This window comes from Pseudoalteromonas sp. Ld19 (genome assembly GCF_045064135.1).
Taxonomy (GTDB): domain Bacteria; phylum Pseudomonadota; class Gammaproteobacteria; order Enterobacterales; family Alteromonadaceae; genus Pseudoalteromonas; species Pseudoalteromonas aliena.
This window is the reverse complement of sequence record NZ_JBISHA010000019.1, coordinates 346,030-403,700: the sequence shown is the minus strand read 5'-3', so window position 1 is coordinate 403,700 and position 57,671 is coordinate 346,030. Positions and strand designations below refer to the sequence as shown.

Sequence of the window (57,671 nt, the reverse complement as noted above, 5' to 3'; positions counted from 1 at the left end):
CGCCACTTAAACCAAAATGTGCGTCAGTTAGTCCATCCCGTAAAGATGCTGTACCACGTATTGTTATAACTGAATCACCTTGGTAAATGCCTTGCCCATGACCTAACAAACCAAAGCCAGTGCTCAGACCAAACAAATGAGAAAAAAATCCACCTGACACTCCTTGTACAGCCTCTGAGTTTACCCCAAAGTTGAAATTGCCACGTAAAGCTGGGTGCAGGGAGTTGTTTAGTAAAGTCGTACTTTTAATGCTTTTAGCTTTATAAGCAAGCGACGCCATTTGTACTGCTTGCATAGGTGTTAAAGTATTCATATAAAGTCCTTTTGAATGAGTCTGTCAAAAAGTTAGATTTTACACGTCGTATAAATTGTAAAAACGTGTTCAGGTGCTTCTTTTATTGGTAAGTCATATGTTTGTGGCTCTTTTGAAATATCACACACTAAACTGGTTAACAGCTCAGTTAACGTACCACTCTCTTCATGCAAAGACACAGTCACGTACCACAATACAATGCCCTCTGGTGTCCCATTTTCTAAATATATATGCTGAATTAATGACTCGTTGTCGAACATATTTGATGGTTTTGACGTCTTAATCGCTTTTTTAGGAAACGAAAAATGCCCATCACTGTCTGTTGTTGCCTCATCTATATATTCATCGCCATAAATCAGCGTTCTCGTTACTTTTGTGTTTGCAACGGGCTGCCCATCATCTAATAACTGCCCCTTTACTGGAGCCGATAAAATAAAATCCTGCTTATTAAAAAAACCAAACATATCTGCACAAGCCTGCGTTGTAGTAAAAATAATGATAATCGATACAATTACCAAAAAATAAGCTTTTAAACGTGATAACAAAATATACAAGCTCCCAAATACTCACTTTAAAATATACTTATCGTGTTGCTATTTAATGACGTTTATAAAGTATATAAATATTGATTAATTGCCATATTGACTAAAATTCAGTCTAATTGGATAAAAAGACAACCGCAAGCATTTAGAACAATAAACAGTCATCACTCAATACGTTATTTACTAAAAAAACACTTCATAAACAAGCTTACAAATAACGCTCAGCCCAAGTCCCATCATTAATATATAACCATAGAAAATAGCAATCGCCCCTCCTGATGCATCCCCTATTTTATCTATTTCAATGCACGCAGAACAAAATATGAAAAAGATAAAAAAGTTAGCGATTAACCCCAAAAGATAAGCACCACCAAATAAAGGAAAAATACCTACTAATAATGCGCTAAGCATAATTAAAATACCTGATAGCGCCTCTTTAAATGAAAATCGATACTCAATAATTTTTAATACTAAGGTGACTACCATTAAGGCTAGAAAATACAGCGAAGGCCAAAACTGACTATACAAATAGTCCACGATAAAAACTTGGCTAATAGTCAATGGAGGCTCTTCAGCTGGGGGGCTTAAATTTGCTGTTGTCACGGTCGTAGAGTCATCAGTAACAAAATACGCAGCCGCAACAATGATTAACTTTATCATTCCAAAAAATATAAAGCTTGCTAAGGTAAACCCTATTGAATCGTCTCTGGTCAATCGCTTGTTTGCTTTACTTTCTACAATTTTAGCTAGCAATACGCTCAATAAGCACACACTACCTAAATAAAGCAGCGCCTCCCAAAACTGATCAAGGTAAAAAACCGATAAGCCAGGGGCGATAAATAAAAACATTGAATCTTCATTATCTAATGAGCTTTTGGGCTCAATAGTATGTTTTGACTGTTTAAAAAGTGCTAAATAAACAAAGAAAGGCTGTAAAAACAGCATTAAAATGCTCGTATTTATGAGTGTCATTTATCATCCTTGAAGTGAAAAAGTTAATGCAACACGAATGCTGTAAGAACATGAAAAATAAGTGAGTACTTAATTAACTATAAAGGTTGGTATTGAAGGTTAACTTTTTGAAAGTACGTTTTAAGTTTTAATAACCCCGATTCGAGCTCAAACTTTTGAATTTTGGGATTTTTAAATTTAAAGCCGTTTGAAATATGCGTATTAATCATAGTAGCCATACCCTCAAAGCCCTCTGGCGCTGTAGCCACTAAGTCGCTGAGTAAAGGTTGAATGAGCACTTGATGATCTTCTATTAGGGCAAGATCCTCATAAATATCATATACAAGGTTGGTTAGTGTTTGTTGGTTTTGTTGTTCCATAATAATTTCTATTAGCCCTACAATTAGGGTTAACAGCTCCTTTGAGTTTAATAATTCATTCCATTAGTGAAAATTGAACCTAATTACTCAAATCATTAAAGTAATTAGAGCTAATATTTAATCATATTTTTCTAGAGATATACCAGTTTCTTTTTTATTTTTGCCATTTTCAGCTTTAACTTATTTTGTAGAGATTACATAGAGTTTTTTCTTGGATACTAATTGCTTGAATTATTACTAGCAAAACAATCAGAGCTGAAGGTAGTGATAATGCGAGAACAGTATTGGCTTTTTATATTTTTTTCTTTTATTAAAAATATGAAAGGCAGCGAAGGCTGCCTTTCATAACTTGCTTACCAATTTAAAACACGCTACCTAAATAAAACATCTTCTCGGTTAAACCACTTAATACAAAATGCCAGTAATACGCCTGCAATTAGCACTGTAGCTAGAAAAATCAGCCCTACGAAGGTGTAATCCACTGTGCCTTTAATTATATCTTTAATCGCTAACGCGACGTTTGTAACCGGAATAAACGCTGTTTTTGCTGTTAGCTCCATATTAGGCAAAACGGAAATAATAATAGGGAAAATCATACCCATACTCAAAGGTGCCATATAGTTTTGTGCTTCTTTAAACGAGCGCGCATATATTGATATGGCCAAGGCCAACGATGAAAATATGGCAGCAAGTGGTAATAACAATACAAAAATCATCAGTAAGTCAGTAATAGCTAAAGAACTGAAAGCAGTTTTAATTACTTCTAGATCTGCAAATGCCAATGCCACTGCAACCCAACATCCCATACTCAAGACGGTTATGGAGGTTGATACAATGGACGTTGTAAGTAACGTTAAAAACTTACCAAGTACTAACTCTGTTCGTGTAATTGGAGTAAGTAAAAGCGTTTCAAGTGTACCACGCTCTTTTTCACCTGCGCCCAAATCAATTGCGGGATAAGTTGCCCCCATTAGTACCAGAGGAATAAGTAAATAAGGTAAAAATCCACCTATTTTTTCGCCTAGGTTTTCACGTTTATCTGCAGTGTCAATTTTAACAACCTCTATTGGCTTTAATAACGCCTTTTGTAGTGCTTCATTAATGCCATAATTGAGAAGTTTTTCTTTTTGCAGCCCATCGCTATATTCCTTGGCAATTTCTTTGACTCGTTCAAACAAAAAGTTGATTGATTTTGAATCGTTAAAAACAATTTCCCATTTACTTTGTTCGCCTTCATCAAGTGTTTGCTTAGCGTGAGTTGGTAAATAAATACCCATATCAATATCGCCAGCAATAACCCCTGCTTTAAGTTCTTCCACTGTGTTAAAGGTTTTACTGCCCTTATACAACTCAAAACTTTTGTGATAAAACACTTTGTCTGTAAATTCTTGCGCATATGCACCATTAATAATTACATAGGTATTTACTTTTTGTTCTGCCTCTAGTGCTGCTTTTGAACCTATAAATGCAATAACTGCAAACATTAATGGAAAAATAACAATAGGTAATGCCACAACAAACATGAGCGTTTTTTTATCACGAAGGAGCTCTTTTAATTCCTTTTTATATACTTCAAACATCATGCTTCTCCGTTAATATATTCATAAACGCTTGGTTTAATTCATCACTGTTACCTGCTCGTCTAAACTCATCAACAGTGCCATCAAAACAGCTTATACCTTCATTAATAACCGCAACACGGTCACATAATAACGCCACCTCGTCTAAGTGGTGGGTCGAAAAAATAACAGGTGTTCCTTGTGCTTTTAAACCTTTGATAAATTCAATGACGGTTTGTGTAGTCATAATATCTAAACCCGTTGTTGGCTCATCGAGTACAACTACTGCTGGGCGATGCACAACTGCACGGGCTATATTCGCTTTTTGTTTCATACCCGTTGATAAGTTTTCAGCTCGCTTATCTATAAACTTATGCATATCGAGTAAAGTGAATAACTCTTCACAACGCAAGGCTATATCACTTTTTTTCATACCATGAAGTTTGGCAAAATATTCTATATTTTCTTTTACGGTTAAACGCCCGTACAAACCGGTAGAGCCAGATAAAAAGCCAATGGACTTGCGCCCTAACAATGGCTTTTTAACTATGTCGTTACCTGCAATAGTGATACTGCCTTCATCTGGTTTCAATGCCGTTGATAACATCCGTAACGTGGTTGTTTTGCCCGCGCCATTAGGACCTAATAAACCAAGTACTTCGCCTTTTGCACAGCTAAAACTAACGTTACGTACTGAATGAAAATAATCTTTGTCTTCGCGGGGATCTATCTCGTCGACTTTATTTTTTTTATGGTCTTTCGTTAACTTAAATTTCTTTTTAAGCCCAGCAACTTCTATCATGCTCGTATCCTTCGTTTCGGTCTAAAGTAGTCCGTATTGTTATAAAATGCTTCATCTGTATTTTCATCATGCCAACCAGGCACACCTAATAATGGTAATGGTGAAAGCTGTTTATTATCAGCTAAACAATTATCGGTTTTAATCATCTCATAAAGGGCTTGATCTAGGTACTGGTATTGAGTTACTAAATCTTTACAAAATATTTCATCCGGAACAAAAACAAATAAAGCTTTGCCCGTCAAACCTATATAAGGTTTAGTTAGCATTTCGTAATTTGCATGGCCAAACATAAATGGCTGTATAGTTTTACCCCATTCATTTTTATGCTCAACAAATGCAGTTTTCCATTGATGATCGCAAAGCCACTGCTTCCACTTACTCTCGCTTATTGCTAACACAACACCACACTCATCAAAAAGTGTTAATGCATTTCTGTGCTTGGTGCGATGTTGTAAACCATGCTCAGCAATATCTTGCACATGCCTTTGGTTTATAAGTGCTTTAGTTTTAGGGAACAAACACCAAATAAAGCCGCCAAATAGATCATGCCAATTTTCTGTGCGTGTGGGCACTTCGCCAGTTTCAAAAATAACTTGCTCATAATAACGATCGCCAAAATCTATTTTTGCATTGTCAATAAACCGTATCGGTAAATTATTTTCATTAATGGCATTTAGGTATGGGACAAACCACTGTGGTGTTGGCCAGCTTATTTGCTCATCAATTTTAAAAAGAGTATTTAGATGCAAAAATGCACCACTTTGCAGACTACTTGGCTGCCACTGCTCCGGGGGGGTAAAACGTTTCATTGTTATTAGTTACTTGCTCGTTTATGCCTTAAACTTTACAACAGTTTACCGCAAAAACTGGTTCTACTTAATAGAAGTTAATATACTTGCTAGAACTTAAAACAAGAAATGAGCTGATATGAAACGTTATTTATCTCTTACTTTACTTGCTGGTGCTATTTTAGCTGGCTGTGCAACATCACGTATTACTCCTACCGACATAACCAATGGTTATAACAGTATCCAAGCAAATGAACTGGCTGAGCATATAAAAGTACTCGCATCAGATGAATTTGGTGGCCGCGCGCCTTCATCCGTTGGTGAAAAGCTAACACTTGACTACTTAACAACGCAGTTCAAAGCCTTAGGTTTAGCTCCTGGTAATGGCGACAGTTACTTACAGGAAGTACCGCTTGTATCCCTTGAAGCAGATTCGAACATGGTGCTAAGTATTGGTGGCAAAGATTATCAATATAAAAAAGACATGGTTATGGGTAGCAGTCGTATAAGCGTACAAGAAGGCATAGAAAATTCTGAACTCGTATTTGTGGGTTACGGCGTTAACGCACCTGAATATAATTGGAATGATTACGAAGGCTTAGACGTTAAAGGCAAAACAGTTGTAATGTTGGTTAACGATCCGGGCTTTGCTACAAAAGATCCAGCCTTATTCACTGGTGATGCAATGACTTATTATGGTCGTTGGACGTATAAATACGAAGAAGCAAGTCGACAAGGAGCTGCAGGCGCTATTATTATTCATGAAACAGCACCAGCATCTTACCCGTGGTCAGTCGTTGAAAACTCGTGGAGCGGCGAGCAGTTTGGTTTTCAAAAAGAAAACAACAACATGGACCGTGTTGCAGTTGAAGGTTGGGTGACAACTGAGGTTGCAAAGGAGCTCTTTACTAAAGCGGGATTAGATTTTGATACAGCTAAAGAAAACGCTGCAAAAGGTGCTTACTATGTTGACATGGGCGACTTAACTGCTTCTGTTAATGTTAAAAATACCATTAAAAAATCAGTATCATATAACTTTATTGCTACTTTACCAGGAAGCGAGCAACAAGATGAGCATGTTATTTACTCAGCTCATTGGGATCACTTAGGTACAGATAAAACACGTAAAGGCGATCAAATTTATAACGGTGCTCACGACAACGCAACGGGCACCGCAGGGCTAATCGAAGTAGCCGAAGCCTTTACAAAATTACCTAAGCACCCTAGCCGCTCAATGACATTTTTAGCGGTAACCGCTGAAGAGCAAGGCTTATTAGGCTCTAAATACTATGCAGCAAATCCAGTTATTGCAGCCAATAAAACAGTCGCTAACATAAACATGGATAGCTTAAATTTATTAGGCAAAGTAAAAGACATGAATGTGGTGGGTATTGGTAAATCACAAATGGATGAGTTTTTAGAAACTGCGGCTAAAGAGCAAGGCAGAACAATATCAGGCGATCCTAAACCGTCATCGGGTGGCTATTACCGCTCTGATCACTTTGCATTTGCGAACATGGGTGTTCCGGCTATGTACGCAGGTGGCGGCACCGTGGTTGCCGATGAAGAAACGGCTAATTACCGTAAACGTATGAGCTTAGTACTTCGCGGTTGTTACCATCAACCATGTGACCGTTACCGTGATGAATGGGATTTATCGGGTGCTGTTCAAGACTTACAATTGTTTTATATGGTAGGTTTTGATATTTCTGAAACAGAACAGTGGCCAACGTGGAATACAAACTCTGAATTTCAGCGTAAGTAGCCCAATTTAATCACAGCCTTAAATTCAAATTTAAATTAACTTGAGTTTAGCTATCGAAAAACTAAAACAGAGTAATCGATTCAAATAGACGTAAATGATATTGATTATCATTTAATTAAAATATACAGTGTGACCTAGTTAATTGATTAGGTCGCATTGTATGATTTCACTTCCTCGCATTGGTTTTATTACTCCTGCCTCAAAACGATTTTTGAGCCAAAATAAACGCTTACTGCTGCCTTTATTTATTTTAACTTGCCTTGCAATGCCGCAACTGCGCGAAATAACTATAACCGCACTGAGCGATGCTTTTTTTCAAGTAAGTGTGTTTGTTGCTGCTACCCTTTTAATTTATTACTACGCTATAGAACATTTACCTCAATTAGAGCTTAGTTATTTAAGTGCCAAGTCCCCTACTTTAGAAATTAGCTTTGCAGCTATTTTAGGTGCATTACCTGGCTGTGGTGGGGCAATTATTGTGGTTACTCAATTTACAAAAGGCCAAGCAAGCTTTGGTGCTATTGTTGCTGTACTAACAGCCACAATGGGCGATGCCGCATTTTTATTACTTGCTACCCGCCCTACTGAAGGCTTGTTAATTATGGGGATAGGATTAGTTGTGGGTACACTCAGTGGTTTACTGGTTAATACAATACACAAAAAAGATTTTTTACGCCCAACAGCGCAAGAACAAAAGCACCAAATTAAAATACTCTCAACTAACATTACTAAAATCAGTAAACCGGTTTGGATGGTTGCAATTATACCAAGCCTTGTAATTGCATTTTTGATTGCGTTTAATATTGATTTTTCACAGTATGGTGCAAGTACAAGCACTGTGATTTCGCTATTTGGTGCGGTAATGGCTTTATTTATTGTTAGTATTTGGGCACTTTCGTCAAGAGGTGAAAGCTATCAAGAAGTAACGTCAGAAGACGATGCATGTAACCCCCCTTCTAAAATAATAAAAGTATTACAAGACACACACTTTGTAACGGCGTGGGTTGTCGCCTCTTTTATGCTATTTGAGATTTTGGTTAACATTGCAGGACTTGATTTAAAAACGTGGTTTGTACATTACGCCTATTTAGCCCCATTAATTGCAGTGCTGATAGGGTTTTTACCTGGTTGTGGCCCGCAAATAATTGTTACAACGCTTTATATTCAAGGCATTATTCCTTTTAGTGCTTTAGTAGGGAACGCGATTTCTAATGATGGGGATGCTCTATTTCCTGCAATTGCAATGGCTCCCAAGGCTGCAGTTATAGCAACGCTTTATACATCTATTCCCGCTTTACTGGTAGGTTATGGATTGTATTTTTTTGCGGAAATTTAAACATTTTGTAAGTAGTCAACAAAAAAGGCTCAGCAGTTGCCGAGCCTTTCTTAATAAACAATGTTGTTGATGATTCTGCTAAAAGGAATTCTTTTACGAGCTATTAACTCATAGCCATCATCATTGTCGATGGGTTTTCTAAATACGATTTCCACAGATTATTAAAGCGTGCAATCGTACCGCCATCAATAACACGATGATCGCCAGACCAACTTACTTGCATAATCGCTCTACTCACGACTTGCCCGTTACTATCAAAACGCGGTAAATGCTGTAACTTTCCTAGCGCAACAATAGCCACTTCTGGTTTATTAATAATAGGCGTCGCAATAGTACCGCCAATTGCGCCAATATTAGAGATGCTAATTGTGCCACCTTTTAAATCATCCGGTGCGACACGCCCTTTTCTAGCGGACTCGGTCAATCGAGTTAAATCATTTGCTACATCTACAATACTTTTACTCTGGCACGATTTAATATTAGGGACTAATAGGCCTATTTTTGAGTCGACCGCGATTCCGATATTATGATCGTTATAATAAGTCAGCTCAGAGCATTCATCATTTACTTTAGAATTAAGTACTGGGTACTCTTTTATTGCAAGTGACAGCGCTTTTACAAAAAACGGCATCATAGTGAGCTTAACGCCTTGCGCCTTGTATTGCTCTTTCATAGAGCCTCTTAAGGCAATAAGATCGGTTAAATCAATTTCATCACAAAACGTAAAATGTGGGATTGTTGATACCGAAGCCACCATTTGCTTTGCCATAGCCGCTTTAATGCCTTTAATAGGCTCGACTCGTACGCCACCGATTTTATTCTGCATTTGGTTTTGTATAGCGCAGTGAGAAGCATCGCTATTAAGCGGTGACGTATCAATCGTATTTGGCACTTCGCCTTTTATATACTCTTCAATATCTTGCTTGTAAATACGCCCATTCTTGCCACTGCCAGGTACACAGGTTAAATCAATATCAAGTTCACGTGCTTTGCGACGAACCGCAGGTGATGCAACCGCTTTTTGATTGATAACTTTATTAGCTTGCTGCATTTTAACAGGGGCAACTTTTTCAGCGACAGCATTAGCTTGAGCCTTTACGACCGCTTGGTTTATATCAATATTTGGTTTTGCTGCACTGCCTGCAATTGTCATTTGAAACAATGGGCTATGTACTTTCGCTATTTCACCTTTTTGATAGTAAAGCTTTTGCACTGTGCCTGTATATTTTGCCGGAATTTGCACTAATGCTTTATCGGTCATTACGTCACAAACCGCTTGGTCTTCTTCTATTTCGTCGCCTTCTGCGACTAACCAATCGACTATTTCACACTCAACAATACCTTCACCAATATCAGGGAGTATAAAGTCCTCAACGACATCAGTTGTATCATTAGTTTTATTTTCAGCTTGTACTGGCTCTTGTACTACTTGATTATTAGTACTCTCACCCGCTACATCCATAGCAAATAAAGGGGCATGTACTTTAGCAATTTCACCTTTTTGATAATATAGCTTTGAAATAACACCATCATGCACAGCCGGAATTTGCACTAATGCTTTGTCTGTCATTACATCACAAATTGGCTGATCTTCAGATGCAGTATCGCCTTCTTGCACTAGCCACTCAACAACTTCGCATTCAACAATGCCTTCACCAATATCGGGTAATATAAAATCTTTAGCCATGATAACCCCTAAAAATCCATTGATTGTTTAATTGCAGCCAACACTTTTAATGCATCTGGTACATATTCTTTTTCTAGCGCCAATGGGTATGGCGTATCTAAGCCACATACACGTAAAATTGGTGACTCTAAATGAAGAAAACATTCTTGCTGGATAGTCGCCGCTATTTCTGCCCCAAAACCATTGGTTATAGGTGCTTCATGGCTGACAATTAAACGCCCAGTCTTAATAACCGATTTAGCAATTGTATCTACATCCCATGGTAATATGCTGCGAAGATCAATCACCTCACAGCTAATCCCTTGCTCTTTCGCTTGTTTAGCCGCATCTTCGATAATCTCCATTTGAGCACCCCAGGCTAATAGCGTAATATCAGCGCCTTCTTGCACTACTTCAGCTGTGCCTAATTCAATGCTGTAATCTTCTTCTGGTACTTCGCCAATTGATGCGCGATATAAACGTTTTGGTTCAAAAAATATTACTGGGTTGTCATCTTTAATTGATGCGCGTAATAAACCTTTCGCTTGATAAGGGTTGCGCGGTACAACCACTTTTAAACCCGGTGTGTGCGCAAAATAAGCTTCTGGTGACTGTGAATGGTATAAACCACCAGCAATACCACCACCATAAGGTGTACGAATGGTTAAGTTACCCACATCAAATTCATTACCACTGCGATAACGAAACTTAGCAGCTTCATTTACTATTTGATCAAAGGCAGGAAAAATATAATCAGCAAACTGAATTTCTGCCAGTGCAGGTGCACCAAATGCCGCTAAACCATTAGCAAAGCCTAGAATGCCTTGCTCTGTTAAAGGTGTATTAAAAACACGATGCTTACCGTATTTTTCTTGCAATCCCGATGTTGCTCTAAATACACCACCAAAGTAACCAACGTCTTCACCAAAAATACAGGCTTGAGGATGTTCGTTCATCGTGATGTCGAGCGCAGAGTTAATTGCGTGGAGCATGTTCATTTTAGCCATTACTTAATTCTCCCTGCGGTGACTGGGTAAGCATCTGGATGCTGTTTTATATGTTCTTTTAATTGCTCGTACTGGCGTTGTAGTAACGGAATTGGTGTATCGTAAACATCCGATACCAATTCTTCTAATGCGGGCTTTGCAATAACTTCAGCACGCTTAAGCGCCGCTAAAATTTCTTCACGAATCGATTCTTTCGCTTTTATATCGTCTTCTTCGTTTAACCAGTCTTGCTTGACCAGCCATTTTCTAAATTTATCTATCGGACACGCTTGGTGGTTTGCTTCTTCATCTTTAGAGCGATAGCCACTTGGATCATCTGACGTAGAGTGCGCACCTAATCGATAAGCAATCGATTCTATGAGTACTGGTTCACCTTGTGTAGAGGCTATATCCCTTGCTCTTTTAGTTGCCGCATAAACAGCCAGTGCATCTGTGCCATCAACACGAATTGTTTTAATGCCATAACCGACACCACGAGATGCAATGCCATCACCTTTGAACTGTTCATCAGCAGGGGTTGATATTGCATAACCGTTATTACGTGCAAAAAATATAACCGGCGCTCTGTGAACAGCTGCCATATTTAAACCCGCATGGAAGTCACCTTCCGATGCCGCACCTTCGCCAAAATAACAAATAGTCACATTCTCAATTGTACTTGCAAGCTCGCCTGTTTTTGCGTCGATGTGTTTTATTTTTTGGCCATACGCATAACCCGTTGCCTGTGGTATTTGCGTACCCAGTGGCGATGAAATGGTCATGTAATTTAGTGCTTTAGAACCATAATGAATTGGCATTTGGCGACCTTTACCTAAATCCAATTCGTTTGAAAACATTTGGTTCATAAATTGATCAAGGGTAAAACCACGATAATGCAGTGCAGCTTGTTCACGATACTGAGCCATAATCATATCGTCTTGATCAAGTGCTGCAGCAGAGGCAGTAACAGCGGCCTCTTCACCTAAACATTGCATATAAAAACTAACACGGCCTTGGCGTTGTGCACCTTGCATACGCTCATCCAATAAACGTATAAAACGCATTGTTTCGTATAATTTAATCGCGGTATGTTTTGAAATATCAGGTGCGGTTGCACTAGGGTGAATGTCGCCATCCTCAGTTAAAATACTAAGGGTTGGAATATTAAGTGCTTGGCCGTCAATAAATTCAAGCGTGTGGTTAATATTCAGCGATACGTTATTTGGATTACTCATAACCTACCTTCTTTTGTTGTCGGTAAAACAGTGCCCCTTTAAATTATTATTGTGGGTGATTATTGCAGGTTAAACTTTGCAATATCTGCACTATCTTTAATTAAAGCTGCCAACACTTTACGTTAACGTAAAGTGTTATTCAACAGATCTAGGACAAAACAAAAGCAAATACTGGTTAAATAAGTGGCAAGTTAACAATACGGTTACTTTAATTAATAGTAATCATATAGTTAACTTAAGGTTAGTAGTGGTCTGATGAGTGAGCTTATACGAAATTACTATCAATATTCATCGGGATAACAGTCAACAGCGCTCTTTGTCCTAACGCGACATTTGCATTTGGGAAAATAATAGCCTCGCCTTCAACGTTGGCATAAAACGGTGTATCACCATCGGTTGCAAGTAGTTCACCTTTCGCAAAGCCTGTAAAGTTCTCGGCGTCATCTGAAAAAGGAAAACTAAAATCATCCTGTGTTCTGTTAATTGTGCGATGCACTGCAAAAAGTTCAAAATCATTTGCATTGAATTTAGGGTATTGCACTTCATTTTGGCTAATTAATGCAGTTAACGTTTGCTTTGTTTTTTCAAAGCGGGTCATATCGTTTTCACCAAATGGCTTAACTTGACCAAGTTCAACCGTGAAAGAATCTGCACCATGTACAAATGATGAATAGTAACTAAACGTTGTCGCAGGTGATTTCATCATAAGCACGGTGTTTACACCACAGCTTAATAAAAACTGTAGCTGAGATTTTTTCCACGGTTTACCATGCAAAAATGGATATACCGCAAACTTTTCGTTTTTGGAGCCTCTAATTGCAGTGTGTAAATCGTAATGACATCGGCTACTTCCTAGCTCGCCACGTGCATAGAAATCACTTACATATTGCTCAAGCTTTGCAGCGCGGGTGCGCTCATTATTCATTGGCACGCCTTCAACTGTATGGTAGCCATTAAATAATCTATTTAAATTTTCTTCTACAAAACGTAAACCAATATTAATCGATTGCGGATTGCCGTAAATAAACAAGGCACGCTGCTTAAGTATTAGCTCACCGTTTATAATTTGTGTGATCAGTGCGTCACAAATCTCGATTGGTGCAGTTTCGTTACCGTGTATAGCACTTGAATAAACCACATCTTTTGTTGTTTTAACCGCAGGTTGAAACTCTATTACTCCGGTGTCGTGTATATTCACACGCGTGCCATTATCTAAAACAAACTCACCTGCATCTAAATGCCATTCGTTATTACGGCTAAGCGTTAAAAAATCACCGGTTTGTTTTAATTCATTTAAGTAAGATGGATTGGCTGACATGTAATAAGCCCTTTTATAGAATATGAGAATAAAACCTCAAGCGTCTACTTTTAATACCAATTGCATTAAATTAATGATCTATTATAGCGACAAGAAAATAGCTCAATAACAAGGCTAAAATTATGATACATAGCTGCTCTATATAAATAATTTTTAACGTAGTTAGTAAGTTATTTAATACGCTAAAGTGATCATGTTTTAATAAAATTGGTACAATAATGCTCAAGGGATAGATGCAAAAACGGCTGAATAAATCAGCCGTTTTCAAAATTATTAAACTCAGTTAGCTAATAACTGAATCTACAAGCTTTTTAGCTTCTTTTTCTAGCAATGCTAAATGCGCTTCACCTTTGAAAGATTCAAGGTAAATTTTATAAATATCTTCGGTACCTGAAGGACGCGCTGCAAACCAGCCATTTTCGGTGACCACTTTTAGACCGCCGATAGCGGCATCGTTACCCGGTGCATGAGTCAACTTTTGCAAAATAGGTTCGCCAGCAAGCGTATCGGCTTTAACATCAGCGGCACTCAATGCTTTTAAACGTGATTTTTGACCACTTGTTGCGGGTGCATCAAGGCGTTTATAAATTGGAGAGCCAAATTCTTGTTCTAACTCTTTATAAAGTGCTGATGGTGTTTTACCCGTTACGGCCAATATTTCTGCAGCAAGCAGCCCCATAATAAAGCCGTCTTTATCTGTACACCATACAGAGCCATCAAAACGTAAAAATGCAGCACCTGCACTTTCTTCGCCACCAAAAGCAAGTTTTCCTTTGCTTAGACCTTCAACAAACCATTTAAAACCCACAGGTACTTCTTTTACTTTACGGTTGTTTCGCAAAGCGACCTTGTCGATCATAGAGCTAGAAACCAGTGTTTTACCAATCTCTACATTAGAGTTCCAATCTCGGTGTTTAAGTAAGTAGTCTATAGCAACTGCTAAAAAGTGATTTGGATTCATTAAACCATCTGGCGTTACAATACCGTGACGGTCGTAGTCAGGATCGTTACCAATCGAAATATCAAAATCATCTTTCAATGCAATAAGATTCGCCATTGAATAAGGCGATGAGCAGTCCATACGAATTTTGCCATCTTTATCCAGCGGCATAAAAGCAAAGCGAGGGTCGACAACATCATTAACAACGGTTAAATCTAAATTATATTTTTTTGCTATGACAGGCCAAAAATGTATACCTGAACCACCCAGGGGATCGATGCCTATTTTGATACCTGCATCGCTAATTGCTTTTAAATTAACAATATTTGCTAAGTCATCAATGTATGGCGTCATCAAATCTTCGTATCGAATAAAACCTGAGCGCGATGCTTTAGCGAATGGAAATAACTCAACTTCAACTAAATCTTCTAATAATAGCTGATTAGCTCTGTCTTCAATCCATTTCGTTACGTCGGTATCAGCAGGCCCGCCATTAGGTGGGTTATATTTAAAACCACCATCTTCAGGAGGATTATGCGAAGGCGTAACGACAATACCATCTGCTAATTCATTTGGGTGTAGCTTATTATGGCTGACAATGGCGTGGCTGATCACAGGTGTTGGAGTAAAATCGCCGTTTTCTTGTGTGATCACTTGCACTTCGTTAGCAACGAGTACTTCAATGGCGGAGTTAAACGCGGCCTCACTCAATGCGTGTGTATCTTTACCTAAAAATAACGGACCAAAAATATCATTTTGTTTTCTGTAATCGCAAATAGCCTGTGTAATAGCTAAAATATGCGACTCGTTAAATTTAACATCGTAAGAACAACCTCTATGGCCTGATGTACCAAAAGCAACACAATGCTCTGGGAATTGTTCAAGGTCGGGTTCATTTAAGTAATAGGCAGAGACTAATTTTGGAACATTAACCAGCGCCGATTGTGGAGCTGTTTTGCCTGCACCTGAGTGAATAGCCATTATATTTCCTTACAAGTAATCGCGAATTTTTTCAGCTTGCTCTGCACTATATCCAAGGCAAAGAGCAACTTCATGAAGCATCATTTTTTTACGCGTTGTATTAGAGTTCGTCATAACCCAATATTCACTATCAGTTATGTTTTTAGGATTCATACTGCTGCCGCTATTAACTAAGGCTTCTTTGCTGGTAGCAAAATATACTCGGTCGCGACCTTTAATATCTAATACGGCCGAAAAATCAGTTTTATGTGTGCGGTAAAATGCACTTAAAATAAACAAAAAACGCCCAACAACGCCTTTTTGCATTGCCAACTCTTCTTTATTCAATACATTAAAAACATTATCATTTTTTTGCTTCACCGGTGTGACAGCAAGCATTTTTTGTTTTTTTGATGGCTCAGCAGCTAGCTCAGAGGTCTTCAATGCGGAGGTAGACATTGTCGCCGTTTGATTATTTTGAGTTAGTTCTACGTTTGCAGATTGAATTTTTTCACCACTCAGATTTAATAAACGACGTAAAATAGTGGATGCACTTTCGCCAATACTTTGCGTATTGCTTGCAATATATTGATATAACTCGTCGTCTATGTCGATTTGTTTCATGTTCTTCCTGTTATTACGGGTCACATTTTTTCTCCCGACTGATTATACCCAAACCAATTAGAAATGCGAGTTACAACAAGCACTCCCGACAACATATACTGCAAACATATAAATAGACTATTATTTAACGCCCTCTTGTTGATTTAACATCCAAAAGCCCAATTAAATAAATAGTCGCTGTATTTTTTGCTTTTTAATGCAATGCTCGGCAAACTATGGCCAAATTTTCAGGAGGCGTGTATGCAGTTAAATTACAAGCAACAAGGGCAAGGGCCTAATGTTATTTTGATCCACGGGCTTTTTGGATCATTAGAAAACTTAAATGTAATCGCCAAGCCATTAAGTGAACACTTTAATGTTATAAACGTTGATTTACGTAACCATGGCCTGTCACCTCATAGCGATGAGATGAACTATCCTGCAATGGCACAAGATATTGTTGCGTTACTAGCTCACTTAAATATAGATAAAGCACACTTAGTTGGGCACTCTATGGGTGGTAAAGTCGCAATGGAATTAGCACTTACCCACCCTGAGCGAGTAAATAAACTAGTCGTACTTGATATTGCCCCCGTTAGCTATCCGCCACGCCATACCAAAATACTGCAAGCATTAAAGGCGGTTGCAGCGCAATCAATCGACGATCGAAAACAAGCCGATGCATTAATGCAACCTTTTATCGAAGAGCTTGGGGTTCGACAGTTTTTGCTTAAAAGCCTTGCTAAAAATGAGCAAGGTCAATTTGCATGGCGATTTAACTTAAATGTGCTTGATGAAAAATATTCAACAATTACAGCTAACGTTAATGAAAACAATTCTTGTTTATGCGATACTCTTTTTATCAAAGGGAATGATTCTGACTATATTCTGCCTGAGCATCGTAATGCAATTACAGCGCGCTTTAAAAACACCAAAGCTAAAATCATTCATGGCGCAGGACATTGGCTTCATGCGCAAAAGCCGCTTGCTGTTAATAAAGCAATAAATGACTTTTTAACTGCGATTTAAAGTAATTTTAATCGCGTGTTTTTGATTTTGCGTACTAAATATATGTATATTTATATGCTATAGTACGCGCCGTTTAATTTAAAGGTTATACGTTGATGGTCAGTCAGTTAATTAACGAATTTGATACCCTAGGGTTGTATTTTGGCTTAGCCGGTATTTTCATATTCATCGGCATGGCAATTAAAGACGTACTAAAAAGTGGTAATGTGCCAAAGTTCGGACAGTATATTGTTTGGGGCGTCCTCTTTTTAGGGTGTTCAGGCTTTATTGCTAAAGGACTTATTCAGGTATTTTGGCAAGGCGCAGGTGTAGGTTAAGCATGGCGAAGTCAGAAACAGATAGAACAACACTCGATTTATTTGAATACGAAAAACGCCCAGGCAGACCTAAAACGAATCCCCTTTCTCGGGATATGCAGTTAAAGGTAAATAAACGTAATCAAATAAAAAGAGATAAAGCACGTGGCTTAAAGCGTGTTGAATTTAAAGTTTCATCGCAGTTATATCAAGCATTGAGTGATATGGCAGATGCACAAAATATTAGCCGCAGTGCGCTGATTGAAACGATTTTACAAGAAAGATTGGCTATTGATACATAAAAGGTTTTAAATCCATGGCAAGTGTAGGCATTTTTTTCGGAAGTGACACAGGTAACACAGAACACGTAGCAAAAATGATCCAAAAAGAATTGGGTAAAAAGCTAGTGGCTGTTCATGATATTGCAAAAAGCTCTAAAGAAGAGATTGCTGAATTTGATTTAATCTTATTCGGTATCCCTACTTGGTACTACGGTGAAGCGCAATGTGACTGGGATGACTTTTTCCCTGAGCTTGAAGAAGTTGACTTTGAAGGCAAACTTGTTGCTATTTTTGGTTGCGGAGACCAAGAAGATTACGCTGAGTACTTTTTAGATGCTATGGGCATGATCAACGATATAGTGACTGAACGTGGCGCGATTGTTGTTGGCCATTGGCCGAGTGATAGTTATGACTTTGAAGCATCAAAAGGTATGGCTGACGACAAGCATTTTGTTGGTTTGGGTATCGACGAAGACCGTCAACCAGAGCTTACAGAACAACGTGTCAAAGCTTGGTCTGCCCAGGTATATGAAGAAATGTGTTTAAGCGAATTAGCTGACTAATTTTCTGCATATGTCGCTAGCTGTTTAAATAATTATCAAACAGTTAGCGTTTTAAGCTTTAGTGCCAATATAAATCAATTGTTCTTTGCACTTCACGCTTAGGCACGTTATCCTGTTTATTGCTAATGTGTCGTGTACATCTTTGCAAGATGTCTAGTATAACCAAATAAAATTGAGACAGATTTAATGACTGATCATAACTTGGAACTTAAAAAAGCCGGTTTAAAAGTAACTTTACCGCGTATTAAAATATTAGAGATTTTACAATCTCCAGATAACCAACACATCAGCGCTGAAGATGTTTACAAAATTCTTTTGGATCTAGGCGAAGAAATCGGTCTTGCGACTGTATATCGTGTACTTAACCAATTTGATGATGCGGGTATTGTAAGCCGTCATCACTTTGAAGGTGGTAAATCTGTATTTGAACTCTCTGGAAGTACGCACCACGATCATTTAGTATGTTTAAAATGTGGTAAAGTTGTAGAGTTTGAAGATGAGATGATTGAACGTCGTCAACTTGAAATTTCTGAAGAAAATGGTATTACACTTACAAACCATTCTTTATATTTATACGGTGAATGTAACGATAAAACAGCGTGTAAAGCATTTAGCGACGCTAACAGCTAATAACGCTTTTAAAAAGCAATAAAAAACCTGCTAAGTGCAGGTTTTTTTGTGTCTAAATTACGATAGTAATATAGTGAGCCGGTATAAATACGGGCTCATTATTAAACGTAGCTACTGTGTTTTAGACCATGAATCGCGAAGACCCACTGTTTGGTTAAATACAACGTTCTCTGATTTAGAATCACGAGAGAAATAACCTGTGCGCTCAAACTGAAAGCCCTGCTCTGCTTGTGAATTAGCAAGTGATGGCTCTAGTTTCGCGTTTGATAAAACAACCAGTGACTCTGGATTTAATGTTGTTTCAAACTCATCAGCGGCTGCTGGGTTTGGCACGCTAAATAAACGGTCATATAAACGTACTTCTGCTGTAATAGACTCAGGCGCTGAAACCCAGTGAATAACACCTTTCACTTTACGGCCATCACTTGGGTTTTTACCAAGTGTTTCGCTGTCGTAAGTACAAAAAATAGTTGTGATTTCGCCGCTTTCGTCTTTTTCAACACGCTGTGCTTTAATAACATAAGCACCACGTAAGCGTACTTCTTTATCAAGTACTAGGCGCTTAAACTTGTTATTTGCTTCTTCTTTAAAGTCTTCTCGTTCAATGTAAATTTCACGAGTAAACGGTACATCACGACGACCCATTTCTTCTTTATTTGGGTGATTAGCCACAGATAAAACCTCAACCTTGTCTGCATCGTAGTTTTCAAGAACGATTTTAACAGGATCGAGCACAGCCATTGCTCGTGGTGCATTTTCGTTTAGATCTTCACGGATACATGCTTCAAGCATGCCCATTTCAACCATATTCTCTTGTTTTGTTACGCCAATGCGCAAACAAAACTCACGAATTGAGCCTGGCGTATAACCACGACGACGTAGACCTGCAATAGTAGGCATACGTGGATCATCCCACCCTTCAACAAAGTTATTTACTACTAAATCACTTAGCTTACGCTTAGACATAATAGTGTATTCAAGATTCAAGCGTGAAAACTCAATTTGCTGTGGGTGACACTCTAGACTGATGTTATCAAGTACCCAATCATATAAACGACGGTTATCTTGGAACTCGAGTGTACATAACGAATGTGTAATGCCTTCAAGTGCATCTGAAATACAGTGCGTAAAGTCATACATTGGGTAAATGCACCACTTATCTGCTGTTTGGTGGTGATGAGCAAAACGTACACGATAAATAATTGGATCGCGCAGCACCATAAAAGAGCTTGCCATATCAATTTTTGCACGCAGAACACACTCGCCTTCTTTGAATTCGCCCGCACGCATTTTTTCAAATAATGCGAGGTTTTCTTCAACCGCTGTATCTCTGTATGGGCTATTTTTACCTGGCTCTTTTAATGTGCCACGGTACTGGCGCGCTTCATCTGCTGTTAAAAAGCACACATACGCTAAGCCTTTATTAATTAACTCAACAGCGTAACCATATAAAGTATCAAAATAGTTAGAAGAATACTTTATATCGCCATCCCAATTAAAGCCTAACCACTGTACATCTTCTTTTATAGAATTAACGTAGTTAATGTCTTCTTTTTCAGGATTTGTATCATCAAAACGTAGGTTACATAAACCAGTGTAGTCTTTCGCAATACCAAAATTTAAACAAATTGATTTTGCATGGCCAATATGTAAAAAGCCGTTTGGTTCAGGTGGAAAACGTGTATGCGTAGTTGCATGCTTTCCACTTGCTAAATCTTCATCAATTCGGGTTCTAATAAAGTTACTTGGGCGATTCTCAATTTCCGCCATAGGAGTGCAATCCTCTAAATATTACGTAATAACAAAACTAATCCATTATTACAAAAACAATCACTAACATACAGCAATAGCTTAAGGTTTATTTTAGATATTGATTAACTTTAATTCACTTGAACTGTTATTTATCAATAAAATTTGTTTTAGCGCAATATTTAGGTCATCAAAGCCAATTATAGTAAGCCGATAACCTACTTTATAAGGATTCGAAGATGGCTACACTTAACCAACATCGCGTATATATTCCAACAAATGCACGTGCTAATCACTACTTATTAGCTGAAATAACCCCTAACGAAGCGTTTTATAATAGCTTTAGCACTATAAATTGTTGCTATGAGCGTATTGCTCGTCAGTTATTTGCGTGTTGTGATGAGTACGAACTCCATAACGTACATTTGCTAGCAAACGATAAGCTACCCGTTGTGCGTTTTCATGATGAGGCTTATCAATTAGAAACTGATAAGCAAATGTTGTTTTTTTATAACCCTCGCTATCACGAAGCCCATAAACTTTATTACACACCAAATACACAGAGCAAAAAAATACGTTTGTTATTTCTCGCAACAGGTGAAGATTTACGTGCAAACTCAGCGCAATTTCATAATAAAGTACAAAAAGTTTTAAATCTGTTACAAGAACAATTATTTATAAATCAATCTCAATTTAAATTGCGCGATCACCAACATCTTACTTACGATTTATTTGCTAAAGAGAAAGGCAATAAAGAAAGCTATGGTTACAAGCTAAGAAGCCTCTACCCGCGTTATCAATCAAGGCAATGTAATATTCCGGATGAATATGCTGAGATGACATACGCAACGTTTACTATTCCCGTGTCCCGAGCTATCAAAACGCAATTTCAAACACTGATAAATAATCACGATTTCGCAAAATTTTACGACTACTTTGCAGATAGTTTTAAACGCACATGTGAAAATAACAAGCTAACACATGGTGCAATGGTCGCCAATGGTGCGATACCTATTATCCGAAATAGTAAAATAGATAACAATGAAGGCAATGCTGAACTGCAAAAACTGAGTTTTGACGTTGAATCAATAGAAAGCCAAATCAAATGCTTTTATGAGGCAAATAAACTTGTCGAAACCATACACTTTGTCGTTGCTGCTACCAACCAAAATAAACATGAGATAGGCTATGGGCGATTTATGAATCAAGTAGAAAAAACAATTCACAGTTTGTGTGATGAACTTTCTATAAATAAACAGCGCCAAGACTTATCGGTACGATTTTTTCAGCATATCAGTTACCCATTCTAAAATTTTTCACCGGATAACAAAAAGGCTCGCATAAGCGAGCCTTTTTTAAAGAAAATAAGCGATTACCAGCCTGTTTTCTCTTTAAGTGCTTTACCGATATCAGCAAGTGAACGTACAGTTTTTACGCCCGCAGCTTCTAATGCAGCAAATTTCTCATCAGCAGTACCTTTACCGCCTGCGATGATTGCGCCAGCGTGACCCATACGCTTACCTTCTGGTGCAGTAACACCAGCAATGTAAGATACTACAGGTTTAGTTACGTTAGCTTTGATGTACTCTGCAGCTTCTTCTTCTGCAGTACCACCAATTTCACCAATCATTACGATGGCTTCAGTTTGTGGATCTTTTTCGAACATTTCTAAAACGTCGATAAAGTTAGTACCTGGAATTGGATCACCACCAATACCAACACACGTAGACTGACCAAAACCAGCATCCGTAGTTTGCTTAACTGCTTCGTACGTTAAAGTACCAGAGCGAGAAACAATTCCTACTTTACCAGGTTTGTGGATATGGCCAGGCATGATACCAATCTTAGTCTCGCCAGGAGTGATAACACCTGGGCAGTTAGGACCGATCATACGAGTACCTGTTTGATCTAGTTTAACTTTAACGTCAACCATATCAAGTGTAGGGATACCTTCAGTGATACAAACAATCAGCTCAATGCCAGCATCGATAGCTTCTAAGATTGCATCTTTACAGAAAGGTGCTGGTACATAGATAACTGACGCAGTTGCGCCTGTTTCTTGTACTGCATCACGAACTGTGTTGAATACTGGAAGACCAAGGTGCGTTTGACCGCCTTTACCTGGGCTTACACCACCAACCATTTGAGTACCGTACTCAAGTGCTTGCTCAGAATGGAAAGTACCCTGACCACCTGTGAAACCTTGACAGATAACTTTTGTATCTTTATTGATTAATACAGACATTATTTGCCCTCCGCAGCAGCAACTACTTTCTCAGCAGCGTCTGTTAGTGATTCAGCAGCGATGATGTTAAGGTCAGATTTAGCTAGCACTTCACGACCTAGTTCAGCATTAGTACCTTCTAAACGTACAACTACTGGTACGTTTACGCCTACTTCTTTAACTGCGCCAATGATGCCTTCAGCAATCATGTCACAACGAACGATACCGCCAAAGATGTTTACTAAAACAGCTTTAACATTGTCGTCAGAAAGAATGATTTTGAATGCTTCAGAAACACGCTCTTTCGTCGCGCCGCCGCCAACATCTAGGAAGTTAGCTGGTTTGCCACCGTGTAAGTTTACGATGTCCATAGTACCCATCGCTAGGCCTGCACCGTTAACCATACAACCAACGTTGCCATCAAGGGCTACGTAGTTAAGCTCAAAGCTTGCTGCATGTGCTTCACGAGCATCTTCTTGAGATGGATCGTGGAACTCACGGATTTTAGGTTGACGGTAAAGTGCATTACCATCAATGCCGATTTTGCCGTCAAGACAGTGAAGGTTACCTTCGTCTGTGATTACTAACGGGTTGATTTCAAGTAATGCGAAATCAAAATCAGTGAACATTTTACCAAGACCCATGAAAATCTTAACGAACTGTTTCATTTGTACTGGGTTAAGATCCAGTTTGAAACCAAGTTCACGTGCTTGGTAAGCTTGAGGACCTACTAACGGATCGATCTCAGCTTTGTGGATAAGTTCAGGTGTTTCTTCAGCAACAGTTTCAATTTCAACGCCGCCTTCAGTAGACGCCATGAAAACTACTTTACGAGATGCACGGTCAACTACTGCACCTAGGTACAATTCGTTAGCAATGTCAGTACAGCTTTCTACTAAAATTTTAGTAACTGGCTGGCCTTTCTCGTCTGTTTGGTAAGTAACTAGGTTTTTACCTAACCAGTTAGCTGCAAACGCTTTTACTTCGTCGATCGTTTTAACTAGCTTTACACCGCCAGCTTTACCACGTCCACCTGCGTGAACCTGAGTTTTAACAACCCACATATCACCGCCGATCTTTTCAGCAGCTGCTGCAGCTTCTTCAGGTGTATCGCAAGCGAAACCTTGAGAAACTGGTAAACCATATTCGGCAAAAAGTTGTTTTGCCTGATACTCATGCAAATTCATGATGCTTTATCCAATTTTTTATACTAAAAGAGCTGACTATTTTTATAAACAGACAACTATCCCAAATTGCGCACCTAGTATAGATCCCAAGGCTTAACATGAAAACCCCAGTACGACCAAAGGCGCAAAAAAAAAGCTGTGAATCTTCATCCACAGCTTACATTTCATACAACTAGATTAAACATCTAGCAATAAGCGAGTTGGATCTTCAAGTAACTCTTTAATAGTCACTAAGAAACCAACAGATTCTTTACCATCAATGATACGGTGATCATAAGAAAGTGCTAAATACATCATAGGCAGTATTTCTACTTTACCATTAACCGCCATAGGACGGTCTTGGATTTTATGCATACCCAAAATCGAAGATTGTGGCAAGTTAATGATAGGTGTAGATAGTAATGAACCAAATACACCACCGTTAGTAATAGTGAAGTTACCACCGGTCATATCAGCAAGCGTAAGCTTACCATCACGACCTTTAAGTGCTAGTTCACGAATACCTTTTTCGATTTCAGCAACAGATAATTTGTCACAATCTTTAAGTACTGGAGTAACTAGACCACGTGGAGTAGATACTGCAATGCTGATATCAAAATAGTTATGGTAAACAATATCGTCACCATCAATTGATGCGTTAACATCTGGGAAACGTTTAAGTGCTTCAGTTACCGCTTTCACGTAGAAAGACATGAAACCTAAACGAATACCATGACGCTTTTCAAACACTTCTTGGTACTGCTTACGAAGGCTCATGATTGGTTCCATGTTCACTTCGTTGAATGTTGTTAACATTGCAGTTGAGTTTTTAGCTTCAAGAAGACGTGTTGCAATCGTTTTACGTAAACGCGTCATTGGAACACGTTTTTGAGTACGATCGCCCATCGGTGCTGCTGGAGCAGAAGCTTCTGCTTTTTTAGCCGCCGGCGCTGGTGCTTTTAAGAAAGTATCAACGTCTTCTTTAGTTACACGACCATTTTTACCCGTGCCATTAATCTTAGAAGCGTCTAGGCCTTTCTCAGCGATTAAACGACGAACTGATGGTGTTAATACATCTGAACTTTCGCTTGAATCTGCTGCTGGCGCTGAGTCTGCTTTTGCAGCTGGAGCCGCTGGTGCACCGCCTGCTTTAACCGAACCAATTACTTGCTCGCCTAATACAGTATCGCCTTCGCCGTGAATGATATCACCCATGATGCCATCGTCTTGAGCAACTACTTCAAGAACAACTTTATCTGTTTCAATATCTACCAAGTTTTGATCGCGTGTTACCGCGTCACCTGGTTGTACATGCCATGTAGCAATTGTTGCGTCTGCAACTGATTCTGGAAGTACAGGTACTTTAATGTCCACTTCTTTACCTTCTGATGCTGGTGCTGATTGCGCCGCTGGCGCGTCTTCTGATTTAGCGGGTGCTGATTCTTCTTTAGTTGAACCTTCACTTGCTGGCGCTGCATCAGCATCACCAAGTAAACCCATAACTTGATCGCCAAGTACGGTTGCACCTTCTTCTTGTGATATTTCTGTAATTACACCGTCGTGCTGTGCAACCACTTCTAAAACCACTTTATCTGTTTCAATGTCTACTAAGTTTTGATCGCGAGTTACTTTGTCGCCAACACTTACATGCCATGTAGCAACGGTAGCATCTGCAACCGACTCAGGAAGAACAGGAACTTTAATTTCTGTGCTCATTGCTTATCCTTTATTTTCTATAGTAAGCGCGTCGGCAACGAGCGCTTGTTGTTCTTTAGTATGTACTGACATGTAACCACACGCTGGTGATGCAGAGGCTTTACGACCTGCATACTTTAATTTAGCACCTTGTGGGATTGCATCAACAAAGTGATGCTGTGAACAATACCATGCACCTTGGTTTTGCGGCTCTTCTTGACACCATACAAAATCAGTAACGTGTTGATAGCGTTCCATAATCGTTTGCATTTCATCGTGTGGGAACGGATATAATTGTTCAACACGTACAATTGCAACATTATCTTGTTCAAGCTTACGACGCTCTTGTAATAGTTCGTAGTAAACTTTACCACTACAAAATACAACGCGTTCTACTTTCTCAGGCTTAATATCATCGATTTCGTCGATCATATTGTGGTAAATACCTTGTGAAAGCTCTTCAAGAGATGAAGTTGCCAGCGGATGACGTAGTAACGATTTAGGCGTCATAACAATCAATGGACGACGAAGTGGTCGAACTGATTGACGACGAAGCATAGCGTAAACTTGCGCTGGCGTTGAAGGAACACATACTTGCATATTGTGATCAGCACATAGTTGCAAGAATCGCTCTAGTCGTGCTGAACTATGCTCTGGACCTTGACCTTCATAGCCATGAGGTAACAATATTGTAAGACCACATAAACGGCCCCATTTTTGCTCACCAGAACTTAAAAACTGGTCAAATACAACTTGCGCACCATTAGCAAAATCACCAAATTGTGCTTCCCATAGTACTAATGAAGTAGGCTCCGCAGTGGCATAGCCGTACTCAAAAGCAACAACAGCTTCTTCAGATAAGACAGAATCAAATACTTGGAATGTACCTTGATCTTCACTCAAATGCTGTAAAGGCGTATAGGTAGCACCATCTGATTGACCATGAACAACGGCATGACGATGGAAGAATGTACCACGGCCTGAATCTTGACCCGTTAAACGAATATCGGTGCCTTCAGTTACGATTGTTGCATAAGCAAGCGTTTCTGCCATTCCCCAATCGAGCGGTTTCTCACCGCTTGCCATTAACTTACGATCGTCGTAAATCTTTTTAACGCGAGATTGTGCTTTATATTGCTCAGGGTAAGACGCTATCTTCTCACCAAGTGCTTTTAATTCTTCAACTGATACACTTGCATCGTAATCAACATTCCACTCGTGGCCAACATACTTTGCCCAATCAGAAGAATGCGATGTCTCTGGCTGAATTTCTGAGACAACACAGTTGCCTTCGTCTAATGCGTTACGGTACTCATCAGCAAGGGCTTTAACTTCTTGTTCAGAAAAAGAGCCTTCAGCAATAAGTTTATCAGCATAGATTAAACGTGGAACAGGATGCTTTTTGATTTTTTGGTACATTAGAGGCTGTGTAGCATTGGGCTCATCAGCTTCATTATGACCATGGCGACGGTAACACACTAAATCGATTACAACGTCACGCTTAAACTGGTTTCTGAAATCAAGTGCAAGTTGTGTAACAAACGCGACAGCTTCAGGATCATCAGAGTTAACATGGAAAATTGGTGACTGAACCATTTTTGCAATGTCAGTACAATAATCAGTAGAACGAACGTCATCTTGTTTTGATGTAGTAAAGCCAACTTGGTTATTGACAACAATACGAATACTACCACCACAACTAAACGCGTTAGTTTGTGACATATTAAACGTTTCTTGTACAACACCTTGACCTGCAATCGCAGAGTCACCGTGAATAGTTATTGGGAGCGCTTTAATACCAGAACTGTCACTTAGACGGTCAAGACGAGCGCGTACTGAACCCATAACTACCGGGTTTACAATTTCAAGGTGAGACGGGTTAAACGCAAGCGCCATATGTACATTGCCACCTTTGGTAGCAAAGTCAGATGAGTAACCCATGTGATATTTAACATCGCCTGAGCTCAATGTTTCTTTATGTATTCCAGCAAACTCATCAAATAATTCTGATGGATTTTTACCAAGTACATTTACAAGCACATTTAAACGACCACGGTGAGCCATACCAATAACAGCTTCTTGTTGGCCGCTTTCGCCTGCTCGGTGAATAAGCTCTTTTAGCATAGGAACTAACGCATCGCCACCTTCCAGTGAAAAGCGCTTAGCACCTGGGAACTTAGCCCCTAAATATTTTTCAAGTCCATCAGCTGCCGTTAATCCTTTAAGGATACGAAGCTTTTCTTCTTTTTCGAATTTAGGCCTAGACTGAACAGACTCTAAACGCTGTTGTAACCAACGTTTTTCTTCTGTTGATGTGATGTGCATATACTCAGCGCCAATCGAACCACAATATGTAGTTTTTAGTGCTTGGTATAGTTCACCTAAAGGCATAGTATCGCGGCCAACGGCAAACGATCCTACGTTAAACTCGCGGTCAAAATCACTTGAAGATAAGTCGTGGTAATCTAGCTCTAAATCTCGTACACGCTCTCGTTCCCAAATGCCTAATGGATCTAGGTTTGCATTTTGGTGTCCACGAAAACGGAAAGCATTAATAAGTTGTAGAACTTTGACCTGTTTTAGGTCACCGCCACTACCCTCTGCTACCACTACTTCTCTATGCTTGTTTTTGGCAAGCTGTGCAAACTGCGCTCGAACTTCTGAATGCTTTACTTCAACATCCACACCATTAACTTTAGGTAATTGTTCGAACACTTCTCGCCATTCTTCTGGCACAGAAGTCGCATCGTCTAAATACGCTTCATAAAGCTCTTCTACATAAGCAACGTTGCCGCCGTTTAAATGTGAAGATTCTAGCCATGCCTTCATCACACCTTCGTGCATTTATAAGCCCTTTTCTTTAGCGCAGAAATTAATAGTTATTATAACAAGATGGCTAATAATCTCTATTAGCCATCTTACAATTACTAAGTAATCAAACCGCTCGGTTTAATAACATAGATTTGATTTGTCCAATTGCTTTGGTCGGGTTAAGACCCTTAGGACAAACGCTAACACAGTTCATGATACTGTGACAACGGAACACGCTGAACGCATCGTCTAAATCTGCTAAACGTTCTTCAGTTGCTGTATCTCGGCTATCAGCTAAGAAACGGTAAGCATGAAGAAGGCCTGCTGGACCTATGAACTTGTCTGGATTCCACCAGAACGAAGGACACGATGTTGAACAACATGCACACAAAATACACTCGTATAGCCCATCTAATTTATCACGTTCTTCAATAGATTGAAGACGCTCGCCTGCAGCAGGCGTATCATTAATTAGATAAGGCTTAACTTTTTCGTATTGAGTGTAGAACTGACTCATGTCAATAACAAGGTCACGAACCACTGGCAATCCTGGTAATGGACGAACTACTATTTTACCTTTGCCATTTTTTTGTAGCGTTGATAAAGGAGTAATACATGCTAAACCATTTTTACCATTCATGTTAACACCATCAGATCCACACACACCTTCACGGCATGAACGACGAAAAGATAATGTAGGATCTTGTTCTTTTAAAAGAATAAGTGCGTCCAACACCATCATGTCGTGACCTTCCTCTGTTTGCAAGGTGTATTCTTGCATACGAGGAGCGTTGTCAACATCTGGATTATAACGATAAACTGATAATTGTACTTGTGCCATCGTCTGTCTCCTAGTAAACACGTGCTTTAGGTGGGAAAGCTTCACGCGTTTTAGGCGCATAGTTTACATCACGCTTGCTCATTTCATCCGTTAAAGGATTGAATACTGAGTGACATAACCAGTTTTCGTCATCACGATCTGGGAAGTCAAAGCGAGAATGTGCACCACGGCTTTCTGTACGGAAGTTTGCAGCTACTGCAGTTGAGTAAGCTGTTTCCATTAAGTTATCAAGTTCTAGACATTCGATGCGCTGCGTGTTGAAATCTGATGATTTATCATCAAGACGTGCATGTTGCAGACGTTCACGAATTTCTTTAAGTTCTTGAAGACCTGTAGCCATTGAATCACCTTCACGGAATACCGAGAAGTTAAGCTGCATACATTGCTGCAAGTCTTTTTTGATTTGAACTGGATCTTCACCTTGCCCAGTCGTTGAATTTTCCCAACGATTGTAACGTGCAAGTGATGTTTCTAAATCAGACTCTGACGCGGCTTTGGATATTTCAACGTCATTAAGGTATTTGCCTAAGAAGTTACCCGCAGCACGGCCAAATACAACTAAATCTAGTAATGAGTTACCACCTAAGCGGTTTGCACCGTGTACAGATACACAGGCAATCTCACCTACTGCAAATAAACCTTGAACTACTGTTTCGTTGCCTTGAGCATCGATTTGTAGCGCTTGGCCATTTACGTTAGTTGGCACACCACCCATCATGTAATGACACGTTGGGATTACTGGAATTGGCTCTTTAGCAGGATCAACGTGAGCAAATGTTTTAGCAAGATCACAAACACCTGGAAGACGTAAATTAAGCGTTTCTTCACCTAAATGGTCAAGTTTTAGCTTAAGATGCGGACCCCAAGGACCATCACAACCACGACCTTCACGGATTTCTGTCATCATTGAACGTGCAACCACATCACGAGACGCTAGGTCTTTCGCGTTTGGTGCATAACGCTCCATGAAGCGCTCGCCATCTTTATTTAAAAGATAACCGCCTTCACCACGACAACCTTCTGTTACTAGCGTACCAGCACCGGCTATACCCGTTGGGTGGAACTGCCACATTTCCATGTCTTGCATAGAAATACCAGCACGTGTTGCCATACCAACGCCATCACCTGTATTGATGTGAGCATTTGTTGTTGATGCAAAAATACGACCCGCACCACCAGTAGCAAGTACTACTGCTTTAGATTTGAAATAAGTGATTTCACCTGTTTCAATCTCAATTGCAGTACACCCTACTACATCACCATTATCGTTTTTAACTAAATCAAGTGCATACCATTCAGAGAATACATTTGTTTTGTTTTTTACGTTTTGTTGATAAAGAAGGTGTAATAAAGCATGACCAGTTCGGTCAGCTGCAGCGGCTGTACGCGCAGCTTGTTCACCACCAAAGTTTTTCGATTGACCACCGAAAGGACGTTGGTAAACACGGCCATTTTCAAAACGAGAAAATGGTAGACCCATGTTTTCTAATTCAGTAATAGCTTCTGGGCCTGTTTGACACATGTATTCGATCGCGTCTTGGTCACCGATAAAATCGGAACCTTTGACGGTATCGTACATATGCCATTCCCAGTTGTCTTCGTGTGAATTACCAAGCGCTACTGTAATACCACCTTGTGCAGATACAGTGTGTGAGCGTGTTGGGAATACCTTAGATATTAATGCACACGTTTTGCCAGATTCAGTAATTGCTAGAGCGGCGCGCATACCAGCACCACCTGCACCAATTACTACGGCGTCAAATTCACGAACAGAATATTTCACTTAAACACCCCATAATACGATTAGACCAATAGCTACGTAAGCAACGGCCATTAGGTTTAATATAAAACCTAAAACAGCACGTAACTTCGCACACTTAACATAGTCTGTAAGAACTTGCCAAAGGCCAATGCGGGTATGAACCATAATGCAAACAAGGGTAATTAATGTAAACCCTTTCATTGCTAGGTTAGAGAAGAGGCCTGTCCAGGCTTCGAAAGTGACGTCTGGCGTCGCTAAAAAATAGCCGATAATAAAAATCGCATACGCGCTGATTATTAATGCCGTGGTACGTAAAGATACGAAATCTTGTACACCATCACGTTTAAGAGTTGCTTGATTTAAAACCATATCCACACCCCTGCCAATACGGCAAACACAACACCAAGAGCCATTGAAACTTTAGCGCTGAGGTTACCTGATTCAAGTTCTTCCCAATGTCCCATATCCATAATCATATGACGGATACCACCAATAAGGTGATAACCTAATACAGAAACAGTGCCCCAAGCTATAAATTTGGCAATGAATCCGTTAAACAGACCCTTGACGAATTCAAAACTTTCAGCTGAAGAGAGAGACTCTGACCAAGCCCAAATGACAAACGTTAAAGCAAAAAATAATGCAACACCGGTGACGCGGTGAAATATTGACGCTTTAGCCGTTGCCGGCATCGATATAGTTGTTAGATCTAGATTTACAGGTCTTTGCTTTTTCACAGTTACTTGCCCATCTTGCTCGCAGTGGAGCTCATCTACTTGCTTTTCTAAAAACCCATCAAATATTACTGATGGAACTATCAAAGTAAACGTATAGAATCAGTTAAAGTTCACAATAGCGTAAAAATTAAACTGTAAAACTATGTTTACCCAAATACAATACGGTTTAAAACCACCGTTAGTATATATACCCACAGGACTTTTTACAATTCTTGTTTATTTAGAGATGTTTGCGAATTAGCCAATAGTATTATATTTAATTGATATAGAATATTTATTATACAAATGTGCATAATGTTTATAAAAATTGACTTTAACCCCCTCTTTCACGTTAAAATGCAAAGATGTGCTTAAAACAGATTTCAGAACTTTAAAATCTAAAAATCAGAATAGATATCTTAATAGGAGATACATAGCGATGGCAGATAAAAAAGCCACAGTCCAAATTGATGGGCTAGATCCAATCGAACTTCCAATTTATCAAGGCACTGCTGGCCAAGATGTAATCGACGTACGTACGTTAGGTGCACATGGTCACTTTACTTATGACCCAGGTTTCATGTCGACTGGCTCTTGTGAATCTGCAATTACTTATATTGATGGTGGCAAAGGCATTTTGCTTCACCGTGGTTACCCAATTGAGCAATTAGCTGAAGAATCTAACTACATTGAACTTTGCTATTTGTTACTAAATGGTGAGTTACCATCTAAAGAGCAGTATGATGCATTCGCTAAGCAAATTACTCGCAGCACTATGCTTGATGAGAAAATTGCTAATTTCTTCCAAGGCTTCCGCTTTGATGCTCACCCAATGGCGATGCTTTGTGGTGTAGTGGGTGCGTTATCCTCTTTCTATCATGAAGACCTTGATATTACTGATGCTGAACAACGTAAAACCAGTGCTGTTAAATTAGTTGCTAAATTACCGACTATTGCTGCTATGGCTTACAAAACAAACATTGGCCAACCATTTGTTTACCCACGTAATGATTTAAGCTATGCAGAAAACTTCTTACATATGATGTTCTCTGTTCCTGCTGAAGAGTATAAAGTTAACCCAGTAACAGCTAAAGCGATGGATAAAATATTCATGCTTCATGCTGATCACGAGCAAAATGCGTCTACGTCTACCGTTCGTCTTGCTGGTTCTTCTGGTGCTAACCCGTATGCGTGTATTGCTGCTGGTATTGCATCTCTTTGGGGTCCTGCACATGGCGGCGCTAACGAAGCATGTTTAAACATGTTAGAAGAAATTGGCTCTGTAGATCGCATTGATGAATTCGTTGCTAAAGCTAAAGATAAAGCGGACCCTTTCCGTCTGATGGGCTTTGGACACCGTGTTTACAAAAACTTCGATCCACGTGCAACAGTAATGCGTCAAACGTGTCACGAAGTACTAGCTGAGCTTAATATTCAAGATCCATTACTTGATATTGCAATGAAGCTTGAGCAAATTGCACTTGAAGACCCATACTTTGTAGAGAAGAAACTTTACCCTAACGTTGATTTCTACTCAGGTATTATCTTAAAAGCGATTGGTATCCCAACAAGCATGTTCACTGTAATTTTTGCAATGGCACGTACAGTTGGTTGGATCACTCACTGGGATGAAATGCTATCTCAACCAGGTCATAAGATCAGTCGTCCACGTCAGCTTTATACTGGTTACACAGCACGTGACTATGTATCAACTGATAAGCGCTAATACGCTTTAATCGTGTATGAATACTTTAAAAGGCCGCTTTTGCGGCCTTTTTTATTATTTGTTACTTGAGAATAATAATAAAGTGATTACAATTCTCGCCTTAAATTACAACGTTGATGAAGCTAATGACTGTTTTAGAGTTTGATATAAATAAAATTCGACGAGACTTCCCTACCTTAAATCAAACTATAAACGGCTGTCCGCTTGTTTATTTAGACTCAGGGGCTACAACACAAAAGCCGCAAAGCGTTATCGACACAACAGCCGATTTTTACACACACAAAAATGCAAATGTACACCGAGGCCGCCATTCATTGAGTGAAAACGCTACTGTATTGTATGAAAATGTGCGAAACCAAACAGCTGATTACTTTGGTGTAAAAAACAATGAAATTGTCTGGACCAAAGGGGCCACTGAGGCAATCAACCTTGTCGCAAATGGACTAAAAAGCCAAATAAGCGAAAACGATACAATAGTAATAACCCCACTTGATCACCACGCAAATATTGTCCCATGGCAAGTTTTAACGCAGCAAACAGGGGCAAGGCTCGCTGTTATGCCATTAAATAGCGACGGTACTTTTAATATTCCTCTGTGCTGTGGATTTATTGAGAAAAATAAACCTAAGCTCGTTGCTATTACACAGGCATCTAACACGCTTGGTAATATTACTAATTTAAATGCGTTAATTACTTGCGCAAAAGCAATGGGGTCAGTTGTTTTGGTTGATGGCGCGCAAGGTTCGATGCATTTAAGACCTGATTTAAAAACGCTTAACTGCGACTTTTACGTTTTTTCGGCTCACAAAATGTTAGGACCAACAGGGTTAGGCGGCTTATATGGTCGTTATGAGCTTTTAAATACCCTACTCCCCTATCAAACCGGTGGGGAAATGATCCAAACCGTTACACTCACGCACAGTACGTATCGTGATGCTCCCGCCAAGTTCGAATCAGGCACCCCAAATATAGCGGGAGTACTCGGATTTGGTGCTGCACTTAGCTACCTAACTCAATTTAATCATGATCAAATCCTTAAACATGAGCAAAATATATTTAATTACGCCGCAAGCAAATTAAGTAATATTGAGGGTATTACACTGTATAGCGACTTAAATAATAATATAGGTACATTGTGCTTTAATTATAAAGATGAGCATCCATATGATTTGGCAACTTTACTTGACGGTTATGGCGTTGCAGTAAGAGCTGGGCATCATTGTACACAGCCTTTAATGGCTCATTTAGGGCTTAGTGGCACCCTCAGAGCAAGTTTCGCATTTTATAATAATCATGATGATGTAGATCAATTCATCAAAGCACTGCGCGAATCTATCGCACTTTTAGATTAATTTTGGATAGCTAATGATAAATACGTTTAACCTAGTAACTGATCCGATAAAAAATGCGTCTGCGTGGCAGCAAAAATACCGTGAAATAATGCTACTTGGTAAAAAATTACCGCTGTTACCTGATGCGTTAAAGACAGATGACGCACTCGTACCTGGGTGCGAAAGTAAAGTGTGGATGTTTGTAGAGTTTGATTTAACTGAGAACGCATTAGTGGTCATAGGTGACTCAGACACACGTATTGTTAAAGGCTTATTAGCATTAATTTTAGCACTGTATAACGGTTTAACCCCAGAGCAAGTAATAAATATCAACGCGTATGAAGAATTTGAAAAACTAGGCTTAATTAGCCACTTAAGCGCTTCTCGCGGCAATGGGGTAAAAGCCATGGTCGAAAAAATACAAACGTTAGCCAAACAAAAAGCGCGTTAGGCGCTTTTTATAACAATATAATAAGCAGTCTGTATTTAAATGTTTAAACGTGCACGCTTATCTAAATATTTTCTCACTGCTTTGGCGGCAACAAAAAACCCAAAGCTTCCAGTGATCATAGTGACAGAGCCGAAACCATTATTGCAATCCATATTCATCGAGCCATCAGCACTTTGCTTTGCATGGCATACACTACCGTTACTACCAGGGTATACAAGCTGCTCTGTTGAATAAACACAATCGATATTAAATTTACGCTTAGGGTTATTACTAAAATTATACTGCTTGCGTAAAATATAACGAACTTTTGCAAGTAGAGGGTCTTGCGTGGTTTTAGCCACATCACCAAATGTTATTTGACTAGGGTCGGTTTGCCCACCTGCGCCACCCGTCGTAATAATAGGCAGTTTATTACGTTTGCAGTGCGCAATTAATGCTGCCTTTTCTTTAACCGCATCAATGCAATCAATAACGTAGTCAAAACCTTGAATATGCAATTGAATATTATCGAGTGTGATAAAGTCATCTATTACATCAATCTGGCACGCTGGGTTTATTAACTCACAACGCGCTTTCATTGCATCCACTTTAGCTTGGCCTATCGTGCCGCTAAGCGCATGAATTTGCCTGTTTACATTGGTCGCGCAGATATCATCTAAATCAATGAGTGTTATTTTACCAACACCTGTACGCGCAAGGGCTTCAGCAGCCCAGCTCCCTACACCACCAATACCGACGACACAAAAATGTGCTTGTTGAAGCCAATCAAATTGCTGATGACCATATAAACGTTTAATTCCGCCAAAACGTATATCTGTAACTTTTTCGTTCATTTACCAATCCAGTTGCCATGGCGACTGCCATGCTTGAAAATCTTGATGTTTTATCAGCGCTATATATTCATCGCCATGTTCAGGTAACAACGTAAATTGCATGTGTTCACCTTGCCATAAAAAGCTCAGTGCATAAGCATGCAAATAGGTACGATTCGATGGCGTACCTGCATACATTGCATCCCCTAAAATAGCCGAACCTATACTCTTTAACGCCACCCTTAATTGATGCGTTTTACCTGAATAAGGTTTCAAAATATACGCCCTAAACCCTGGTTTATAACTCACAGAATAAAATCGAGTGATCGCTGGATTAAGCTTAGTTGTTAGTAGCTTGAACGAACCACGACGAGATTTGGCCATATCACCTTTTATCCAACCTTGCTTTTTTTTAGGTTTGGCATCGCTGATAGCTAAATAAAATTTGCTTATTGCATGCTCAGTAAAAAGTGCAGTGAAACATGCAGCTGCGTCTTTGTTTCTCGCTAAAATAATCAGCCCTGATGTCACCTTGTCTAAGCGATGAACCGCATAAAGTTTTTGCGATAATTGCAGCTCAGCTAACACAACAAAACCAGGTCCATCTTCTGAATGAAAACTGAGCCCTGCTGGTTTTTCTAAAATATAAAAATCGTTATGTGTAAATACTATTTTTAACAGTGTATTTGCTTGTCCACTCACGCGTTTGTACTTTTAATATGCGCTATAACTTTGGCTAAATCTTCGGGTGTATCAACGCCTGAATGCGGCGTTATCTGCGCTTGCTCTATTTTAATTTTATAACCGTGATATAGCACGCGCAATTGCTCTAACGATTCAAGTAACTCAAGCGGAGATACACTGAGCTGTGTGTATTGTTTAATAAAACCTGCTCTGTATGCATAAATACCCACATGGCGTTGAAATGGCGCTAAATCAAGCCTGTTTTTATCATCCATCATCGCACTTCTGTCAAATGGAATATTGGCTCGCGAGAAATACAACGCATTTTTATCAATATCGCTAACCACTTTAACGGCATTAGGATTAAATACGTCATCTCGCTCTTCAATAGCAACACTTAAGGTTGCCATTGGTGCCGTTGAATCGTTTAATAGCGCAGCAACCTGAGATACATTTTCAGGTGCAAGTAACGGCTCATCACCTTGTACATTAACCACAATGGTATTGCTATCGAGATCAAGCAAATCAACGACCTCAGCTAAACGCTCAGTACCTGAGTGATGATCTTCGCGCGTCATTAGTACATCACTGGTAAATAAACTGACTGCATCAAATACTTTTTGATGATCGGTTGCAATCACAACTTGGCTTGCGCCTGATAAACAGGCTTTTTCGTAAACATGCTGAACCATTGGCTTACCACAAATGTCAGCAAGCGGTTTACCTGGCAGTCGTGTTGAGGCAAAACGAGCCGGAATTACAACTACGAATTCCACTTTTCAACCTCATCTAAAGATAATTCACGCGCTTCATTTTCAAGCAGTACCGGAATGTCATCTTGAACCGGATAAGCTAGCTTAGCAGCGGTGCTAATTAGCTCGTTATTTTCTTTATCAAAACGTAATTTACCCTTACACACTGGGCACGCAATTATCTCGAGTAGTTTTGTATCAAAGGCCATTGAGGATCCCTTTTTCTTTTAATAATGAATTTAATGTGTTTATAACGACATCGGAAGGCTCTGCATCTACTGGTAAATAATACCAATTAGGTTTTGCAAAACTACCGCACTTTACCGCATCTTTTTCAGTCATGACTACGTTATCATCACCAAACCCAGAAAAATCATTCGCAGTGTATGCATAATGATCTCTAAAGTGATGAGTTGATAGTAAGCGAATACCTTGCGCCTCTAGTGAGTTTTCAAAACGCTGCGGATTGCCAATCGCGCTGATAGCATGCGCACTGGTAATTAAACTGTTTACGGGTTTTGTGCCACTTACTCGTCTTAATGGACTGGTTTGTAACGTATAATGACTGCTACTTTGACCACCATTTTCAATAACTAAGTCGACACTATTTAAACGCTTTGTTGTCTCTCGTAATGGCCCTGCTGGCATTAAAAAACCATTACCGAATTTGCGTTCACTGTCAACAATACAACACTCTATACTACGTGCCATTTTATAATGCTGCATGCCATCGTCTGAAATAATAACGTCTGGTGCATATGTGCGCTCTAGCAACTCAATGCTGTGCTGCCTATTAGGGCCAACAGCAATTGGACACTTTAAACGATGATATAAAAGTACCGGTTCATCACCCGCTTCATTCGTACTTACTTGATCTGTAACAAGCAGAGGGTAATTATTAGCATGTCCACCGTAGCCACGGCTAATGATCCCAACAGATAAACCTTGTTGCGTTAAATAGTTAAAAAGCCATAACACAAACGGTGTTTTTCCATTGCCACCCACGCTAATATTGCCAACCACAATAATTGGCGTTTTACTTTTAAATTGTTTTAAAAACCCTAATTTATACAAATACTTTCGACTGCTCGAAATTAACCAAAATAGTATTGATAAGGGTAAAAGTAATAGCGTAATTAAGCTGACGGGCTTATACCAGCTATGCTCTATTTTATTCACACTTGCTCGCCAAATTGCATTTTACAAAGTGCAGAGTAAGTACCGTCATTGGCAAGTAAACTTGCATGATCTCCACTTTCAATAACACGTCCATTATCGATAACGTAAATTCGGTCGCTATTTTCAATCGTTGATAAACGATGCGCAATGACAATAGACGTTTTATCTTTCATTAACGCCTCAAGAGCTTGTTGAATCAGTTTTTCAGATTCGGTGTCAAGCGCAGACGTTGCTTCGTCTAAAATTAAAATTGGTGCATCTTTTAAAATTGCTCTCGCAATGGCAATGCGTTGTCGCTGGCCGCCTGAAAGCATCACGCCATTTTCGCCTACCATGGTATTTAATTGCTCAGGAAGATCTTTGACAAACTCCCAAACATGCGCCTGTTTTGCTACGCGTATTAACTCATCAGTAGAGACATCATGCGTTATGCCATAGCAAATATTGTTCGCGATAGTATCGTTAAATAACACGACTTGTTGTGAGACTAAGGCAAACTGACGTCGCAAGTCAGCAAGTTTATAGTCACTTAGTGCAATACCGTCGAGTAGAATTTCGCTTGGCAGCTCTAAATCATAATAGCGTGGCAGCAAATTGGAGATTGTTGACTTCCCCGAGCCTGAGCGACCTACTAATGCAATGCTTTCACCAGCCTTTATAGTCAAAGATAAATCGTTGAGTACGGCTTCTGCTTTTGTTGGGTATTTAAACGTTACATTTTTAACCTCAATTAACCCTTTAACTTTATCGACTGCGATTATGCCGGTGTCTTTTTCTACATTTTCGTCAAGGATTAAAAATATACTTTGCGCTGCCGAGATACCACGTTGCATGTCGCTGTTAACGTTAGCTAATTGCTTAAGTGGACGCAGTAACATCATCATCGATGATATCAAAACCACAAAATCACCAGAGCTTATCGTGTCAATCATTGCGGGCATTGATACCACCCACAAAATAACGGCCATTGCACTTGCAGCAAGAACTTGAATAATAGATACACTGAGTGCTTTAGTTGCATCCATTTTTATTCGTTGTTGACGGTTGTGATTATTAATTTTAGAAAACTTATTGATTTCTTGCTCTTGCCCACCAAAACCATGTATTACCTTGTGTCCGCTTAACATTTGTTCTGAGCTGCGCGTAACTTGCCCCATCGCCGATTGAATATTTTTAGAAATATGGCGAAAACGCTTAGACACAACGGTAACAATAATGGCAACCAATGGGATGATCACTAAAAATATTAGTGATAACTTCCAATTGGTATAAAACATCAAACCCAATAAAAATACAACAAACGCCCCTTCACGTACCACAATTAATAACGCTTTTGTAATGGCTTGTTGAACTTGTTCGGTATCAAAGGTGATTTTAGAGATTAAATCACCGGTTGAGTTTTTATCATGAAAAGAAACCGGTAAATGTAATATGTGTTCAAATAATGCTTGGCGAAGAGAGCGTACGACTTGGGAGCCTACATAACTTAAACAATATGACGACATAAAATTAAAAATGCCACGACCAATCACTAAAGCAATCACAACAAACGGCGCATACGTTAACACATCACTATTGCGCTGGTTTAAGCCTTCATCAATAAACGGCTTCATTAATTGAATGAATAACGCATCCATTGCCGAATAACCAATCATTCCTATAATAGCAACAAGGGCAACGCTCTTATATGCACCAACGTAAGAAATTAACCGTTTATAAATTTGCGTAGTACTTTGATCCATAACACTCTCTTTATACAATTACAGCCCCTATTGTATCCTTAGGTGCACTAAAACAAAACGTCAATTTTTGATAAACCAGTAACTTTCATACTCTCTTGCCGTTTTTACCTGTGCATACTCATTGTAAAATTTGACACTGATTTGTCCTTGCTGTCCTGTAACATATTGAGTTGCATTTATTTTGCTATAACGCTTAACAACCTGCTGTTTAGGAAATTGCCATTGCCCTTTATAGGCACTTGAATGAATAACAATTTGTGGGTGTACTGCTTTTATAAATGCATCACTTGAGGATGTATCACTGCCATGATGCGGGCTCAACATCACTGTACTTTTTAAAAAATAGCCCTGTTGGAGTAATTGCGCTTCTCGTTGCTTAGAGATATCACCCGTTAATAAAACACTGTGCGCTTTATCAGACACTCTAATAACGCATGAATCATCATTTTCATTTTGAAAGTTTGTTGTTTTAAAGCTCTCTATTTTAAGACCAAAGAAATCTCTCTTCGCAACTTTACATATATCTTGTAAATTATGTGGGTGAAAAGTAGCAAAGGTAGATTCATACCCTGCTTGCATAAAGTGTTCAACACCACCAGCGTGATCGCTATCTTCGTGACTTAAAACAGCTATAGAAACAAACAGTTTATTAGCTTCAATATAAGGTAATAAAATACTACGAGCACGGCTAAAACGATTAAAATAACTAGGGCCAAAGTCATAAATTAACGCTTGTTTATCTTTTTCTATCAGTACCATCAAGCCATGCCCTACATCAAAAACATGTAATTTCCATTTTGGCTTTTCAGCAACTAGGTAATTAAATAACAGTACACTAAATGGAATACATGTTAACCACTTATACGGAACCAAATAAAAAATTAAAAAAGTAATATAATAAAAAACAACAAAAATAGAATCCGTATTTCCTATATTTAGCCAACGAATAAAGACGGGGATTTTTGTTAATAACTGAAATACATAACTTAAGCAGGCATCAAAAAAAGTGATGAAAATACCCATATCAAACACACTACTAAGAAGTGTGATAATAATTAAACTGGGCATAACAATTAAAGAAAGAAGTGGAATAGCAATTAAGTTAAGCACTAAACCTGCCAAACTAACACCATGGAAAAAGTATAGCGAAAGTGGTAACAAACCTAAAAACAAGGCCAGCTGTACCAGCCCTAGCGATGCTATTTTATAGAAAAAGGATGTATTTGAAATGGGTATTTTACGCACGACTAAAAATATAATAGCCACGGCGGTAAATGACAAATACAGCCCTGCGTTTAATACATTAAAAGGATTTATTATAAGCAAAATAACAAGAGCAAATAAAATACTGCGCCAACGCAATGGCTGTTTTGCTAAATAATAGAGTACTAAATAGCACCCGAGCATAATTAACGCACGTGTAGCTGACACTAAAAAATCACTTAGATAAACATAAATAAATGCAGCAAAGAAGCCTACTGCACTGTAAATAACAGAAAGGTTTTTCGTTTGGTCACTAACGTATTTGATATGTTTAAATAAGCTGCGTACAGCTAGATAACCAAAACCAAATATTAAGCCTATGTGTAATCCTGATATCGCCAATAAATGACTCAATCCTAGAGATTGCATTAATTGCTTATCACTAAAATCCATTAACGATTTGTCGCCAGTCAACAGCGCATAATACAACCATTGTAGAGTTGTATTACTATAAACACCCTTTATAAATTTCCTGTAATTTATAATCGTACTTTGTTTTTCGTTATTTGTGATCACTAACTCTTTATTTAGTACTTTCCCTTTAAAAAATATCCGCTGTGTAAAAGCGTAGCGCTCGTTATCGAACACATGGAAGTTCTTTGTACTACGAAAAGGCTTTAAATTAATTGAGGCACTAAAAGTGTCACCAATTAGCAAGGTTTGACTTGAGTTTACACTCAACATAGCGCTTGGGGCTCTAAAGTGAGCGTAGCTGTCATCATTGAATTTTATAATTTTTGCTTTTATATATTGCGGCTGTTTAATTGAAATTATACTTTCAATAATCAACTCAGCAGAATGTGCATACTTTTCGTCCGCTTTTGGGATCTCAAAATTATGAAAAGTATAAAAATGCACTGCAATCCAACAAATAGCGCAAATAAAGCCTAACAATACATTTAAAAACGGCTTAAAATAAACACTCACAATAACTATCGAAATTGTGAGTACTGTAAATTCGAGAGTTTGGTAATAAAATACGGTTGCGATACAGCCAATTACAAACCCAAGACTTATCCACACTGATGTAAATGGTTGCTTTAAATGGCTAAAAAAACGATTCAAAGATTTTTACCTGATCCAAATAAAATTAGACATCATAAATCTTTGAGAATTTTTGGGCATCTTTTACAAGATGCAAATCTTTGGCACTTAAATAGACGCTCCGCTCGTGGTGCATTTGCTGTTGGGCTGTTTTTTGCATTCATCCCTGTTCCTTTTCAGATGGTTTTAGCCGCAGCTGGTGCTATTGTATTTAGAGTTAATTTACCGATCTCTGTTGCGTTAGTATGGTTAACAAATCCCCTAACTATGCCCCCTATCTTTTATGGCTCATACCTAGTAGGCACTTTATTATTAAATCAGCCAGAACAGCATTTTGTTTTTGAAGCAAGTTGGGCTTGGTTTTTAGAAAGCATTGAGACTATTGGGCCCGCTTTTTTGCTTGGCTCTTTAGTATGTGCATCTATCGCTTCTATTATTGGTTACTTTGGTATTGATATTATCTGGCGCCGCACTGTTTTAAAAGCTTGGTCTGCTCGAAATTAAAATGCATTAATGAGCTAATTTTTAACCAATACTATTGTTATTAGCATAGTACACATTCTGATTATGGAGCACAGCTTAGGCAAATAACGCTTTGCTAATGGATTTTTGTTCTCTATGAGGCTGAGCTATTTGCAATAATGAGTTTATGTTCGTGTACTTTCTAATTACCTCTAGGAAGACACATGACTGTTCTGCAAAAGCTCTATTACGCTATTATTTGACCGAACTCTGATTAAGCTATTCTCAGTGCAAATTCAACCCAGCTAGCATTAAAAAACAGCTTCTTCAGATTAATTTATTATCCAAGACACTGGTTATCTCCTCACTTCATTTTTTAAATCGTTTGGTTAAAGACCACTTTTAAGTAATATAAAACTAAATGCCATAGAAGCTACTTTCATTAGAGTGCTTGATGAATTGTGTTGTGCAATGATGAGGATTAAACGGGGTATATAATTAATAGGCTTTGAACTAATGCATTGCGCATACACAAAGCCTATCAACTAAAAACTAACTAGCTAAACGAGTTACTCGCCAGACTCTTCTGGGCGATGTTGTTTTTGCACGCCGGTTAAAAATAAACGTAATATTTGGTCATTACAAACACGGTAATGTTTATTGTCTACTTTACGAGAAAACGCGCTTAGTTCATGTTTACTTAAGTCAAAATCAACCAGTGCAAGCGTTGCTATCACATCTTCTGCTTTCATATTCAAAGCAATACGTAGTTTCATAAAGATAATATTGTTGTTTAGCTTTTTCTCGGGCTCTGGTTGCTCACCTTCGCGTTTGCCACGCTGGGTATTAATAAACCCATTTAAAAAGCTAGCAAACTCAGTATCACTTATTGGGGTAAAAGCCTCTTCACCTTCTTTAGTTAACCATGCAATTACTTGCTCTTTGGTGACCGTATGCTCTGCTGATGCAAAAACATTGACCGTAGCAGTATCAGTTAAGTTAAAAGTGTAGCGAATGCGGCGTAAAATATCGTTATTAGTCAAAGTAAATCCCAAAGTGAGGTATAGCAACCAAGCAGTTATTGCTTAATTTTAAATAAGCGCCTAGTTTAACAGATTTACTATTACCACCCTATTAATTTTTATTTAGGCTGTTAGCTTAGTTACCAAGCACTTTGGCAGGATCGACGCGCGTTGCTTGCCATGCAGGATAAATAGTGGCAAGTATCGCCAGCGCAAACGTGACAATCACTGTAATACCGATGTCTTCAAGTACTAATTTACTCGGTAAAAACTCTATAAAATAAACGCCTTCGAGGGGGTTTTCACCAAATAATTGGCTTATCCAAGTAAATAGCTCACTTATATTAAGCGCTAATACCACCCCAATTAGTGTTCCTAGCGCCACGCCTACAAATGCTTGCATTAAGCCCTGCAATACAAAGGTTGCTAAAATAGTACTGTCTTTAGCACCCATGGTTTTTAAAATAGCGATATTGCCTTGTTTTTCACGCACTTCCATCACTAAAGAGGACACAATATTAAAACTTGCCACAGCAATAATTAAAAATACCACAATATAAACAATAGTACGTACCATTTGAATATCTTGATACAGGCTGCCTTGCGTTCTAAACCAACTAGAAATATACACGTAGTCATCAATCGTTTGACCCACTTTTAACGCTATTTGATGCGCCGAAAACACATCATCAACACTTAATCGCAGCCCTGTTACTTGGCTTGCGTCGTAGCCTAATGCTTGCTGCGCTTTGCTGAGATGTATAAACGCAGCTGTACTATCAATCGGGCCACCCATTTCGATAACACCGGCAAGCTTAAGTGTTACTCGCTTAGGCGCTAATAATGACTGACCTTTTTGGCTTATTTGCGGAATAAGCAACGTAATGTTATCGCCTACTTTAGCATTTAACTGTTCTATTATTTGCTTACCCAAAATTACATCATCAAGGCCTAACTGGCTCACTAATTTACCGCTGGTAAACTGGTTAACTGCCGAGACATTGCTTTCTAAAGCTGGCTCAACACCGCGAATTTCCACTGCTTTTAGTTGGCTTTTATATTGCGCCATACCGTTTACAGCAATAAATGGTGCAGCCCCTGTTACGTGGGGTTGTGATTGTAAGCTATCCACCTTTTGCGACCAATTTGCAATAGGCCTACTTGGCGCTACATATTCAACTTGTGGCACAACACTCAATAACCTGTGCACTAATTGCTGTTCAAAACCATTTATTACCGACAACGCCACAATTAAAACCGCAACCCCCAATAAAATACCAATAGTCGACGCTTTAGCGATAAAACTAACAAAGCCGTTTTTTTCGTCCTTGTGACCTGAATAAGCCCTAAAACGTTTACTTAAAAATGCACTAAGCAACATGTTGCGACTCTTTAATAGCTAGTTTTCCATCGTCTAAATAAGCAATTTTACCTAGCTTATCGGCAAGTTCTAAATCATGTGTGACCACTACAAAACTGGTGTTTAAACTTTTGTTGAGTTCATTAATTAAATCGTAAATTTTAATCGCATTTTGTTTATCTAAATTACCGGTTGGCTCATCGGCAAGCACAAGCGCTGGCTTAGTAACCAGTGCACGTGCAATTGCTACTCGTTGACGCTCCCCGCCTGAAAGCGCAGAAGGTTTATGCGAGCTGCGATGTGCAAGGCCTACTTTTTCTAGCATTTCCAGCGCTTGAGCTTTAGCCTCTTTTGCACTTAGCCCTTTAATTAATAGTGGCATTGCTACATTTTCAACCGCGCTAAATTCCATTAATAAATGATGAAATTGATAGATAAAACCCAAGTTTTGATTTCTAAATGCGGCCTGCTCAGTGCGTGAAAGCTTTGCAACTTCTTGATTTTTAATTTTAGCGACACCTGAACTTGCAGTATCTAAAGTGCCGAGTATATGTAAAAGCGTACTTTTACCTGAGCCAGAACTACCCACAATGGCGAGCATTTCACCTTGCTGGAGCGCTAAGTCAACGCCTTTTAATACTTCAACTTGATTGTTGCCGTCTTGATAAACTTTACTTAAATTTTCACAACTAATGACTAAATCATTCATAACGTAATACCTCTGCTGGTTTTACTTTCGCGGCTTTGCGCGCAGGATATAAGGTAGCTAAAAAGCTCATAGCAATACTGGCAGACGCTATTATCACTAAACTCAAAATATCAAATTTTACCGGTAACTCAATACCCGCAAGTAAGTTCAAGCCCACCAATGCAAGTAACTCATTTATATATAAACTCAATATAACACCTAAAAACGCGCCTATTGCGGTACCAATTACGCCGTTATATAAGCCTTGCACCATAAACACTTTTTGTACTTGTGAAGGCGTTAACCCTAACGTTTGTAGTATGGCTACCTCACCTTGTTTTTCGCTTACCATCATGGTCAGTGCCGATACAATATTAAACACAGCGACCAATACAATGAGGGCAAGCAACATCGACATAATCCGTTTCTCCATAGCAACGGCTGCAAATAAAGTCCCCTGACTACTGCGCCAATCACTGTAATTGTGACCTTTAAAAACACCTTGACTTGATTCAATAAATTCATCTAGTGCAAACGGTTCATGTAACGATACACTTAAATTAGGGGCCGTATTTTTATCCAGCTTTAGTATCCGTTGTAGTGAAGGCCCACTGGTAAACGCAAGCGCCATATCTATTTCAGAGCCGGTTTCGTATATCGCAGCCACTTTAAATAAACGTTGGCTTGGCATTCTCCCAAGGGGTGTATAGGTTGAGGCATTTGGCATAATGACGCGAAGTTTATCACCTACACCGACGCCTAACTTGCGGCTTAAATAACGACTTATAGCAATACTGTAGTTTTTGGTTAATACGATTTTCCAATCACCTTGCACTATTTTATCGGCAATTTTATACAAAGAGCCGTTATCATCGTAAAGGCCTTGCAGTAAAACGCCGTGTAAATCTTTATTGGTTTGTAAAATAGCTTCGCCGTGGCGGTATAGGCTTACATGATCAACATAGGGTGATTGTTCTAGGTCTGCTTTGAGGGTATCCATTTGCGAGTTTGTGTGCGCATCTGATTGCACCTCAACGTGTGGTATAAGGCCAAGCATGTTAGTTTTTAAGCTATTTTCAAACCCATTCATTACGCTACTGACGGTAAATAAGGCGATTAAACCAATCGCAATACCGGCAATAGAAAAAAACGAAATAAACGATATAAACGCATTTCCTTTTGAGGAGCGGCTATATCTAAGCCCTATAAATAAGCTAACCGGTTGAAACATATTATTTTAAACACTTATCCGAAAAGTATTAAATAATAGTAGCACGAAAAAAGTCCTTTTGGGTATGCCGTAAAATGTAAGAAATAATTTAAAAATCTGATACTTGGCTAAATTTCAAGCACTGCAAATTGAATTTATCTGTAAAGGTTAATTAGGCTGAAATCGATTACTTTAGAGGAGACAAAAGCTTTTTGGGAATGTACAAAGCTCCATTTCATCTTTATTTTTCGAAGATTGATCGCAAAAAACAAAAGTTATACTATAACATCATTGATCCAATGCCGCTGGATTGTTATAGTATATCACAACATAATAACCGCGAACTTTTATATTCATGACTAAGCTAACACTAATCTCATCGGCTCTTCTTTCTGTTTTATGTTCTCACTCGGCGCTGGCCGCGACTGTAAATGGCAAAGTAATCGATGATAAAAATCAACCAATTAAAAATGCGACTATTCATATACATGGTAAAACGCAAAGCGTAAAAAGCAATGAACTTGGTGAATTTACTATTGAAGTCGATACAGCAAGCCAATTACACATTAGTAAAAACAATTATATTGACTCTCGTATTGCTGTAACTGATTCATCAAATAACCTAAGCGTATCACTAAAACCAACATCCGTAGAAACAGTGGTGGTGTATGCTTCTGCGCTTCATAAGAATAGTTTAGAGATGATTTCCCCCGTCAGTGTTTTATCTGGTGATGAATTAAGAAATAAATCTAAACCCACCCTTGGTGAAACGCTAAAAGGCTTACCTGGCGTTAATGCGAGCTATTTTGGTCCCGTTTCTTCAAGCCCTATTATCCGAGGTTTAGATGGCCCTCGCGTTAAAATTACTCAAAACGGATTAGATAGCAGTGATGCATCGCGAATTGGCCCTGATCACGCGACATCAAGCGATAGCTTAGCGGCAGAGCAAATTGAAGTGCTACGAGGCCCAAGCACGCTACTTTATGGCTCTGGTGCAATTGGTGGCGTTGTCAATGTAGTTGACAACCGTATTCCTACCAGCAGCATGGATACCTTAACGGGGGCTGCTGAGTACAGCCACGACACAGTCTCAAATTCAAATACGGTAGCTGCAAAACTTGAAACCGGTAATGAAGGTTTTAACTTTCATTTTGATGGCACTAAACGTAGCGGCGATGATTATCAAACACCTACATTTACCATTGCTGATGATGACGATGTTGAAATTGAAAACTCAGTAGAAAATACCTTTATTGATAGCGAAACACTCAACTTAGGCAGCAGCTATGTTGGAGAGCATTTAACGGTTGGTTTTTCTTACGGCAGTATTAATACTGATTACGGAATTCCTGGACATGAGCATCATCACGAACATGACCACGAAGGTGAAACAGAAGAAGAGCACGCAGAGCATGACGATGAAGCTGCTGAAGCACCAGTCTATGCGCATTTAGAGCAAGATCGCTGGCAAGGCCTTGTAAGCTACGCGCTACATAATAATTGGATCGAAACAATTAACCTGCGTGTAGGTTACACTGATTATTTCCATCAAGAGATTGAAGACGGTGCAGTTGGCACAACATTTACCAATCAAACAACAGAAGCGCGTCTAAATGTAGAACATAAATTTGCTGATTGGCACGGTATGATTGGCTATCACTATAGTGATTCAGACTATAATGCAATTGGTGAAGAAGCCTTTACACCCGCGAGCGTAACCACAACAAACGCGTTGTATTTACTAGAAGAACGTGAATTTGGTGATGTAACAGTTGAGCTTGGCGCACGAGTTGAAGATTATAAAATAGAAAGCCAAATTTCAGAGGCCGAACACGGTCATGATCACGACGAAATTGAAGAAGACCACGATGATGAAGAAACAATCGGTTACAGCAAAAGCTTTACTAATTTAAGTGTCTCTGCTGGTGCTATTTGGCAGTACAAACCTGGCCACAGTATTGCAACCAGTATTTCTCATTCAGAGCGTGCGCCACTCTCTGCAGAGCTATTGTCAAACGGCTTGCACATTGCAACCGGCACTTACGAGCTAGGTCTTGGTTACAACATTGAAGGTAATGAAGCGCATTTTGAGCCTGAAAATATTAAACAAGAAACATCAACAAACCTAGATTTAAGTCTTAGACGTTTTAGTGGAGACTTTGGTTATACCGTTAATTTTTTCTATAACGATATCAAAAACTTTTATTTTCAAGAGAATACCGGTTTAGTTTTCGATGAAGAAGACGGTTTAGAATCTGCTATCGGCGCTCATCACGATGCTGTTGCGGTATATCAGTTTAATAGTAAAGACGCTGAGCTTTACGGAATTGAATTTGACGCGCATTATCAAGTAACGTCGAACGCAATGGTTAAAGTATTCGGTGACTCAACGCGTGTAAAGTTAAAAGACAACGCGGGGAATTTACCCCGTATTCCAGCTAATAAATTAGGCTCTGAGTTACAGTATGATTTAGGTGACTTACAATTAACACTAACAGGTACTCATTACTTTGATCAAAACGATGTAGCGGCGTTTGAAACACAAACAGATGGTTATACATTATTCGATGCACAGGCTAACTACCAATTAGGTTTAGGCGCTGTAGATGCACAACTTTACATCAATGTGGATAATATTACCGACGAGCTAGGCTTTGTACACAGTTCATTTATCAAAGATAAAGCCCCACTACCTGGTAGAAACTTCCGTTTTGGTATTCGTGGTTATTTTTAATAACTAACCTGATCTCTGGTTAAGAGATTTACTAACGTATTGAATCATGGTGATATTTAAATTTATTTTCTCTAGCCAGAGATTTTCAGTGGAAACAAGGCGAATTTACGCGTCAATAGCGGGCCTATTGCAAGTAAATTCAACGCAGTTAGCGCTGAAAATAGCTGCTCGAGATAGATTTATACCAATCTGCTTATATATGGGGTCTATTTAACGTTAAGAAAATTACGCTAGAACTAGGAAAAAGTTTTTATATCTAGTTGTTCTAAATAAAAAATTTTTAACGACGTTATAGTGCAATTTAATTCGTTAAATTGATCAAAGGTTTATGCAGGTTGGTATTATTATCCAGAGTTCAGGTTAACTAACAAATAGCTCTTTCGTTTATATATTTAAAAACCGCATTTTATTAATGCGGTTTTTTATTTTTAGCATCCATAAAGTTCTTAAATTACAGACACAAAAAAGCCGTATTTAAATTGAATACGGCTTTTTAAACTCTTAAGTTTAAAATTTATTTAAATTAAGAAATGATTTCGTGTAGTTCAACGTCAAATACAAGCGTTGAGAAAGGTGCAATTGCAGCACCCGCGCCACGTTCACCATAAGCAAGCTCATGAGGAACGTAGATACGCCATTTAGTTCCTACTGGCATCATTTGTAATGCTTCAGTCCAACCTTTGATCACGCCACCAACTGGGAATTCAGCTGGTTGGCCGCGCTCGTATGAGCTATCAAAAACAGTACCGTTAATTAATGTACCGTGGTAATCAACACGAACTGTAGATTCAGCAGTTGGCTTTTCGCCTTCACCCGTTGCTAGTACTTCGTATTGAAGACCAGACTCTGTAACTGTGATCTCAGGGCGTTTAGCATTTTCTTCTAAGAAAGAAACACCTTCAGCAGAAAGTACTTTAGATTCTTCTTCACGACGAGCTTGGATCTCTTCGTTAATTTTTTCGAATGCAGCTTGGATCTCAGGGATCTCAACTTGAAAAGCGCTACCTGCGTACGCATCTTTCATGCCTTCAAACACTGAATTTAGGTTTAAGCCTTCAAAAGGATTAGACTTAAGTTGCTCACCCATTTGTAAGCCAATACCGTAACTTGCTTTTTCAGCATCTGTAGTAAAATTATCTGACATAATGTGTTTTTCACGTTTTGTTAGTTAAAAGACGCAGCTATGCTATCACAAAATAAACCGTTTTTGGGTCTAGTTTTTGCTGAGTTTTACCTTTAATAGGCCAACAATATAACTACTCACCACTAAACTGAATAAAATTCCAGCAAGCAAGGGCAAGGTAAGCAACCCTACTTTGCCAGACAACAAAAATGGCACAACTATAAGCCCTACAAAACCAATAAATATCGAAGCAATAGTGGGCCAATATTTATCGTATTTTGTGATTAAATGAGCAGTTAAAAGATTGAAACCAACACCATAAATTAATGCAGTAATAAGGGGGTATTCTGGTTGTGCATCTGCTGCCATTTTAACTAGCAAAGTAATTGCACTGTGGTAGCAATAACTAAACACGGTCCATAATAAAATATGTTTAATTAATCCCAGTGGGATTGATTGAATAGATTTTGTCATTTTTAACTTCCACATAGCAAAAAACCGCCAATAAGGCGGTTTTTTAAATAATGGTGGAGAGATAGGGATTTGAACCCTAGATGGGCTATAAACCCATGCCGGTTTTCAAGACCGGTGCATTCGACCACTCTGCCATCTCTCCGTACGGCGCGGATAATAGGGGTAAATGCGTAATTTGTAAAGGCTTAATATATAAAAAATTAAAAAATGACTCAATTACTAACATAACCACTACCTAAGGCTAATAATACTGCTTTGGTTTTCGTGCAATCCACGAACAAATTAAGCATATTAATAAACTAAGCGTAAAAAGAGTAATACTTTGAAAAATCAAGTCAAAATGATTTAATTCTCCACTTGGTACTACAACGAGCATAACCGCAGGTAAAGCACTTAATAACAAGACATAACAGCAGATTTTAAATGCACGAGCAAAACCGAACCGTTTTGATTGCTGCATCCACCATGTTAATACTGCAAGCACACCTATGGCAGAGCATGCGATGAATAGCGCTGCATTCGTGCTCATGCCTACATATAGGGTTAAAAATGCCCCTAAAATCCCCCAGATTGACCACGCTAACCAATTTTCTTTTTCTTGTAAAAATAGATTTCCCATAATATAAGTCTTCTTTATTGTTATTTTTGTTGAGACTTTCCATACACTATCAAAAAACAACCGATTAAAAAACAAACTGAAGAAGAAATATTACCATTATTGCATCCGAGCGCTTCTCACAGCCTCACCATTCATTGCTTAATTGTGTAATTTTAAGCGTAAAAAATTGTGACTATGAAAGGTGCATAAAGTTCATACTATTTTACAGATAGCTAAAATAAGTTTCTGGTTTATGGCGAGGTGACTTTTTACAGTTAACTACGGGGGTACCTAAATATAAATAACCAACAATTTCATCATGCTCGCACAAATTAAGCGCCGCTTTTACAGCTGGGCTTTGTGCAAAATAACCGGTACGCCAAACGCCCCCCAAGCCTTGTGCAAATGCGGCTTGTTGCATGGCTAATACACTACATCCAGCACTCTGTACTTGCTCTATACGCGGTACTTTTAGATGATCTTGATATTTTGCAATTGCGATAATAATCATAGGCGCGCGCAGTGGTAATTCCTTAGCACGATTAATCGCTTTTTCTGCTTGTTGCTCTGTCACTGCGCTTTGATGATAGATTTCACCTAATGTATGGCGAGCATCACCTTGTACAATAATAAACTGCCACGGCGCTAAACACCCATGATCCGGAACTCGTAATGCAGCTTGTTGAATAATGGCTAGCTGCTCACTATTTGGCGCAGGCTCAGTTAATTTTGGATCAGACTGGCGGGTAAGTAAAAGCTCAATTGCGTTCATCACGTTTCCTCAAAAATAAAACGCTAGAGTAACATTTAAAACCTGAAAAAATAAATATCGATAGCAAAACGGCCACATAAAATAAATTTATGTGGCCGTTAATAATCGTATATTTAGTGCGTCATTGTTTTACAACACTTCGCTTTAGCCAATAATCAATACTGACAAAACGTCCCCCGCCCATAAAAAACAAGCTCAATAGCATAGCAAAGTAGATAGCTGAAAATTCAATACCATTATTTAAAATTGAGGGCTTTCCTTTTTCATATAAATAATCAGCAGAACCATGCTCTTCGACTAAATTACGAATAATACCAATTCTATCGCGTACTTCTAGCGAGTTTTCGAGGCTTTCTTTAGCACCTGGAATAGACAACCAATCAAGTACTTGTGCCGCGCTGGTATCGGGGTTTGTAGGCGCTATTGCAAACCAGCCATTATGCCAATGCACAGATGTAGCAGCAACCACCATTGTAAACATCAGCGGAATGCTCACTAAGCGGGTTAGCAAACCAAACAATAAAAACCAGCCACCTAGAAACTCACTCCACCCCGCTAAAAAAGCAAGTAAATCGGGAAAAGGTAATCCTAACCCCCATTCACTATTGCCAAACCATTGAACAACGTCGGGAGAAGCTAAAAAGTTATCGAGGAAACTTGTGGTTTCAGCGCTTATGGCAAGTTTATTGTAGCCTGCGATAATCATCACAGGCGCTAAAATCAAGCGAAAAAGTAAAGCAGGAAAACCATCTAAAAATGATAATTTATCCTGTATTATATCGTAAATACTTATTATTTTGTTTCTCATGCGAGCCCCGTTTGTTCATTGTTTACTAAGTTATAGACTATAAACAACCAAGACCGCACTAAAACAAAAAGTATTTCATACCAAGGTAGTCACGTTAGATAACCTAAAATCTGGTTAAATACTTCGCGCGATTTGTAGGGCTTCAAATATCGCGCGTTTAGCATCAATCGCTGAAGCAAGTTTAGCCCCGCCAATGACATGAACTTTTGCATTATCAGCATAGTCTTTAAGCACTTCATTATTTGATACCTGTCCAATACAGGCAATAACAGTATCAACTGGTAGTATCTGTGTTTCACCGGCGACGGTAATAGACAGCCCTTTTTCATCAAAACTATTATATTGGCAATCAGCAATTTGCTTGACGCCATGCTGTTTTGCTACTTGACGGTGTATCCAACCCGTTGTCTTACCAAGCTCACTACCAAAGCGCCCTGCACTTCGTTTTAACATATACAATTGGCGTTCATCTTTATGTGGCTGCGGCTGACATTCAATGCCCCATTGCGTTTTAAAATCAGCGATACTTTGCGATTTGTGCTCACTTAAAAAGGCAACCATATCAAAACCTATGCCACCGGCACCTAAAATGGCAATTGATTTACCTAACTCAACCTCACCGCGAATAACTTCATCATAAGCAAAAACGCGTTTACCATCATCGCACTTAATAGTTGCTTCTCGTGGTCTTACCCCGGTTGCAAAAACAACATCGTCGTAGTTTTCAAGCATGCTATCGTTATAGGCTTTTCCTAATTCGACCGCTACGTTTAAGCGTTCCAACTCATTCGTGTAATAAGCTAATGTGTGGTTAAAGTCTTCTTTACCTGGTATTTGCATCGCTAAATTAAACTGACCGCCCATTTGCATTTTTTGGTCAATTAACGTTACTTTGTGACCTTTTTGGGCCAAATAACAGCTTGCTGATAAACCCGCTGGGCCTGCGCCAACAACAAGCACATTTTTGACTTCAGCAGCTTGCTCTAATGGGTAATCGAGCTCAAACGCAGCTTGAGGATTAACTAAACAGGTAGCACGCTTATTTTTAAATACATGATCTAAACAACCTTGGTTACAGCCAATACAAATATTAATTTGCTTAGATTGCTCGTTCGCGTATTTATTAAAAAACTCAGGATCGGCAAGTAACGGCCGAGCCATTGAAATTAAATCGGCTTCGCCTGCATTTAAAATATCGTTAGCAATCTCTGGCGTATTAATTCTGTTAACAGCAATTACAGGAACACTCACCACGTCTTTTAAACGTTTTGATGCTTCTTTAAATGCACCTGGCGGAACCATACTCGCAATCGTAGGCACACGAGCTTCATGCCAACCAATACCGGTATTAAAAATATCAACGCCTGCTTTTTCAAGCTCAGTTGCTTGAGTAATGACTTCCTCAGGTGTTGAGCCGTTTGGAATTAAATCAATAACCGACAACCTAAAAATAATTAAAAATTGTTCAGATACTTTTGCCCTAACCGCTTTTACTATTTCCAATGCTAAACGCATTCTATTTTCTAAACTGCCACCAAACTCATCTGTACGCTTATTCGTATGCGGCGCCATAAATTCGTTAATTAAATAACCTTCAGAGCCCATTACTTCAACCCCATCGTATCCAGCCTTTTCAGCCATATAAGCAGAGTGCGCAAAGTCTTTAATTGTTTTTTTAATAGACCCTAATGACATTGCTTTTGGTTTATAAGGGTTAATAGGTGCTTTTATGGCACTAGGGGCTTGGTTAAATGGATGATACGCATAACGCCCAGCGTGGAGTAATTGCAAACAAATTTTTCCGCCGTGTTTATGCACTGCATCGGTGTACGCGCGGTGCTTAAATACATCATAATAACTATTAAATGATGACGAAATAGGCGTTAACTTACCGCGTAAATTAGGGCTATATCCACCTGTAATTAGCATTGCGGTGCCGCCCTTGGCGCGTGCTTCATAAAATGCGCGTAAGCGTTTTCGGTTATGCCAACCTTCTTCAAGGCCTGTATGCATTGAGCCCATTACTAAGCGGTTACGTAATTGCGTGTGTTTTAATTGTAATTGTTGTTCTAACATCTTGTGCCCCGTTAACTGGTCTAACCTGTATACATTAGTTAATTCTGCTTCAATCGCAAGTAATATGCAATATATGACTGTATTTAATTATTAACCTCGTTATGGTATTAAATAATCATTGATATGCATTAATTAAGTTTTAAAAATAATATTAAAACATAAAAAAAGCTGCCATTACGCGCACTTGAACATATTTATAAACACTTCGTTACGATTTAGCAGTTAAACTTATTTTTATTCTGAGATAAGATGGAGTAAATGTATTAGCTGTACCAACTTAAGGAGCTATTTTGATAGCAAAAATATTTAAAGGTATTTGGACTGGGATCAATTTTTCTCGTCGATTAGTACTTAATATTCTGTTTTTATTACTTGTAATTGTTTTTATTGCGGGTATTACTAGTGATGAAGATAAAATAACTGTTGAAGATGGCTCTGTACTTAGACTCAACCTTAACGGCCCTATTGTTGAAGAAAAAACTTATGTCGATCCAATTGAAGCCGCTATTAGTGATGCAACATCAGGCTCTGAAGTGCCGAGCGAAATTTTATTAGACGACATAGTAAAAGTAATTAATGAAGCCGCCAAGGACGAGCGTATTACGGTATTACTCCTTGATTTACAAGAAATGCCTAAAGCGCACTTAAATAAGCTTAAACAAATTACAAATGCTATTGACCGCTTTAAAGAAACAGGCAAAAAAGTTATTGCGTCAGGTTATTACTACACACAAGCGCAATACTACATTGCGTCACATGCCAACGAAGTTACCATGCATCCATACGGAAGCGTAGCCATTGAAGGTTTCGCCATGTATCCACTTTACTTTAAAGATGCACTTGAAAAGTTAGAAGTAACACAGCATATTTTTCGTGTCGGTACGTTTAAGTCAGCCGTTGAACCATTTATTCGCAATGATATGTCTGATGCTGCAAAAGAGGCTAATCGTGTTTGGTTAGGCGCACTTTGGAATCAATACAAACAAGATGTTGCTGCAGCTCGCCCATTTGATGAGTCAAATTTTGATGAAACAATGGATGTATATCTCGCTAAAATGCAAGCAGCAAACGGCGATGCAGGAAAATATGCAATTGATCATCAGTGGGTTGATTCATTAAAAACCACTCAACAGGTCCGCAAGCAGCTTATCGACTTAGTTGGTGAAGACGAAGATGGTAAAACATTCAAGCAAGTTTCATTTCGTGACTATTTAAGCTTAGTTAAACCACCTATGGTATTTGATAACCCAATTACTGAAAAAGTGGCTGTTGTTGTAGCGAGAGGCACTATTGTTGACGGTGAACGCAGAGCTGGCGAAATTGGTGGCGACTCTACTGCAGCCCTTCTTCGTAAAGCACGCCTTGATGATAAAGTGAAAGCGGTTGTGCTTCGCATCGACTCTGGTGGTGGTAGCATGTTTGCCTCAGAAGTAATTAGAGCTGAAGTACTTGC

The 57,671-nt window shown here is 38.9% G+C and carries 53 protein-coding genes and 1 tRNA gene (2 of these 54 only partly in view); 14 read left to right on the top strand and 40 right to left on the bottom strand.

What is annotated here, in order from left to right:
* The 7 genes from ACJJVZ_RS11665 to ACJJVZ_RS11635 form a co-directional block, all read right to left on the bottom strand.
* On the bottom strand, window positions 1–313 hold the 5' portion of the coding sequence (locus ACJJVZ_RS11665; RefSeq protein WP_405600613.1) for a lipase family protein. Its footprint begins 854 nt before the window's first position; only the first 313 of its 1,167 coding nucleotides appear in the window; it begins with the start codon at window positions 311–313; its stop codon lies beyond the left edge, outside the window.
* 32 nt (window positions 314–345) lie between these two features.
* The gene (locus tag ACJJVZ_RS11660) at window positions 346–858 is read right to left on the bottom strand and encodes a DUF6795 domain-containing protein (protein WP_182700842.1); all 513 of its coding nucleotides are present in this window, start codon (window positions 856–858) and stop codon (window positions 346–348) included.
* Window positions 859–1,038: 180 nt separating this feature from the next.
* Window positions 1,039–1,827 carry a hypothetical protein gene (locus ACJJVZ_RS11655; protein ID WP_405600611.1) on the bottom strand — a complete coding sequence of 263 codons (789 nt, stop codon included), beginning with the start codon at window positions 1,825–1,827 and terminating at the stop codon, window positions 1,039–1,041.
* Window positions 1,828–1,904: 77 nt separating this feature from the next.
* Window positions 1,905–2,186, bottom strand: coding sequence for a hypothetical protein (locus tag ACJJVZ_RS11650; protein ID WP_182700840.1), 282 nt, complete (start codon window positions 2,184–2,186; stop codon window positions 1,905–1,907).
* A 371-nt stretch (window positions 2,187–2,557) separates the two neighbouring features.
* Window positions 2,558–3,766 carry an ABC transporter permease gene (locus ACJJVZ_RS11645; RefSeq protein WP_405600677.1) on the bottom strand — a complete coding sequence of 403 codons (1,209 nt, stop codon included), beginning with the start codon at window positions 3,764–3,766 and terminating at the stop codon, window positions 2,558–2,560.
* On the bottom strand, window positions 3,759–4,547 hold the full coding sequence (locus ACJJVZ_RS11640; protein WP_405600609.1) for an ABC transporter ATP-binding protein: 789 nt from the start codon (window positions 4,545–4,547) through the stop codon (window positions 3,759–3,761). Before ACJJVZ_RS11640 ends, ACJJVZ_RS11645 begins: the two co-directional genes overlap by 8 nt.
* Window positions 4,544–5,356, bottom strand: a complete 813-nt coding sequence (locus ACJJVZ_RS11635; protein WP_182700838.1) for a DUF3025 domain-containing protein — start codon at window positions 5,354–5,356, stop codon at window positions 4,544–4,546. Before ACJJVZ_RS11635 ends, ACJJVZ_RS11640 begins: the two co-directional genes overlap by 4 nt.
* A 118-nt stretch (window positions 5,357–5,474) precedes the next feature.
* Between ACJJVZ_RS11635 and ACJJVZ_RS11630 the strand changes: the two genes are divergently transcribed.
* Together ACJJVZ_RS11630 and ACJJVZ_RS11625 are read left to right on the top strand one after the other, a co-directional pair.
* Complete coding sequence (locus ACJJVZ_RS11630; protein ID WP_405600606.1) at window positions 5,475–7,100, top strand: M28 family metallopeptidase; 1,626 nt, start codon at window positions 5,475–5,477, stop codon at window positions 7,098–7,100.
* A gap of 160 nt (window positions 7,101–7,260) precedes the next feature.
* The gene (locus ACJJVZ_RS11625; RefSeq protein WP_405600604.1) at window positions 7,261–8,436 is read left to right on the top strand and encodes a putative manganese transporter; all 1,176 of its coding nucleotides are present in this window, start codon (window positions 7,261–7,263) and stop codon (window positions 8,434–8,436) included.
* Between the two features lie 103 nt (window positions 8,437–8,539).
* Here the strand turns inward: ACJJVZ_RS11625 and ACJJVZ_RS11620 are convergent, their stop codons facing one another.
* The 6 genes from ACJJVZ_RS11620 to seqA all read right to left on the bottom strand — a co-directional run bounded on the left by ACJJVZ_RS11620 (window position 8,540) and on the right by seqA (window position 16,165).
* Entirely contained in the window at window positions 8,540–10,123 is a 1,584-nt protein-coding gene (locus tag ACJJVZ_RS11620; protein WP_405600601.1) for a dihydrolipoyllysine-residue acetyltransferase, read from the bottom strand.
* Between the two features lie 8 nt (window positions 10,124–10,131).
* Window positions 10,132–11,109 carry an alpha-ketoacid dehydrogenase subunit beta gene (locus ACJJVZ_RS11615; protein ID WP_182700834.1) on the bottom strand — a complete coding sequence of 326 codons (978 nt, stop codon included), beginning with the start codon at window positions 11,107–11,109 and terminating at the stop codon, window positions 10,132–10,134.
* The gene (locus ACJJVZ_RS11610) at window positions 11,109–12,323 is read right to left on the bottom strand and encodes a thiamine pyrophosphate-dependent dehydrogenase E1 component subunit alpha (RefSeq protein WP_405600599.1); all 1,215 of its coding nucleotides are present in this window, start codon (window positions 12,321–12,323) and stop codon (window positions 11,109–11,111) included. The genes ACJJVZ_RS11615 and ACJJVZ_RS11610 overlap by 1 nt, the downstream gene beginning before the upstream one ends.
* Window positions 12,324–12,588: 265 nt before the next feature.
* On the bottom strand, window positions 12,589–13,641 hold the full coding sequence (gene astE / locus ACJJVZ_RS11605; protein WP_405600597.1) for a succinylglutamate desuccinylase: 1,053 nt from the start codon (window positions 13,639–13,641) through the stop codon (window positions 12,589–12,591).
* Between the two features lie 283 nt (window positions 13,642–13,924).
* Complete coding sequence (gene pgm / locus ACJJVZ_RS11600) at window positions 13,925–15,562, bottom strand: phosphoglucomutase (alpha-D-glucose-1,6-bisphosphate-dependent) (RefSeq protein WP_138584408.1); 1,638 nt, start codon at window positions 15,560–15,562, stop codon at window positions 13,925–13,927.
* Between the two features lie 9 nt (window positions 15,563–15,571).
* The gene (gene seqA / locus ACJJVZ_RS11595; RefSeq protein ID WP_405600595.1) at window positions 15,572–16,165 is read right to left on the bottom strand and encodes a replication initiation negative regulator SeqA; all 594 of its coding nucleotides are present in this window, start codon (window positions 16,163–16,165) and stop codon (window positions 15,572–15,574) included.
* 240 nt (window positions 16,166–16,405) lie between these two features.
* On the opposite strand from seqA, the gene ACJJVZ_RS11590 reads away from it, so the two are divergent.
* From ACJJVZ_RS11590 to fur, 5 genes are all read left to right on the top strand, one after another.
* Window positions 16,406–17,173: an alpha/beta fold hydrolase gene (locus tag ACJJVZ_RS11590; RefSeq protein WP_405600592.1), complete on the top strand. Its 768-nt coding sequence runs from the start codon at window positions 16,406–16,408 to the stop codon at window positions 17,171–17,173.
* A gap of 95 nt (window positions 17,174–17,268) precedes the next feature.
* Window positions 17,269–17,490 carry a DUF2788 domain-containing protein gene (locus ACJJVZ_RS11585; protein ID WP_002962930.1) on the top strand — a complete coding sequence of 74 codons (222 nt, stop codon included), beginning with the start codon at window positions 17,269–17,271 and terminating at the stop codon, window positions 17,488–17,490.
* Between the two features lie 2 nt (window positions 17,491–17,492).
* On the top strand, window positions 17,493–17,771 hold the full coding sequence (ybfE, locus tag ACJJVZ_RS11580) for a LexA regulated protein (protein ID WP_002962928.1): 279 nt from the start codon (window positions 17,493–17,495) through the stop codon (window positions 17,769–17,771).
* A 14-nt stretch (window positions 17,772–17,785) separates the two neighbouring features.
* Window positions 17,786–18,313, top strand: coding sequence for a flavodoxin FldA (gene fldA, locus ACJJVZ_RS11575; RefSeq protein WP_077538030.1), 528 nt, complete (start codon window positions 17,786–17,788; stop codon window positions 18,311–18,313).
* 186 nt (window positions 18,314–18,499) lie between these two features.
* Window positions 18,500–18,943, top strand: coding sequence for a ferric iron uptake transcriptional regulator (gene fur, locus ACJJVZ_RS11570; RefSeq protein WP_405600588.1), 444 nt, complete (start codon window positions 18,500–18,502; stop codon window positions 18,941–18,943).
* A 111-nt stretch (window positions 18,944–19,054) separates the two neighbouring features.
* Here fur and glnS read toward each other — a convergent pair whose 3' ends face one another.
* On the bottom strand, window positions 19,055–20,713 hold the full coding sequence (gene glnS / locus ACJJVZ_RS11565; protein ID WP_405600586.1) for a glutamine--tRNA ligase: 1,659 nt from the start codon (window positions 20,711–20,713) through the stop codon (window positions 19,055–19,057).
* Between the two features lie 218 nt (window positions 20,714–20,931).
* Here glnS and ACJJVZ_RS11560 point away from each other — a divergent pair, with 218 nt between their 5' ends.
* Window positions 20,932–22,002, top strand: coding sequence for a DUF3083 family protein (locus ACJJVZ_RS11560; protein WP_282131064.1), 1,071 nt, complete (start codon window positions 20,932–20,934; stop codon window positions 22,000–22,002).
* A gap of 62 nt (window positions 22,003–22,064) precedes the next feature.
* Here ACJJVZ_RS11560 and sucD read toward each other — a convergent pair whose 3' ends face one another.
* The 8 genes from sucD to sdhC form a co-directional block, all read right to left on the bottom strand.
* Window positions 22,065–22,937, bottom strand: coding sequence for a succinate--CoA ligase subunit alpha (gene sucD, locus ACJJVZ_RS11555; RefSeq protein ID WP_054204708.1), 873 nt, complete (start codon window positions 22,935–22,937; stop codon window positions 22,065–22,067).
* On the bottom strand, window positions 22,937–24,103 hold the full coding sequence (gene sucC, locus ACJJVZ_RS11550; protein WP_405600584.1) for an ADP-forming succinate--CoA ligase subunit beta: 1,167 nt from the start codon (window positions 24,101–24,103) through the stop codon (window positions 22,937–22,939). The genes sucD and sucC overlap by 1 nt, the downstream gene beginning before the upstream one ends.
* 177 nt (window positions 24,104–24,280) lie before the next feature.
* On the bottom strand, window positions 24,281–25,798 hold the full coding sequence (gene odhB, locus ACJJVZ_RS11545) for a 2-oxoglutarate dehydrogenase complex dihydrolipoyllysine-residue succinyltransferase (protein WP_405600581.1): 1,518 nt from the start codon (window positions 25,796–25,798) through the stop codon (window positions 24,281–24,283).
* 3 nt (window positions 25,799–25,801) lie between these two features.
* Window positions 25,802–28,621: a 2-oxoglutarate dehydrogenase E1 component gene (gene sucA, locus ACJJVZ_RS11540; RefSeq protein WP_193155472.1), complete on the bottom strand. Its 2,820-nt coding sequence runs from the start codon at window positions 28,619–28,621 to the stop codon at window positions 25,802–25,804.
* 91 nt (window positions 28,622–28,712) lie between these two features.
* On the bottom strand, window positions 28,713–29,429 hold the full coding sequence (locus ACJJVZ_RS11535) for a succinate dehydrogenase iron-sulfur subunit (protein ID WP_077538037.1): 717 nt from the start codon (window positions 29,427–29,429) through the stop codon (window positions 28,713–28,715).
* 10 nt (window positions 29,430–29,439) lie between these two features.
* Entirely contained in the window at window positions 29,440–31,212 is a 1,773-nt protein-coding gene (gene sdhA, locus ACJJVZ_RS11530) for a succinate dehydrogenase flavoprotein subunit (protein WP_193155473.1), read from the bottom strand.
* Window positions 31,213–31,560, bottom strand: coding sequence for a succinate dehydrogenase, hydrophobic membrane anchor protein (gene sdhD / locus ACJJVZ_RS11525; protein ID WP_193155474.1), 348 nt, complete (start codon window positions 31,558–31,560; stop codon window positions 31,213–31,215).
* Entirely contained in the window at window positions 31,551–31,928 is a 378-nt protein-coding gene (gene sdhC / locus ACJJVZ_RS11520; RefSeq protein ID WP_076914908.1) for a succinate dehydrogenase, cytochrome b556 subunit, read from the bottom strand. Before sdhC ends, sdhD begins: the two co-directional genes overlap by 10 nt.
* Window positions 31,929–32,346: 418 nt before the next feature.
* Between sdhC and ACJJVZ_RS11515 the strand changes: the two genes are divergently transcribed.
* The 3 genes from ACJJVZ_RS11515 to ACJJVZ_RS11505 all read left to right on the top strand — a co-directional run bounded on the left by ACJJVZ_RS11515 (window position 32,347) and on the right by ACJJVZ_RS11505 (window position 35,415).
* Entirely contained in the window at window positions 32,347–33,633 is a 1,287-nt protein-coding gene (locus ACJJVZ_RS11515; protein WP_077538040.1) for a citrate synthase, read from the top strand.
* 125 nt (window positions 33,634–33,758) lie between these two features.
* Entirely contained in the window at window positions 33,759–34,985 is a 1,227-nt protein-coding gene (locus ACJJVZ_RS11510; protein ID WP_193155475.1) for an aminotransferase class V-fold PLP-dependent enzyme, read from the top strand.
* A 13-nt stretch (window positions 34,986–34,998) separates the two neighbouring features.
* Window positions 34,999–35,415, top strand: a complete 417-nt coding sequence (locus ACJJVZ_RS11505) for a SufE family protein (protein ID WP_193155476.1) — start codon at window positions 34,999–35,001, stop codon at window positions 35,413–35,415.
* A gap of 35 nt (window positions 35,416–35,450) precedes the next feature.
* Here the strand turns inward: ACJJVZ_RS11505 and tcdA are convergent, their stop codons facing one another.
* From tcdA to ACJJVZ_RS11470, 7 genes are read right to left on the bottom strand one after another with little or no spacing between them, the layout of a single operon-like run.
* Window positions 35,451–36,248 (bottom strand): tRNA cyclic N6-threonylcarbamoyladenosine(37) synthase TcdA, encoded by a 798-nt coding sequence (gene tcdA / locus ACJJVZ_RS11500; RefSeq protein ID WP_405600573.1) that lies wholly within the window; start codon window positions 36,246–36,248, stop codon window positions 35,451–35,453.
* Window positions 36,249–36,929 (bottom strand): TIGR01621 family pseudouridine synthase, encoded by a 681-nt coding sequence (locus tag ACJJVZ_RS11495; protein WP_405600571.1) that lies wholly within the window; start codon window positions 36,927–36,929, stop codon window positions 36,249–36,251.
* Window positions 36,926–37,687: a 3-deoxy-manno-octulosonate cytidylyltransferase gene (gene kdsB, locus ACJJVZ_RS11490; protein WP_193155479.1), complete on the bottom strand. Its 762-nt coding sequence runs from the start codon at window positions 37,685–37,687 to the stop codon at window positions 36,926–36,928. The genes ACJJVZ_RS11495 and kdsB overlap by 4 nt, the downstream gene beginning before the upstream one ends.
* Window positions 37,675–37,872 (bottom strand): Trm112 family protein, encoded by a 198-nt coding sequence (locus tag ACJJVZ_RS11485; RefSeq protein ID WP_138584419.1) that lies wholly within the window; start codon window positions 37,870–37,872, stop codon window positions 37,675–37,677. Before ACJJVZ_RS11485 ends, kdsB begins: the two co-directional genes overlap by 13 nt.
* A complete protein-coding gene (gene lpxK, locus ACJJVZ_RS11480) occupies window positions 37,862–38,842 on the bottom strand; it encodes a tetraacyldisaccharide 4'-kinase (RefSeq protein ID WP_193155480.1) in 981 nt (326 codons plus the stop codon). The genes ACJJVZ_RS11485 and lpxK overlap by 11 nt, the downstream gene beginning before the upstream one ends.
* Window positions 38,839–40,584 carry a lipid A export permease/ATP-binding protein MsbA gene (gene msbA, locus ACJJVZ_RS11475; protein WP_193155481.1) on the bottom strand — a complete coding sequence of 582 codons (1,746 nt, stop codon included), beginning with the start codon at window positions 40,582–40,584 and terminating at the stop codon, window positions 38,839–38,841. The genes lpxK and msbA overlap by 4 nt, the downstream gene beginning before the upstream one ends.
* A gap of 60 nt (window positions 40,585–40,644) precedes the next feature.
* Window positions 40,645–42,912, bottom strand: coding sequence for a DNA internalization-related competence protein ComEC/Rec2 (locus ACJJVZ_RS11470; RefSeq protein ID WP_405600567.1), 2,268 nt, complete (start codon window positions 42,910–42,912; stop codon window positions 40,645–40,647).
* Here ACJJVZ_RS11470 and ACJJVZ_RS11465 point away from each other — a divergent pair.
* Window positions 42,892–43,395: a DUF2062 domain-containing protein gene (locus tag ACJJVZ_RS11465; protein ID WP_077538049.1), complete on the top strand. Its 504-nt coding sequence runs from the start codon at window positions 42,892–42,894 to the stop codon at window positions 43,393–43,395. The genes ACJJVZ_RS11470 and ACJJVZ_RS11465 overlap by 21 nt on opposite strands.
* 527 nt (window positions 43,396–43,922) lie before the next feature.
* Here the strand turns inward: ACJJVZ_RS11465 and ACJJVZ_RS11460 are convergent.
* From ACJJVZ_RS11460 to ACJJVZ_RS11445, 4 genes are all read right to left on the bottom strand, one after another.
* Window positions 43,923–44,396 carry a DUF1456 family protein gene (locus ACJJVZ_RS11460; protein ID WP_193155483.1) on the bottom strand — a complete coding sequence of 158 codons (474 nt, stop codon included), beginning with the start codon at window positions 44,394–44,396 and terminating at the stop codon, window positions 43,923–43,925.
* Window positions 44,397–44,511: 115 nt separating this feature from the next.
* On the bottom strand, window positions 44,512–45,756 hold the full coding sequence (locus tag ACJJVZ_RS11455) for a lipoprotein-releasing ABC transporter permease subunit (protein WP_405600565.1): 1,245 nt from the start codon (window positions 45,754–45,756) through the stop codon (window positions 44,512–44,514).
* Entirely contained in the window at window positions 45,746–46,444 is a 699-nt protein-coding gene (lolD, locus tag ACJJVZ_RS11450; RefSeq protein WP_077538052.1) for a lipoprotein-releasing ABC transporter ATP-binding protein LolD, read from the bottom strand. Before lolD ends, ACJJVZ_RS11455 begins: the two co-directional genes overlap by 11 nt.
* Complete coding sequence (locus ACJJVZ_RS11445) at window positions 46,437–47,654, bottom strand: lipoprotein-releasing ABC transporter permease subunit (RefSeq protein WP_273047654.1); 1,218 nt, start codon at window positions 47,652–47,654, stop codon at window positions 46,437–46,439. The genes lolD and ACJJVZ_RS11445 overlap by 8 nt, the downstream gene beginning before the upstream one ends.
* A gap of 334 nt (window positions 47,655–47,988) precedes the next feature.
* Here ACJJVZ_RS11445 and ACJJVZ_RS11440 point away from each other — a divergent pair, with 334 nt between their 5' ends.
* Window positions 47,989–50,367: a TonB-dependent receptor gene (locus tag ACJJVZ_RS11440; RefSeq protein ID WP_405600562.1), complete on the top strand. Its 2,379-nt coding sequence runs from the start codon at window positions 47,989–47,991 to the stop codon at window positions 50,365–50,367.
* 523 nt (window positions 50,368–50,890) lie between these two features.
* Here ACJJVZ_RS11440 and ACJJVZ_RS11435 read toward each other — a convergent pair.
* The 7 genes from ACJJVZ_RS11435 to ACJJVZ_RS11405 form a co-directional block, all read right to left on the bottom strand.
* Window positions 50,891–51,511 carry an FKBP-type peptidyl-prolyl cis-trans isomerase gene (locus ACJJVZ_RS11435; protein ID WP_077538055.1) on the bottom strand — a complete coding sequence of 207 codons (621 nt, stop codon included), beginning with the start codon at window positions 51,509–51,511 and terminating at the stop codon, window positions 50,891–50,893.
* Window positions 51,512–51,580: 69 nt separating this feature from the next.
* Window positions 51,581–51,964 carry a hypothetical protein gene (locus ACJJVZ_RS11430; RefSeq protein ID WP_405600559.1) on the bottom strand — a complete coding sequence of 128 codons (384 nt, stop codon included), beginning with the start codon at window positions 51,962–51,964 and terminating at the stop codon, window positions 51,581–51,583.
* A 51-nt stretch (window positions 51,965–52,015) separates the two neighbouring features.
* A tRNA-Ser gene (locus tag ACJJVZ_RS11425) sits at window positions 52,016–52,106 on the bottom strand.
* A gap of 99 nt (window positions 52,107–52,205) precedes the next feature.
* Complete coding sequence (locus ACJJVZ_RS11420; RefSeq protein WP_405600557.1) at window positions 52,206–52,583, bottom strand: hypothetical protein; 378 nt, start codon at window positions 52,581–52,583, stop codon at window positions 52,206–52,208.
* Window positions 52,584–52,785: 202 nt separating this feature from the next.
* A complete protein-coding gene (locus ACJJVZ_RS11415; RefSeq protein WP_077538058.1) occupies window positions 52,786–53,334 on the bottom strand; it encodes an NAD(P)H nitroreductase in 549 nt (182 codons plus the stop codon).
* A 121-nt stretch (window positions 53,335–53,455) separates the two neighbouring features.
* Window positions 53,456–54,142 carry a DoxX family protein gene (locus ACJJVZ_RS11410; protein ID WP_405600554.1) on the bottom strand — a complete coding sequence of 229 codons (687 nt, stop codon included), beginning with the start codon at window positions 54,140–54,142 and terminating at the stop codon, window positions 53,456–53,458.
* Between the two features lie 114 nt (window positions 54,143–54,256).
* Complete coding sequence (locus ACJJVZ_RS11405; protein ID WP_405600551.1) at window positions 54,257–56,218, bottom strand: FAD-dependent oxidoreductase; 1,962 nt, start codon at window positions 56,216–56,218, stop codon at window positions 54,257–54,259.
* A gap of 290 nt (window positions 56,219–56,508) precedes the next feature.
* Between ACJJVZ_RS11405 and sppA the strand changes: the two genes are divergently transcribed.
* On the top strand, window positions 56,509–57,671 hold the 5' portion of the coding sequence (gene sppA / locus ACJJVZ_RS11400; protein ID WP_405600549.1) for a signal peptide peptidase SppA. Its footprint extends 703 nt past the window's final position; the window shows 1,163 of its 1,866 coding nt (coding positions 1–1,163); its start codon is at window positions 56,509–56,511; the stop codon falls past the right edge of the window.

What these genes read in the sequence shown, in the direction of transcription:
- ACJJVZ_RS11655 (WP_405600611.1), bottom strand. Translation starts at nt 1,827, where the DNA reads ATGACACTCATAAATACGAGCATTTTAATGCTGTTTTTACAGCCTTTC.
- ACJJVZ_RS11650 (WP_182700840.1), bottom strand. Translation starts at nt 2,186, where the DNA reads ATGGAACAACAAAACCAACAAACACTAACCAACCTTGTATATGATATT.
- ACJJVZ_RS11645 (WP_405600677.1), bottom strand. Translation starts at nt 3,766, where the DNA reads ATGTTTGAAGTATATAAAAAGGAATTAAAAGAGCTCCTTCGTGATAAA.
- ACJJVZ_RS11640 (WP_405600609.1), bottom strand. Translation starts at nt 4,547, where the DNA reads ATGATAGAAGTTGCTGGGCTTAAAAAGAAATTTAAGTTAACGAAAGAC.
- ACJJVZ_RS11635 (WP_182700838.1), bottom strand. Translation starts at nt 5,356, where the DNA reads ATGAAACGTTTTACCCCCCCGGAGCAGTGGCAGCCAAGTAGTCTGCAA.
- ACJJVZ_RS11630 (WP_405600606.1), top strand. Translation starts at nt 5,475, where the DNA reads ATGAAACGTTATTTATCTCTTACTTTACTTGCTGGTGCTATTTTAGCT.
- ACJJVZ_RS11625 (WP_405600604.1), top strand. Translation starts at nt 7,261, where the DNA reads ATGATTTCACTTCCTCGCATTGGTTTTATTACTCCTGCCTCAAAACGA.
- ACJJVZ_RS11620 (WP_405600601.1), bottom strand. Translation starts at nt 10,123, where the DNA reads ATGGCTAAAGATTTTATATTACCCGATATTGGTGAAGGCATTGTTGAA.
- ACJJVZ_RS11615 (WP_182700834.1), bottom strand. Translation starts at nt 11,109, where the DNA reads ATGGCTAAAATGAACATGCTCCACGCAATTAACTCTGCGCTCGACATC.
- ACJJVZ_RS11610 (WP_405600599.1), bottom strand. Translation starts at nt 12,323, where the DNA reads ATGAGTAATCCAAATAACGTATCGCTGAATATTAACCACACGCTTGAA.
- astE (WP_405600597.1), bottom strand. Translation starts at nt 13,641, where the DNA reads ATGTCAGCCAATCCATCTTACTTAAATGAATTAAAACAAACCGGTGAT.
- pgm (WP_138584408.1), bottom strand. Translation starts at nt 15,562, where the DNA reads ATGGCTATTCACTCAGGTGCAGGCAAAACAGCTCCACAATCGGCGCTG.
- seqA (WP_405600595.1), bottom strand. Translation starts at nt 16,165, where the DNA reads ATGAAACAAATCGACATAGACGACGAGTTATATCAATATATTGCAAGC.
- ACJJVZ_RS11590 (WP_405600592.1), top strand. Translation starts at nt 16,406, where the DNA reads ATGCAGTTAAATTACAAGCAACAAGGGCAAGGGCCTAATGTTATTTTG.
- ACJJVZ_RS11585 (WP_002962930.1), top strand. Translation starts at nt 17,269, where the DNA reads ATGGTCAGTCAGTTAATTAACGAATTTGATACCCTAGGGTTGTATTTT.
- ybfE (WP_002962928.1), top strand. Translation starts at nt 17,493, where the DNA reads ATGGCGAAGTCAGAAACAGATAGAACAACACTCGATTTATTTGAATAC.
- fldA (WP_077538030.1), top strand. Translation starts at nt 17,786, where the DNA reads ATGGCAAGTGTAGGCATTTTTTTCGGAAGTGACACAGGTAACACAGAA.
- fur (WP_405600588.1), top strand. Translation starts at nt 18,500, where the DNA reads ATGACTGATCATAACTTGGAACTTAAAAAAGCCGGTTTAAAAGTAACT.
- glnS (WP_405600586.1), bottom strand. Translation starts at nt 20,713, where the DNA reads ATGGCGGAAATTGAGAATCGCCCAAGTAACTTTATTAGAACCCGAATT.
- ACJJVZ_RS11560 (WP_282131064.1), top strand. Translation starts at nt 20,932, where the DNA reads ATGGCTACACTTAACCAACATCGCGTATATATTCCAACAAATGCACGT.
- sucD (WP_054204708.1), bottom strand. Translation starts at nt 22,937, where the DNA reads ATGTCTGTATTAATCAATAAAGATACAAAAGTTATCTGTCAAGGTTTC.
- sucC (WP_405600584.1), bottom strand. Translation starts at nt 24,103, where the DNA reads ATGAATTTGCATGAGTATCAGGCAAAACAACTTTTTGCCGAATATGGT.
- odhB (WP_405600581.1), bottom strand. Translation starts at nt 25,798, where the DNA reads ATGAGCACAGAAATTAAAGTTCCTGTTCTTCCTGAGTCGGTTGCAGAT.
- sucA (WP_193155472.1), bottom strand. Translation starts at nt 28,621, where the DNA reads ATGCACGAAGGTGTGATGAAGGCATGGCTAGAATCTTCACATTTAAAC.
- ACJJVZ_RS11535 (WP_077538037.1), bottom strand. Translation starts at nt 29,429, where the DNA reads ATGGCACAAGTACAATTATCAGTTTATCGTTATAATCCAGATGTTGAC.
- sdhD (WP_193155474.1), bottom strand. Translation starts at nt 31,560, where the DNA reads ATGGTTTTAAATCAAGCAACTCTTAAACGTGATGGTGTACAAGATTTC.
- ACJJVZ_RS11515 (WP_077538040.1), top strand. Translation starts at nt 32,347, where the DNA reads ATGGCAGATAAAAAAGCCACAGTCCAAATTGATGGGCTAGATCCAATC.
- ACJJVZ_RS11510 (WP_193155475.1), top strand. Translation starts at nt 33,759, where the DNA reads ATGACTGTTTTAGAGTTTGATATAAATAAAATTCGACGAGACTTCCCT.
- ACJJVZ_RS11505 (WP_193155476.1), top strand. Translation starts at nt 34,999, where the DNA reads ATGATAAATACGTTTAACCTAGTAACTGATCCGATAAAAAATGCGTCT.
- tcdA (WP_405600573.1), bottom strand. Translation starts at nt 36,248, where the DNA reads ATGAACGAAAAAGTTACAGATATACGTTTTGGCGGAATTAAACGTTTA.
- ACJJVZ_RS11485 (WP_138584419.1), bottom strand. Translation starts at nt 37,872, where the DNA reads ATGGCCTTTGATACAAAACTACTCGAGATAATTGCGTGCCCAGTGTGT.
- msbA (WP_193155481.1), bottom strand. Translation starts at nt 40,584, where the DNA reads ATGGATCAAAGTACTACGCAAATTTATAAACGGTTAATTTCTTACGTT.
- ACJJVZ_RS11465 (WP_077538049.1), top strand. Translation starts at nt 42,892, where the DNA reads ATGGCTAAAAAAACGATTCAAAGATTTTTACCTGATCCAAATAAAATT.
- ACJJVZ_RS11455 (WP_405600565.1), bottom strand. Translation starts at nt 45,756, where the DNA reads ATGTTGCTTAGTGCATTTTTAAGTAAACGTTTTAGGGCTTATTCAGGT.
- lolD (WP_077538052.1), bottom strand. Translation starts at nt 46,444, where the DNA reads ATGAATGATTTAGTCATTAGTTGTGAAAATTTAAGTAAAGTTTATCAA.
- ACJJVZ_RS11445 (WP_273047654.1), bottom strand. Translation starts at nt 47,654, where the DNA reads ATGTTTCAACCGGTTAGCTTATTTATAGGGCTTAGATATAGCCGCTCC.
- ACJJVZ_RS11440 (WP_405600562.1), top strand. Translation starts at nt 47,989, where the DNA reads ATGACTAAGCTAACACTAATCTCATCGGCTCTTCTTTCTGTTTTATGT.
- ACJJVZ_RS11435 (WP_077538055.1), bottom strand. Translation starts at nt 51,511, where the DNA reads ATGTCAGATAATTTTACTACAGATGCTGAAAAAGCAAGTTACGGTATT.
- ACJJVZ_RS11430 (WP_405600559.1), bottom strand. Translation starts at nt 51,964, where the DNA reads ATGACAAAATCTATTCAATCAATCCCACTGGGATTAATTAAACATATT.
- ACJJVZ_RS11420 (WP_405600557.1), bottom strand. Translation starts at nt 52,583, where the DNA reads ATGGGAAATCTATTTTTACAAGAAAAAGAAAATTGGTTAGCGTGGTCA.
- ACJJVZ_RS11415 (WP_077538058.1), bottom strand. Translation starts at nt 53,334, where the DNA reads ATGAACGCAATTGAGCTTTTACTTACCCGCCAGTCTGATCCAAAATTA.
- ACJJVZ_RS11410 (WP_405600554.1), bottom strand. Translation starts at nt 54,142, where the DNA reads ATGAGAAACAAAATAATAAGTATTTACGATATAATACAGGATAAATTA.
- ACJJVZ_RS11405 (WP_405600551.1), bottom strand. Translation starts at nt 56,218, where the DNA reads ATGTTAGAACAACAATTACAATTAAAACACACGCAATTACGTAACCGC.